At 65.2% G+C, this 55,863-nt stretch carries 59 protein-coding genes and 1 pseudogene (1 of these 60 only partly in view); 18 read left to right on the forward strand and 42 right to left on the reverse strand.

The window, feature by feature from the left end; genetic code table 11:
- Positions 1-404: 404 nt before the first annotated feature.
- The 11 genes from ABS88_RS01740 to trbB are packed head-to-tail and all read right to left on the reverse strand — an operon-like array spanning position 405 to position 9,630.
- Positions 405-626 carry a DUF2274 domain-containing protein gene (locus tag ABS88_RS01740; RefSeq protein WP_286748844.1) on the reverse strand — a complete coding sequence of 74 codons (222 nt, stop codon included), beginning with the start codon at positions 624-626 and terminating at the stop codon, positions 405-407.
- Entirely contained in the window at positions 623-1,849 is a 1,227-nt protein-coding gene (locus ABS88_RS01745; protein ID WP_286748845.1) for a TraB/TrbI/VirB10 family type IV secretion system protein, read from the reverse strand. The genes ABS88_RS01740 and ABS88_RS01745 overlap by 4 nt, the downstream gene beginning before the upstream one ends.
- On the reverse strand, positions 1,846-2,661 hold the full coding sequence (trbG, locus tag ABS88_RS01750; protein ID WP_502686132.1) for a P-type conjugative transfer protein TrbG: 816 nt from the start codon (positions 2,659-2,661) through the stop codon (positions 1,846-1,848). The genes ABS88_RS01745 and trbG overlap by 4 nt, the downstream gene beginning before the upstream one ends.
- A gap of 17 nt (positions 2,662-2,678) precedes the next feature.
- On the reverse strand, positions 2,679-3,362 hold the full coding sequence (gene trbF / locus ABS88_RS01755; protein WP_286748923.1) for a conjugal transfer protein TrbF: 684 nt from the start codon (positions 3,360-3,362) through the stop codon (positions 2,679-2,681).
- 4 nt (positions 3,363-3,366) lie between these two features.
- A complete protein-coding gene (gene trbL / locus ABS88_RS01760; protein ID WP_286748847.1) occupies positions 3,367-4,647 on the reverse strand; it encodes a P-type conjugative transfer protein TrbL in 1,281 nt (426 codons plus the stop codon).
- Positions 4,644-4,967, reverse strand: coding sequence for a putative entry exclusion protein TrbK-alt (trbK-alt, locus tag ABS88_RS24990; protein ID WP_353745035.1), 324 nt, complete (start codon positions 4,965-4,967; stop codon positions 4,644-4,646). Before trbK-alt ends, trbL begins: the two co-directional genes overlap by 4 nt.
- A complete protein-coding gene (trbJ, locus tag ABS88_RS01770; protein ID WP_286748849.1) occupies positions 4,897-5,613 on the reverse strand; it encodes a P-type conjugative transfer protein TrbJ in 717 nt (238 codons plus the stop codon). The genes trbK-alt and trbJ overlap by 71 nt, the downstream gene beginning before the upstream one ends.
- Positions 5,614-5,619: 6 nt before the next feature.
- The gene (gene trbE, locus ABS88_RS01775) at positions 5,620-8,055 is read right to left on the reverse strand and encodes a conjugal transfer protein TrbE (protein ID WP_286748850.1); all 2,436 of its coding nucleotides are present in this window, start codon (positions 8,053-8,055) and stop codon (positions 5,620-5,622) included.
- Positions 8,052-8,321, reverse strand: a complete 270-nt coding sequence (locus tag ABS88_RS01780; protein WP_053555699.1) for a VirB3 family type IV secretion system protein — start codon at positions 8,319-8,321, stop codon at positions 8,052-8,054. Before ABS88_RS01780 ends, trbE begins: the two co-directional genes overlap by 4 nt.
- A complete protein-coding gene (locus ABS88_RS01785; protein WP_137890089.1) occupies positions 8,321-8,653 on the reverse strand; it encodes a TrbC/VirB2 family type IV secretion system protein in 333 nt (110 codons plus the stop codon). The genes ABS88_RS01780 and ABS88_RS01785 overlap by 1 nt, the downstream gene beginning before the upstream one ends.
- The gene (gene trbB, locus ABS88_RS01790; protein WP_286748851.1) at positions 8,650-9,630 is read right to left on the reverse strand and encodes a P-type conjugative transfer ATPase TrbB; all 981 of its coding nucleotides are present in this window, start codon (positions 9,628-9,630) and stop codon (positions 8,650-8,652) included. The genes ABS88_RS01785 and trbB overlap by 4 nt, the downstream gene beginning before the upstream one ends.
- Positions 9,631-9,848: 218 nt before the next feature.
- Here trbB and ABS88_RS01795 point away from each other — a divergent pair, with 218 nt between their 5' ends.
- The 4 genes from ABS88_RS01795 (at position 9,849) to ABS88_RS01810 (ending at position 12,221) form a co-directional block, all read left to right on the forward strand.
- Complete coding sequence (locus ABS88_RS01795; protein WP_286748852.1) at positions 9,849-10,367, forward strand: LuxR C-terminal-related transcriptional regulator; 519 nt, start codon at positions 9,849-9,851, stop codon at positions 10,365-10,367.
- A 62-nt stretch (positions 10,368-10,429) separates the two neighbouring features.
- On the forward strand, positions 10,430-10,762 hold the full coding sequence (locus tag ABS88_RS01800; protein WP_077031274.1) for a hypothetical protein: 333 nt from the start codon (positions 10,430-10,432) through the stop codon (positions 10,760-10,762).
- A 122-nt stretch (positions 10,763-10,884) separates the two neighbouring features.
- Positions 10,885-11,277, forward strand: coding sequence for a hypothetical protein (locus ABS88_RS01805; protein ID WP_286748853.1), 393 nt, complete (start codon positions 10,885-10,887; stop codon positions 11,275-11,277).
- A 137-nt stretch (positions 11,278-11,414) separates the two neighbouring features.
- Complete coding sequence (locus ABS88_RS01810; RefSeq protein WP_286748924.1) at positions 11,415-12,221, forward strand: JAB domain-containing protein; 807 nt, start codon at positions 11,415-11,417, stop codon at positions 12,219-12,221.
- On the opposite strand, the gene ABS88_RS01815 is transcribed toward ABS88_RS01810, so the two are convergent.
- From ABS88_RS01815 to ABS88_RS01875, 13 genes are all read right to left on the reverse strand, one after another.
- The gene (locus tag ABS88_RS01815) at positions 12,197-12,637 is read right to left on the reverse strand and encodes a ribbon-helix-helix protein, CopG family (protein ID WP_286748854.1); all 441 of its coding nucleotides are present in this window, start codon (positions 12,635-12,637) and stop codon (positions 12,197-12,199) included. The two genes, ABS88_RS01810 and ABS88_RS01815, sit on opposite strands and share 25 nt — an antisense overlap.
- Complete coding sequence (locus ABS88_RS01820) at positions 12,634-14,679, reverse strand: conjugal transfer protein TraG (protein WP_286748855.1); 2,046 nt, start codon at positions 14,677-14,679, stop codon at positions 12,634-12,636. The genes ABS88_RS01815 and ABS88_RS01820 overlap by 4 nt, the downstream gene beginning before the upstream one ends.
- A 28-nt stretch (positions 14,680-14,707) precedes the next feature.
- On the reverse strand, positions 14,708-16,453 hold the full coding sequence (locus ABS88_RS01825; RefSeq protein WP_286748856.1) for a relaxase/mobilization nuclease domain-containing protein: 1,746 nt from the start codon (positions 16,451-16,453) through the stop codon (positions 14,708-14,710).
- 231 nt (positions 16,454-16,684) lie between these two features.
- Positions 16,685-17,434, reverse strand: coding sequence for a lytic transglycosylase domain-containing protein (locus ABS88_RS01830; protein WP_286748857.1), 750 nt, complete (start codon positions 17,432-17,434; stop codon positions 16,685-16,687).
- A gap of 3 nt (positions 17,435-17,437) precedes the next feature.
- Entirely contained in the window at positions 17,438-17,770 is a 333-nt protein-coding gene (locus ABS88_RS01835; protein WP_286748858.1) for a DUF736 domain-containing protein, read from the reverse strand.
- A 5-nt stretch (positions 17,771-17,775) separates the two neighbouring features.
- Positions 17,776-18,345, reverse strand: a complete 570-nt coding sequence (locus ABS88_RS01840) for a S26 family signal peptidase (RefSeq protein WP_286748859.1) — start codon at positions 18,343-18,345, stop codon at positions 17,776-17,778.
- Entirely contained in the window at positions 18,342-18,851 is a 510-nt protein-coding gene (locus ABS88_RS01845; protein WP_286748860.1) for a DUF2840 domain-containing protein, read from the reverse strand. The genes ABS88_RS01840 and ABS88_RS01845 overlap by 4 nt, the downstream gene beginning before the upstream one ends.
- On the reverse strand, positions 18,848-19,099 hold the full coding sequence (locus tag ABS88_RS01850) for a helix-turn-helix transcriptional regulator (RefSeq protein ID WP_053555711.1): 252 nt from the start codon (positions 19,097-19,099) through the stop codon (positions 18,848-18,850). Before ABS88_RS01850 ends, ABS88_RS01845 begins: the two co-directional genes overlap by 4 nt.
- 98 nt (positions 19,100-19,197) lie before the next feature.
- Positions 19,198-19,860 (reverse strand): DUF2285 domain-containing protein, encoded by a 663-nt coding sequence (locus ABS88_RS01855; protein WP_444805321.1) that lies wholly within the window; start codon positions 19,858-19,860, stop codon positions 19,198-19,200.
- Positions 19,784-19,996, reverse strand: coding sequence for a transcriptional regulator domain-containing protein (locus ABS88_RS01860; protein ID WP_286748862.1), 213 nt, complete (start codon positions 19,994-19,996; stop codon positions 19,784-19,786). The genes ABS88_RS01855 and ABS88_RS01860 overlap by 77 nt, the downstream gene beginning before the upstream one ends.
- Positions 19,997-20,121: 125 nt before the next feature.
- A complete protein-coding gene (locus tag ABS88_RS01865) occupies positions 20,122-20,439 on the reverse strand; it encodes a DUF736 domain-containing protein (protein WP_286748863.1) in 318 nt (105 codons plus the stop codon).
- 321 nt (positions 20,440-20,760) lie between these two features.
- Positions 20,761-21,192, reverse strand: coding sequence for a hypothetical protein (locus ABS88_RS01870; protein ID WP_286748864.1), 432 nt, complete (start codon positions 21,190-21,192; stop codon positions 20,761-20,763).
- A 132-nt stretch (positions 21,193-21,324) separates the two neighbouring features.
- A complete protein-coding gene (locus ABS88_RS01875; RefSeq protein ID WP_198040404.1) occupies positions 21,325-21,489 on the reverse strand; it encodes a hypothetical protein in 165 nt (54 codons plus the stop codon).
- A 344-nt stretch (positions 21,490-21,833) separates the two neighbouring features.
- On the opposite strand from ABS88_RS01875, the gene ABS88_RS01880 reads away from it, so the two are divergent.
- Together ABS88_RS01880 and ABS88_RS01885 are read left to right on the forward strand one after the other, a co-directional pair.
- Positions 21,834-22,184, forward strand: coding sequence for a helix-turn-helix domain-containing protein (locus ABS88_RS01880; RefSeq protein WP_286748865.1), 351 nt, complete (start codon positions 21,834-21,836; stop codon positions 22,182-22,184).
- Entirely contained in the window at positions 22,174-23,448 is a 1,275-nt protein-coding gene (locus tag ABS88_RS01885; protein WP_286748866.1) for a type II toxin-antitoxin system HipA family toxin, read from the forward strand. The genes ABS88_RS01880 and ABS88_RS01885 overlap by 11 nt, the downstream gene beginning before the upstream one ends.
- A gap of 74 nt (positions 23,449-23,522) precedes the next feature.
- Here the strand turns inward: ABS88_RS01885 and ABS88_RS01890 are convergent, their stop codons facing one another.
- A complete protein-coding gene (locus ABS88_RS01890; protein ID WP_053555716.1) occupies positions 23,523-23,843 on the reverse strand; it encodes a DUF736 domain-containing protein in 321 nt (106 codons plus the stop codon).
- A gap of 347 nt (positions 23,844-24,190) precedes the next feature.
- Between ABS88_RS01890 and ABS88_RS01895 the strand changes: the two genes are divergently transcribed.
- The 10 genes from ABS88_RS01895 (at position 24,191) to ABS88_RS01940 (ending at position 34,969) form a co-directional block, all read left to right on the forward strand.
- Positions 24,191-24,487 (forward strand): DUF7662 domain-containing protein, encoded by a 297-nt coding sequence (locus ABS88_RS01895; RefSeq protein WP_286748867.1) that lies wholly within the window; start codon positions 24,191-24,193, stop codon positions 24,485-24,487.
- 74 nt (positions 24,488-24,561) lie between these two features.
- Positions 24,562-24,834: a metal/formaldehyde-sensitive transcriptional repressor gene (locus ABS88_RS01900; protein WP_286748868.1), complete on the forward strand. Its 273-nt coding sequence runs from the start codon at positions 24,562-24,564 to the stop codon at positions 24,832-24,834.
- Between the two features lie 10 nt (positions 24,835-24,844).
- A complete protein-coding gene (gene dmeF / locus ABS88_RS01905) occupies positions 24,845-25,813 on the forward strand; it encodes a CDF family Co(II)/Ni(II) efflux transporter DmeF (RefSeq protein WP_137893527.1) in 969 nt (322 codons plus the stop codon).
- An 81-nt stretch (positions 25,814-25,894) separates the two neighbouring features.
- A complete protein-coding gene (locus ABS88_RS01910; RefSeq protein WP_137893468.1) occupies positions 25,895-26,326 on the forward strand; it encodes a hypothetical protein in 432 nt (143 codons plus the stop codon).
- Positions 26,327-26,388: 62 nt separating this feature from the next.
- Entirely contained in the window at positions 26,389-27,672 is a 1,284-nt protein-coding gene (locus ABS88_RS01915; RefSeq protein WP_286748871.1) for a TolC family protein, read from the forward strand.
- Complete coding sequence (locus ABS88_RS01920; RefSeq protein WP_286748873.1) at positions 27,669-28,916, forward strand: efflux RND transporter periplasmic adaptor subunit; 1,248 nt, start codon at positions 27,669-27,671, stop codon at positions 28,914-28,916. The genes ABS88_RS01915 and ABS88_RS01920 overlap by 4 nt, the downstream gene beginning before the upstream one ends.
- 28 nt (positions 28,917-28,944) lie before the next feature.
- The gene (locus tag ABS88_RS01925) at positions 28,945-32,151 is read left to right on the forward strand and encodes an efflux RND transporter permease subunit (protein ID WP_353745036.1); all 3,207 of its coding nucleotides are present in this window, start codon (positions 28,945-28,947) and stop codon (positions 32,149-32,151) included.
- Between the two features lie 60 nt (positions 32,152-32,211).
- Entirely contained in the window at positions 32,212-32,934 is a 723-nt protein-coding gene (locus ABS88_RS01930) for a HupE/UreJ family protein (protein ID WP_286748877.1), read from the forward strand.
- A gap of 17 nt (positions 32,935-32,951) precedes the next feature.
- Entirely contained in the window at positions 32,952-33,572 is a 621-nt protein-coding gene (locus ABS88_RS01935) for a transmembrane anchor protein (protein WP_286748879.1), read from the forward strand.
- 59 nt (positions 33,573-33,631) lie between these two features.
- Positions 33,632-34,969, forward strand: a complete 1,338-nt coding sequence (locus tag ABS88_RS01940; protein ID WP_286748882.1) for an MFS transporter — start codon at positions 33,632-33,634, stop codon at positions 34,967-34,969.
- A 97-nt stretch (positions 34,970-35,066) separates the two neighbouring features.
- On the opposite strand, the pseudogene ABS88_RS01945 reads toward ABS88_RS01940, so the two are convergent.
- The 7 genes and pseudogenes from ABS88_RS01945 to ABS88_RS01975 all read right to left on the reverse strand — a co-directional run.
- Positions 35,067-35,413: pseudogene (locus ABS88_RS01945) on the reverse strand (SLC13 family permease); the annotation flags it as partial.
- Positions 35,414-35,489: 76 nt separating this feature from the next.
- Positions 35,490-36,017, reverse strand: coding sequence for a cytochrome b/b6 domain-containing protein (locus ABS88_RS01950; protein ID WP_286748883.1), 528 nt, complete (start codon positions 36,015-36,017; stop codon positions 35,490-35,492).
- 94 nt (positions 36,018-36,111) lie between these two features.
- Positions 36,112-38,487, reverse strand: a complete 2,376-nt coding sequence (locus ABS88_RS01955; RefSeq protein ID WP_286748884.1) for a TonB-dependent receptor — start codon at positions 38,485-38,487, stop codon at positions 36,112-36,114.
- Between the two features lie 4 nt (positions 38,488-38,491).
- Entirely contained in the window at positions 38,492-39,490 is a 999-nt protein-coding gene (locus ABS88_RS01960; RefSeq protein ID WP_286748886.1) for a FecR family protein, read from the reverse strand.
- Positions 39,429-40,007, reverse strand: a complete 579-nt coding sequence (locus tag ABS88_RS01965; protein WP_286748888.1) for an RNA polymerase sigma factor — start codon at positions 40,005-40,007, stop codon at positions 39,429-39,431. Before ABS88_RS01965 ends, ABS88_RS01960 begins: the two co-directional genes overlap by 62 nt.
- 113 nt (positions 40,008-40,120) lie before the next feature.
- Positions 40,121-41,485, reverse strand: coding sequence for a lipopolysaccharide biosynthesis protein (locus tag ABS88_RS01970; protein WP_286748889.1), 1,365 nt, complete (start codon positions 41,483-41,485; stop codon positions 40,121-40,123).
- Positions 41,430-42,632: a CDP-glycerol glycerophosphotransferase family protein gene (locus ABS88_RS01975; protein ID WP_286748890.1), complete on the reverse strand. Its 1,203-nt coding sequence runs from the start codon at positions 42,630-42,632 to the stop codon at positions 41,430-41,432. Before ABS88_RS01975 ends, ABS88_RS01970 begins: the two co-directional genes overlap by 56 nt.
- On the opposite strand from ABS88_RS01975, the gene ABS88_RS01980 reads away from it, so the two are divergent.
- Entirely contained in the window at positions 42,631-43,452 is an 822-nt protein-coding gene (locus ABS88_RS01980) for an HAD-IB family hydrolase (RefSeq protein ID WP_286748891.1), read from the forward strand. The genes ABS88_RS01975 and ABS88_RS01980 overlap by 2 nt on opposite strands.
- A 152-nt stretch (positions 43,453-43,604) precedes the next feature.
- On the opposite strand, the gene ABS88_RS01985 is transcribed toward ABS88_RS01980, so the two are convergent.
- The 7 genes from ABS88_RS01985 to ABS88_RS02015 form a co-directional block, all read right to left on the reverse strand.
- The gene (locus ABS88_RS01985) at positions 43,605-44,804 is read right to left on the reverse strand and encodes an LptF/LptG family permease (RefSeq protein ID WP_286748893.1); all 1,200 of its coding nucleotides are present in this window, start codon (positions 44,802-44,804) and stop codon (positions 43,605-43,607) included.
- Positions 44,804-45,979 (reverse strand): glycosyltransferase, encoded by a 1,176-nt coding sequence (locus ABS88_RS01990; RefSeq protein ID WP_286748895.1) that lies wholly within the window; start codon positions 45,977-45,979, stop codon positions 44,804-44,806. Before ABS88_RS01990 ends, ABS88_RS01985 begins: the two co-directional genes overlap by 1 nt.
- Positions 45,976-46,497, reverse strand: a complete 522-nt coding sequence (locus ABS88_RS01995) for a DUF2141 domain-containing protein (RefSeq protein ID WP_286748896.1) — start codon at positions 46,495-46,497, stop codon at positions 45,976-45,978. Before ABS88_RS01995 ends, ABS88_RS01990 begins: the two co-directional genes overlap by 4 nt.
- Complete coding sequence (locus ABS88_RS02000; protein ID WP_286748897.1) at positions 46,494-47,414, reverse strand: hypothetical protein; 921 nt, start codon at positions 47,412-47,414, stop codon at positions 46,494-46,496. Before ABS88_RS02000 ends, ABS88_RS01995 begins: the two co-directional genes overlap by 4 nt.
- A gap of 84 nt (positions 47,415-47,498) precedes the next feature.
- Positions 47,499-48,236: a polysaccharide deacetylase family protein gene (locus ABS88_RS02005; protein ID WP_286748898.1), complete on the reverse strand. Its 738-nt coding sequence runs from the start codon at positions 48,234-48,236 to the stop codon at positions 47,499-47,501.
- Positions 48,233-49,339 (reverse strand): glycosyltransferase, encoded by a 1,107-nt coding sequence (locus ABS88_RS02010; RefSeq protein WP_286748899.1) that lies wholly within the window; start codon positions 49,337-49,339, stop codon positions 48,233-48,235. Before ABS88_RS02010 ends, ABS88_RS02005 begins: the two co-directional genes overlap by 4 nt.
- A 1-nt stretch (position 49,340) precedes the next feature.
- On the reverse strand, positions 49,341-50,000 hold the full coding sequence (locus ABS88_RS02015; protein WP_286748900.1) for a TonB-dependent receptor: 660 nt from the start codon (positions 49,998-50,000) through the stop codon (positions 49,341-49,343).
- A gap of 244 nt (positions 50,001-50,244) precedes the next feature.
- Here ABS88_RS02015 and ABS88_RS02020 point away from each other — a divergent pair, with 244 nt between their 5' ends.
- A complete protein-coding gene (locus ABS88_RS02020) occupies positions 50,245-51,336 on the forward strand; it encodes an endonuclease/exonuclease/phosphatase family protein (RefSeq protein ID WP_286748901.1) in 1,092 nt (363 codons plus the stop codon).
- Positions 51,337-51,354: 18 nt separating this feature from the next.
- Here ABS88_RS02020 and ABS88_RS02025 read toward each other — a convergent pair whose 3' ends face one another.
- The 3 genes in view from ABS88_RS02025 to ABS88_RS02035 are tightly spaced (each overlapping or abutting the next) and all read right to left on the reverse strand, a layout consistent with a single transcriptional unit that may run on beyond the window.
- Positions 51,355-54,396 (reverse strand): efflux RND transporter permease subunit, encoded by a 3,042-nt coding sequence (locus tag ABS88_RS02025; RefSeq protein ID WP_286748902.1) that lies wholly within the window; start codon positions 54,394-54,396, stop codon positions 51,355-51,357.
- Positions 54,393-55,433, reverse strand: a complete 1,041-nt coding sequence (locus ABS88_RS02030) for an efflux RND transporter periplasmic adaptor subunit (RefSeq protein WP_286748904.1) — start codon at positions 55,431-55,433, stop codon at positions 54,393-54,395. The genes ABS88_RS02025 and ABS88_RS02030 overlap by 4 nt, the downstream gene beginning before the upstream one ends.
- Positions 55,430-55,863, reverse strand: partial view of a TolC family protein gene (locus tag ABS88_RS02035; protein ID WP_286748906.1) — the final stretch only. Its footprint extends 928 nt past the window's final position; only the last 434 of its 1,362 coding nucleotides appear in the window; its start codon lies beyond the right edge, outside the window; the stop codon is at positions 55,430-55,432. The genes ABS88_RS02030 and ABS88_RS02035 overlap by 4 nt, the downstream gene beginning before the upstream one ends.

A 55,863-nucleotide genomic window follows, 5' to 3' on the forward strand; every position in this document is an offset into this window, starting at 1 on the left:
GCAGCACCGCAAGCTCGCCGCTTAATATCAACCCCAGGACGAGGCCCGCGCTCCGCTAATCTACGCCGCGATCTGCGCCAAATGTTCTGACGACAGACAAGGCGATAATGATCCTGCTCCCTCGCATAAACTGCGCGCAAAGGATCGGCGTCGCCGCCGTCGGCACCATGTCCGGCCTCGAGGGCGGAGCGAAGGTCAGACATAGATTCTTCTCGATAAAGTGCGAGTCGGCTCGGCATTTACACCCTGTAGCAGCTACAGGGTCAACAGCCTGGATCGACAAATTCCTTCAGCGCGAAGAAGACGGCTGAATGGGCAGTCACGCTCGGGTTCGGATCGGGTTCGGCAAGCCGGAGGCTCGATGCACACTGGCGGCAGGGAGCCGAGAAACCAGCGGCATGGGGTCAACGCTGCCGTCGCAGCTTGCCGAACTCGCGGTCACCGCTCATGAAGTGCTCAATCATCGGCGCTATCAGTCGCTCTGCCGGCAAAGGTTCGGAAAGCCCGTTGGCCCCGGCGTGAACCCGCGCGTAATCCGTGAGATCGCGCAGGACCGCGCCGGGCAGTTCCACGGTCACCTTGACTGGCCGGTCCTCGGCAATCGCTCCAAGCCTCAATTTGCTCATAGCGGGTCAGCAGTGGAAATCGGCTCCAGCACCAAGTCTCGCGTCACGATGACGCGGAACGCGAAACCGGGGCGGACGGAGATGGTCGGCGGTATCGCCAGCTGACGCTCGACGATTTGCCGCCCGGTCTGACCCATCGAATCCTGCGCGCCCGTGCGCATGGCACGGACCAGCCTGTCCTCGTCTCCTGCTCCGAGTTCCGCGCCGACGCCGAGCAGGGTCGATACAAGCGCCGCCTTGAACATATGGCCCCAATGATTGTCGGTGCGGTCGGCAAGGCCGGCCATGCCGGCAGCATCCGCCCCCGGAAGCCGGCCAAGAACGATCGATCGCCCCCGGGGAAGGATCAGCCGATCCCAGGCGAGCAAAACACGACTTTGCCCCGCCACGATCTCGCTGTCATATTCCCCGACCAGGCGCGACCCTTGGGGAATGAGAAGAATCCGCCCGGTAGGGCTGTCATAAACATTCTGGGTCACTTGCGCTATGATCTGGCCCGGAAGATCGGAACGGATACCGGTGATCAACGCCGCCGGAATGATATTCCCGGATTGCACAATATAAGGCGAAGCGAGCGGGACGATGCGCACGCCGCTGTCCGTCCGGCGCGGACCAGTCGCTCCGAAAAACGGGCGAGCCGGGACGTCTGCGGTCGGTGGATGGATCGCTAATACAGGCGGCGCGGACTGTCCTGGCGCAACAGCCGAAGCGCGGGCTCCCTCGCTCGCCAGAAAGAGATTGCTACCGCGCGCCGCGTCGCTTTCTTGAATCCGGCGCTCGCGCGCCTGATCCGCAGCCCGTTGTTGCGGATCGGCGTGAGGCGGAACAGTCGCCATAGGGGGCGGGGGGACCATCTTGCCCTCCTTCTGCGCCGACACGATCGGTCGGCCGAGGTCGCCGGGAAGTGGCGGCCCGAGCTTCGGCACCGCGCCATAGTCCGCAGCCGCGCCGGTGATGAGTTCCGAGCGGTTGGGGCGATCGGTTTCATAGACATTCTCGCGGGGGTCGGGTTCCGGCGTCCGCAGCGCCCAGAGCAGCGCGCCCGCGATCGCCAAGCCCGTCGTACCACCGATGATCGCGAGCGTGCGCCGTGAGAGGCGCATCACGGATGGCATTTCGCCCTCGAGCCGGAACCCGTCGGGGCTGGGCGGCGCGACGGTGCATTCCGCGGCACCGGCTTCGGAGACCAGCTCTGCCTTCTCCTCCCGTTCTGGCACGCTCATGACCGCCCCCGACGACGCTTGTCGTCGCGCTCGATCCGCACTTTTTTCGCGCCGCGTCCGCTTCCGAGCCGAAGTTCGGCGCGTTCAAACAGGCGATCGACTATCAGGAACCGGCCTTGCACGCGGTAATTGACGAGCTCCGCGCCGTCCTTGTCGCCGAGCACGAAGAGCGGGGGCATATCGCCCGCGGCAATGCCGTCGCCAAACTCGACGAACAATTGGCGGCCATCGTCGAAGACGCGCAGCGGGCGCCAGGGCACCTTGTCGCCGCTGATCCGGTAACCAAAATTGAGCGCCGAAAAGTCGATGCCGCCCGCAACGGGTGCAGCGCGGTCCCGCTCGGTTTCGGCCGCTCGCAATGCGATCAGCTCATCGGCTGGGTAGGACCAGCTGACTGCGGCCATATAGGTCGAAGGCGTCGCGCGCAGTTCGAGATGATAGGTGCGGCGGTTGGTGTTGATGACGAGGTTCGTCATGATGTCGGGGCGGGTCGGCTTGACGAGAATATGAACGCGCCGCGACACACCGGCGCCGCTCAGCGTGTCGCCGATGATCCAGCGGACCGTATCGCCGGCGGCGACCGGTCCGGGTCCGACGAGCTCCTCGCCTTCCTGGAGCGCGATGTCGGTGACCTGCCCCGGGGCTGTATAAATCTGGAACAGCGCGCCGTCGGCCCAGGCATATTTCTGGATCGCGTTGAGAAATGTCGCACGGTCCGGCTGGACGCGCGCCGCGTCATTGGCCCGGCCGACCTGCATCTTGACGTCGGAGGGCGTGGCAACCGCAGGAAATGCGAGCGCGGCTGCGGTCACAAGAAAGATAAAACGCGTCACTGGCTGAGCTCCTTCGACCAATTTACGGCGGTGACAAAAATTCCGAGCGGGTTGCGCCGCAGGGCATCGGGGGTGCGGGGCGGCTGGACCGTCACGGTGACGATCGCCGACCAGCGCGACGTCTCGAGAAGACTGCCGTCCTGATAGCGGCGCTCGGTCCAGGCGATACGAAAGCTGTCCTTGGAGGCCCGGATCACGCTCGACACATCGACCGCGACCTGTCGTTTGCCGATCTCCGCGAAGGGATCGTTCAGTCTCGCATATTCATTGAGCGCCTGCGCGCCGCTCGCCGTGGCGAAATCATAGGCGCTGAGCCAGTCTTTGCGCAGTACGACCGGATCGGCCGGAATCGACCGGACATGCTCGATGAAGCGCGCGAGATGGAAGGCGATCTGCGGATCGGTCGGCGACCAGTCGGCGTCTGCGGGCGCGACGGCCCTTGCCTCGCCGAGCTTGTCGACCTCGACCACCCAGGGCGTGATCGTGCCGCGCAGCGACTGCCAGACCAGAGCCGAGGCGAGGCCGCCTGACAGAAGCAGGGTGCCGAAAAAGGCGAGCCGCCAATTCTTCGCCTGGACGCGCGCCGAGCCGATGCGATCGTCCCAGACCTGCGTCGCGCGCTGATGCGGCGTGACCGGGACGGGCGAGATCCCATAATGATTGGAGGGCCTGCGGAAAATCATATCAATCCCTTTCGCTGATGTCAGGTGCGGAGCCGGCGCCGTGGCTATCGCCGCCCTTCAGGGTCTGCGCGCCGACCATCGCGCCCTGCGCGACCGACTGCCGATGCCGCATCGCGGTCGCCCAAGCCGGCGGCGTACCGGCAGCAGGTGCCGGTCCCGCCTTCGCCGCCTGACCCGCGCGGCCGGCCGCAAACTGCTCGCGGGTCCGCTCGGCGGCACGCCGAAGCGGGGACGCCGCAGCGCTCGCCGCCGAGCGCGCGACATTGGCGAGACCCGCACCGACCGCTTGCGCCCCGCTCTTCCCGGCCGCGCCTGCGGCGTAGGAGGCCGATGCGCTGCCCGCAGTGCGGGTAGCGCCAGCCGCAGCGCCGCGCGCAAAGCTGGCGGCGGCACCGGTAGCCAGCGTCGCACCCGCCGCGCCCGCGGCGAGCGTGGCGCCGGCGGCGACGGCCGTGCCGGCCGCAGCGCCTGCGCCGAGCTGGGGGCCGCCCGCGACGATGCCATTGGCGATCGAAGGACCGAAGATACCGAGACCCAGCAATGTGAGCGCGCCAAGCGCGATCGCCATAACCTGCTCGATGTCCGGCTCGGCGCCAATCTGGGCACCCATGAAGCGGTCGAAGAGGGTCGTGCCGATCCCGGTGATGACGGCGAGCACCAGCACCTTGATGCCGGAGGAGACGATATGGCCAAGGACGCGCTCCGCCATGAACGCGGTGCGGCCGAAAAAGGCGAAGGGGATCAGAACGAAGCCCGCGAGCGTGACAAGCTTGAACTCGAGGATCGTCACGAAGACCTGCACCGCGAGGATGAAGAAGGCGAGGACGACGATCACCCAGGCGATCAGCAGGATCAAGATCTGTACGAAGTTGGTGAAGAGCCCGATAGGCCCCAGGAGGTCCTTGCTCGCATCGAGAAGCGGCTCCGCGGCATCGAGGCCCGTCGCCGCGACGACGCCCGGGCGCATGAAGTCGCCGATCGCCATGGCGCCGCCGCTTGCCTTCAGCCCGAGACCGGCAAAGCTTTCGAGCATGATTGTCGCCAGGCTCTGGAAATTACCGATGATGAACGCGAAGACGCCAATATAAAGCGTCTTCTTGACGAGGCGCTGAAGGACATCCTCGTCGGCTCCCCACGCCCAGAACAGCGCGGCGATCGTCACGTCGATGACGATGAGCGTAGTCGACAGAAAACCGACTTCGCCGCCGAGCAGCCCGAAGCCGCTGTCGATATAGGTCGAAAAGACCGACAGAAATTGGTCGATCACGCCCGTGTCGTTCATCGCTCGTTCCTCCGCTCACCGAAAAACCGGCGACGCTTCGCTTCCCATGCCGCTTCGCAATCTGGGTCGACCGTCGTGACGGTCCGGCAGCGGCGAAGCCTATCGTCCGGCGCCGGGTGTGCGTCCGCCCCGGAGACCTGGGGGACGGACGCACGGGGCGCGGGCGGCCAGGTCGCGGCGACGAGCGCGAGCGTCATGGCGATTCCGCCCAGCACTGCCGCGCCTGCGATCCTGGCCGCCCGACCCATCTCAATTGCCTTTGAGGAAGCGGCGGAAGCGCTCGCGTCCTTCGGCTTCGGCAGCAGCCGCGCGGGCGGCATCGAGCATCTGTGCCCGCCCCTGCGCGGCGATCGCAGCGGCAAGATCACCAAGTTGCTGCGACTGGAGCGCAAGCAGCTGGTTGCCCGCCTGTGCCGCCTGAAGGGCGCCGGCCGCCGACTGGCTCGCGGTCACCAGCGTCGTGATCGAGCGGCGCGCATCGCCCATATTGCCGACGACGCCCGCCTGGACCTTCATCGCATCCTGGAAGGCGCCGACGCTGTCGGTCCAGCGCGCCTCGGCATTGGCGACCATTTCCGCCTGCGTGCCCGTCAGTGCGCCGCCCTTGTAGCGCGCGTCGAACGCCTTCTGGATGTCGCCGACATCAAAAGCGACCCGCTGCGCTTCGCCGAGCAGGGTGCGGGTCCGGTCGACCTGCCCTTGCAGCTCTTGGAGCGTCGAGACCGGCAGGCCCGACAGGTTGCGGGCCTCGTTCGCGAGCGATGTCGCCTGATTCTGCAGCTGCTTGATCTGGTTGTTGATCTGCTCGAGCGTGCGCGCGGCGGTCAGGATATTCTGCGCGTAATTGCGGGGATCGTGGACGATCCCGCCCACTTGGGCCGCGGCCGGGGCGGGCACGGCCGCAGCCGCGATGCCGCACCCGGCGACGAGCAGCGCGGCCGCGCAATGGAAAATCGGGGTCTTCATGGTCATTCACTCCTTCAGGGTGGAAAATTCGAGATTGGCGAGAAGATCGGCCGCCCAGTCGAGGCGGCGCTCACGCAGCCAGGCGGCGGCAAAGCCGTCGCTCCCATGTTCGGCGACGAGTTCGCCGATGCGGATCTGATCGGTCTTGGAAGACGCGGCGGTGAAGGCGAGCGCGATCTCGCCGAGGCCCAGCTCGAACAGCCGGTTCCCGCGGCGCGACTGGCAATAATAATCGCGCTTCGGGGTCGACCGGCTCAATATCTCGATCTGCCGGTCGTTGAGGCCGAAGCGCTCATAGACCCGCGCGATCTGCGGCTCGGCGGCGCGCTCATTGGGAAGGAAGATGCGCGTCGGGCAGCTTTCGATGATCGCGGGCGCAATGCTCGAACTCTCGATGTCGGCGAGGCTCTGCGTCGCGAAGATGACGCTCGCATTCTTCTTGCGTAGCGTTTTCAGCCATTCGCGCAGCTGCGCGGCGAAGGCCGGACTGTCGAGGATAAGCCAGCCCTCGTCGATGATGATCAGGGTCGGCGAGCCATCTAGGCGCTGCCCGATGCGGTGAAAGAGATAGGCGAGCACGGCGGGGGCCGAGGCGGCGCCAACGAGGCCCTCGGTCTCGAGCGCCTGCACCCGTGCGCTGCCGAGGCGTTCGACCTCGGCGTCGAGGAGGCGTCCCCAGGGTCCGCCGACCAGATAGGGCGCCAGCGCCTGCTTCAATTCCTGCGATTGCAGCAGGACCGCGAGCCCGGTCAGCGTCCGCTCCGCGACCGGCGCGGTGGCCAGCGACGTCAGCGCCGACCAGAGATGTTCCTTCGCGGCCGGATCGACCGCGACGCCTTCGCCCGCGAGGAGCGCGGCCAGCCATTCGGCCGCCCATGCCCGTTCGCCCGCCTCGTCGATGCGCGCGAGCGGCTGCAGCGCGACGCCGCCGCCGTCATCCTGCAAGGCGCGGCCCAGATCCTGCCAGTCGCCCCCCATGGCGAGCGTCGCGGCGCGGATCGAGCCGCCGAAATCGAAGGCGAAAATCTGGCTGCCCTCATAGCGCCGGAACTGCAGCGCCATCAGTGCGAGGAGCACCGACTTGCCGGCGCCCGTCGGGCCGACGACGAGGCTGTGGCCGACGTCGCCGACATGAAGAGTGAGGCGGAACGGGGTCGAGCCTTCGGTCTTGCCATAGAGCAAGGGGGCATCACCGAAATGCTCGTCCCGTTCCGCCCCCGCCCACACCGCTGATAAGGGTATGAGGTGGGCGAGATTGAGCGTCGAAATGGGGGGTTGGCGGACATTGGCATAGACATGACCGGGGAGACTCCCCAGCCAGGCGTCGACCCCGTTCATGCCCTCGACCGTGCAGGTGAAATCGCGGCCCTGGATGGCCTTCTCGGCGAGCCGCAGCTTTTCGGCCGCGATGGCGGGATCCAGATCCCACACGGTCAGCGTCGCGGTCACATAGGCGATGCCCGCATGGTCGGCGCCGAGTTCCTGCAATGCCATGTCCGCGTCGGCAGCCTTGTTCGAGGCGTCCGAGTCCATGAGCACCGACGTCTCGTTGGTCATCACCTCCTTGAGGATCGCGGCGACCGATTTGCGCTTGGCGAACCATTGCCGCCGGATTTTGGTCAGCAGCTTCGTCGCGTCGGTCTTGTCGAGCATGATCGCGCGCGTCGACCAGCGATAGGCGAAAGCAAGCCGGTTGAGTTCGTCGAGCAAGCCCGGCCAGGTCGCCGTCGGAAAGCCGGTGATCGTCAGCGTGCGGATATGATGCTCGCCGAGCCGCGGCGCGAGACCGCCGACGAGCGGCTGATCGGTGAGCAGCGCGTCGAGATAGACGGGTGTTTCGGGGACGCGGACGCGCTGCCGATTGGTCGAGACGCAGCTGTGGAGATAGGTGAGTGTCTCGCCGTCGCCCAGCCATTCGGCCTCGGGAACGAAGCCTTCAATCAGATGGAGCAGCCGCCCGCTACGATCGACGAAGCCTTTCAGCAGTTCTTTCGGATCGACACCCGCCTCCGAGCGCCCCTCATAAAGCCAGGCCTCGGCGCGCGCAGCCTCTTCGGCGGGCGGCATCCAGAGCAGGGTCAGATAATAGAAGCTTTCGAAATGCGCGCCTTCCTCGCGGAACTGCTCGCGGCGCTCGACATCGACCAGCGCCGAGACGGCGTCGGGAAAATCCGAGACCGGATAGGATATCGCGGGAACACGCTGCGCCTCGACGAAGACCGCCCAGCCCGAGCCGAGCCGCCGCAGCGCATTGTTCAGCCGCGCGGTCACCGAGACGAGTTCGGCCGGGGTCGCGCTGTCGAGGTCGGGACCGCGAAAGCGCGCAGTGCGCTGGAAGGAGCCGTCCTTGTTGAGGACCACGCCCTCGGCGACAAGCGCCACCCAGGGAAGATAGTCGGCGAGGGAAGCGGATTTGGTGCGATATTCGGCGAGGTTCATCATGGGCGCATCCAGACAGGAAATTTGAGGTGACGGCGGGCGACGTCGACGAACTGCGGGTCGTGCCGCGCCGCCCAGACCGAAAGGGCATGGCCGATCGCCCAGAGGGCAAGGCCGGCGATCCAGAGCCGAAGGCCAAGCCCGATCGCGCCGGCGAGGGTTCCGTTGACGATCGCCAAGCTGCGCGGCGCGCCGCCGAGCAGGATCGGCTCGGCAAGCGCGCGGTGGACCGGCGCGAAGAAACCCGGAATGTCGGCCTCCTGTGCCATCAGACGAGCGCCCCGCCGCCGAAGGAGAAGAAGGAGAGGAAGAAGCTCGATGCCGCGAAGGCGATCGACAGGCCGAAGACGATCTGGACCAGCCGGCGGAAACCGCCCGAGGTATCGCCGAAGGCAAGGCTCAGGCCGGTGACGATGATGATGATTACCGCGACGATCTTGGCGACCGGACCCTCGATGCTCTCGAGGATCGACTGGAGCGGGGCTTCCCAGGGCATCGACGAGCCGCCGGCATGGGCCGGGACGGCGACGATCATCGCGACGACGATCGCGGTCGAGGTGAGCATGGCGCGGCGGGCGCCATGCCGGGCGGCACGGATCATGAGCTTTCTCCTTCTTGTGTGTGCGGGACCAGGCGATATTCGCCGGTGGCGGGATCGAGTCCTTCGACCCGCGCAAGTTCGGACAGGCGCCGGCCGGTCCCATCGCGGACGAGGACGGCAACAAGGTCGATCGTTTCGGCAAGCAGCGCGCGCGGCACGGTTACGACCGCCTCCTGGATGAGCTGCTCCATGCGGCGGAGCGCCCCGAGCGCGCTTCCGGCGTGGATCGTACCGATCCCGCCCGGATGCCCTGTTCCCCAAGCCTTCAGCAGATCGAGCGCTTCGGGGCCGCGCACCTCGCCGATCGGAATGCGATCGGGCCGGAGGCGGAGCGACGAGCGCACGAGGTCGGTGAGCGATGCGACTCCGTCCTTGGTGCGCATGGCGACGACATTGCGAGCGGCGCACTGCAACTCGCGTATATCCTCGATGATGATGATCCGGTCATCGGTGCCGGCGATCTCTGCGAGCAGCGCGTTGGCGAGCGTCGTCTTGCCGGTTCCGGTGCCGCCGGCGACGAGAATGTTCATCCGCCCGGCGACCGCATGCCGCAGCGAGGCGGCGGCAGCCGGCGCCATGATGCGCGCCCCCACATAATCGTCGAGTGTGAAAACGGCTGCCGCAGGCTTGCGGATCGCGAAGGCCGGAGCGATCACCACGGGCGGCAGCAATCCCTCGAACCGCTCGCCGCCGCCAGGCAGTTCAGCCGATACGCGCGGACTCCCGCCATGAACTTCGGCGCCGACATGATGCGCGACGAGGCGGATGATGCGTTCGCCATCGGCCGCGCTCAGCCATGTACCGCTGTCCGCGATGCCCTCGCCGAGCCGGTCGACCCAGAGGCGGCCGTCCGGATTGAGCATGATCTCGACGACTTGCGGGTCGGCAAGCCAGCCGGCGATCGCCGCCCCGAATGCGGTCTGCAACATGCGCGCGCTGCGATTTCGCGCTTCGAGCCGGATCGGTTCTGCTGCCATGAGAGGACCCCGTTTCGCGGCGCCGGACCGGATGTCCGTGCGACGGGGCCGAGTAAGAGACGCAGGGATTGCTCCAATTCAACAAGCTTTTGAGCGCGTCGCACCGTGGCGTCGAAAGACAGGCTATGGCGTAGGCGCCGTCATCGCGGGAAGCGGCCGCGCTTCCGCGAATCACCCCCGGGGCTTGTGCCGGAGGCGATTTTGACAAGAGTGTGAACATGAGTGATTCGAGGTCGCACACATATGAGGACGCCGAACGCTGGGCGCGCCTCACCGACAAGCAGCGGGCCTGCCTCGATCTCCTGATCGAGCGACAGACCTCGAAGCAGATCGCGCGGCAGCTCGGAATCGCCAAGCCCACCGTCGATCTCCGGCTGACCAAGGCGCGCGATATATTGGGGACGGCGAACCGGGACGAGACCGCGATCGTCTATGCCCGTCTCAAACAGACCTATGACCGGATCACATGCGATCCGATCGACCTTCCGCGGCCGCCTAAGCTCGTGCCATCCCACTTCCCGGACGGAGGCCCGGCCGACGCGATGGCGCTGAATGACAGTGCCCTGGCGGCGGGCGGGCCGATGGAGACCAGCCCGCCGTCCAGGGATTTCTGGAGGCATGACCATGCCCGGACGAGGCGAGCGCTGATCATGGCGGCCATGCTGGTCGCACTGGTCCTGCTCATCCTCTCGGGGCTCGCCATCGCCCAGGCGCTGACGACGCTGATCTCCGGCTGATCCCTTTCCCTTGTGCCCAAACAATTGCCGGATCGCCCCCGCGTTCCGGAAAAGGAGAAGTCATGTCCAAAGAAATCAACTTCGCAGCGGCTCGTCTCGAGCGCGACGTCCCGGCTGCGGAAGGCAGAGTCGATGATGCCCTCATCGCGGTGTCCTCGCTGATGACAAGTGTCGTTACCGCGCGACGCGATACCATCGGCGTGCCGGCCACCAGCGGCCATGCGACGATCCGGCGGCTCGCGAAGGCGCAGATGGCGCTGGTCGATGTGAGCGGCGACATTCTTCGCGTCCATGGCGATCTCGTGCAAATCGGTCGCGAGACGGCGGGCTATGACCTCCATGAATGCCCGGCGATCGCCGGCGCGGTTTCCGAGCCTCTTCCAGCGGCCGCCTGACCCCGATTGACCGGGAGCAGCCAGCATGAAAGGTTCGGGCGATGCGCATGGCATTTTTCCTCGCTTTCTTGCTGGTTGCTCTTGGCTATGCGGCCTGGCGCGGGGGCGGACCCGAACGCGCGATGGCGGCGATCGCGCTGACCATGGTGGGAGCGGACAAGATGCTCCACGCTTTCGTACCGGTCGAATTCGCATCGCTGGACACGGGCCATCTCGCGATCGACCTGTTCGGCGCGAGCGCGACCACCCTGCTCGCGCTTTTTGCGCATCGCTTCTGGCCCATGTGCGTCGCGGTGCTCCATATTCTGCCGCTCCTCGCGCACACGAGCCGGTTCCTCGATGTGGAGATTCATCCCGCAGCCTATCTGACGATGCAGGTTGCGACCTCGTGGCTGATTCCGCCGATCCTCATCCTCGCAACCTGGCGGCACCAGCGACGCCTGGCGCGCGGCGACAGCGAGCCGTCCTGGTACATCTCGTCGCGTCGATCGATCCCGAGAACAGCCAATCGATAGCCGAAACACTACTTGCCGAGTTCCATAGTCTCGATCGCATCTGGTCGCGGTCACCCGAGGCGCTGGCGCGAATTCTGGGCAAGCAGAGTCCGGTCATAGGCCTTCTGCTTGCCGCGCGCGAGGCCGGCCTCGAAGCCATGCGCGCCGAATTGCTCGGTCGCGTTATCGAACCCTCCAGCCCGAAATTGATCGAATATCTCAAGACCTCGATGGGCGCGCTGCCCGAGGAAATTCTTCGCGTGTTGTTTCTGGACGCGTCGCGCCGGCTCGTCGCCGACGAGCAAATGCAGCATGGCTCGGTTCGGCAGCTGGCACTTTATCCGCGCACGATTTTCCGGCGCGCGCTCGAGCTGGACGCAGCGGCTATCCTGCTGGTCCATAATCATCCAAGCGGTGACCCGACCCCGAGCGACAGCGACATTCGCGTGACCGAACTCCTGCGCGACATCGGCCGGGCGCTCGACGTCGAACTCATCGGCCATATTATCGTCACCCAGCGCGAACACCATAGCCTGGCCGCCGGCAAAACTCCTCCGAGGGGAAGACCGGGACCGCCGTTGACCCTCGGGGACGGACATCGCGACCGCATCGAGACAGAGAAGGGAGTTGCCGACCTCGCGCTCTCCAATGCGCGCCGGACCTTGCGCCGGCGGTTGCTGCGCAAACAGCTTCTGGGCAACGATGAATTATTCGGCGAGCCGGCGTGGGACATGCTCATCGACCTCTTCATTCATGAAGGCGAGGCCAAGCCGGTGTCGACGAGCAGCCTCGGCATCGCCTCGGGGCTGGGGATGAGCAGCGCGCTGAGGCTGGTCCAGCGACTCTGCGATGCCGAGCTCCTGGTCCGCACATCGGATCCCGCCGACGGGCGGCGAAACTTCATCCAGCTTGCGCCCGAAGTCGCGCACCGGCTTACCGCCTATTTCGCGGCCGGCGAGGAATGAGTGCCGGGCGGCGTGCCCGGCGATACTTCCTCCTGGAACTTCGGCCCGAGTTCCATCCGGCGCGCGAGCGTATCGACGAACGCCTCCCACCGTTTCTTGCCGGTAGCCTGCGCCGCCTGCAGCGCCGCATCGGGGAGCGGCGGATTGTTCGTCAGCCAGGATCGGATGAACAGCGCGGCGGTCTCGTTCGACAGCTCGATATGCCATTCAAGCCGCTCGATCTGCCGCGACAGGCGGTCGAGGCGCCGGGCAAGCACGGCCTCGAGCCGCTCCTCCTGATCGGGTGTGAGCAAGGATGCGAGCGCCGCTTCGACGATATCGGTTCGCGTCATGCGCCGGCTGCGCGCCCGCTCGTCGAGTTCGCGGCAAAGCGCGGCGTCGAGGCGGAAGGTCCGTTTGACGGCGGGCTTTTTCACAGGTCGATTCCATCGCCCGGATCGAGCGATGCGTTGCGCGCATTGCGCTGCATCGCCCGGTCCATGGCGCGCCGGTCGCGCGCCGCGTCGCCCCCCTCGCCGCGATCGAAATCGAACTCGTTGACCTCGGGCACGGGTTCGGGGGCCACATTCTCATGATCGGCGAGGCCCGGCTCCCGCCGGATTCCCGAATTGCTCCCCTGTTCCCCCGTTTCGTCCGCTTCGGCTGGCGCCCCCGCCTTCGGGTCGCCGTCCTCTGCTGGCGACGCCCGATGTCCGGCAGGCCCCGGTCCGGGAAGCAGAAGGACGGGCGGCGGCGCCTGCGACCGCGGCGTCCAGTCGTCGTCCGCCCGTTTCGGCATCCGGGCAAGCGCCGGCGGCGGGAGAATGCGGCTCATGAACCGGGGGTCCGCAAAATAGCGTGCCTTCGAAGCACGGATCGGCGGCACCCCGGCGGCCATGACGATCTGCTCACCGGGCGGCAGTTGCATCACCTCGCCCGGGGTGAGCAAGGCGCGGGCGGTTTCGGTGCGCGACACCATGAGATGGCCGAGCCAGGGCGACAGGCGGTGACCGGCATAATTTTTCATTGCGCGCATTTCGGTCGCAGTCCCGAGCGCATCGGAAATGCGCTTGGCGGTGCGCTCGTCGTTGGTCGCGAAGCTCACCCGGACATGGCAATTGTCGAGGATCGCATTATTCTGCCCATAGGCCTTTTCGATCTGGTTGAGCGACTGGGCGATCAGGAAGGCCTTGATCCCGTATCCCGCCATGAAGGCGAGCGCGCTTTCGAAGAAATCGAGGCGACCCAGCGCCGGAAATTCGTCGAGCATCAGGAGCAGGCGTCGCGGCCGCGCACCGGGATTCAGCTCTTCGGTAAGCCGGCGCCCGATCTGATTGAGGATGAGGCGGATCAGCGGCTTGGTGCGGCTGATGTCGCCGGGCGGCACGACGAGATAGAGCGAGGTCGGACGATCCCCCGCCATCAGATCGGCAATCCGCCATTCGGAGCGGCCCGTCACCGCCGCGATGACGGGATCGCGATACAGGCCGAGAAAGGACATGGCGGTCGAGAGCACCCCCGAGCGTTCATTGTCCGACTTGTTCAGCAATTCCTGCGCGGCCGCGGCGACGACGGGATGCACGCCCTTGTCCCGCAGATGCCGGGTGGTCTGCATGCGGCGCAGCGTCGAGACGATCGGTCGTCGCGGATCGGACAGAAAGGCGGCGACGCCGGCGAGCGACTTGTCTTCCTCGGCGTATAACACGTGCAGGATCGCGCCGACGAGCAGCGCATGGCTCGTCTTCTCCCAATGGTTGCGCTTCTCGAGGCTGCCTTCGGGATCGACGAGGACATCGGCGACATTCTGCACATCGCGCACCTCCCATTCGCCGCGGCGCACTTCGAGCAGGGGATTATAGGCTGAAGATTTGGCGTTGGTCGGATCGAAGAGCAGCACGCGGCCGTGCAGCGCACGGAAGCCCGCTGTCAGCTGCCAATTCTCACCCTTGATGTCATGGACGATGCAGCTTCCCGGCCAGGTGAGCAAAGTGGGCACGACGAGCCCCACGCCCTTGCCCGACCGTGTCGGTGCAAAACAGAGAATATGCTCGGCGCCATCGTGACGCAGATAGGCTTTGCCGAACCGGCCGAGCACGACCCCTTCGCCCCCGAGCATCCCGGCAGCGCGTATCTCGCGCCGGCCCGCCCATCGCGCCGAACCATAGGTCTCGGCCTTTTGCCGTTCGCGGGCGCGCCATACCGACATGGCGATCGCGACGATGATCGCGGCGAACCCACCCGACGCCGCAATCAGCGCGCCCTTGTAGAAGATCGGCGGCGCATAGGCGTCGAAGGCGAACCACCACCAGAAGAAGGCCGGCGGCGGATAGACCGGATAATCGCCGAGGCGGAACCAAGGGTCGCCAAGCTCGGGCTGGAAAGCGAGCGCCGCCGCCGTCCATTGTGTCGCGCCCCAGACCGCCAACAGGACGATCAGAAACACAGCCGTTATCTGGCCCCAGAGAATCCTGTCGTTCACGCTCGCCTCCCATGATGGATGCCCGGCCTCACAGCCCGATGCCCCTGCCGCGCCCGAGCGCCCAGTCGACGGTGCCGCCGGGCGTCATCGTTCCGGTGACATGCTGGCCAAGATGCTTGTCGAGCGCCGGGCGCCAGGGAACGAGCTGGAAGCCGACCCCGTCGTCGATCATCGCGAAACGGCCCGAGGACAAAGTGACGCGCTCGCGGTAGATGCCGCTCACATAGTCATTCGACCCCGAAGGTCTGTGCGCGAGGCCGGTGCGCTCGGCGATCGAGCGGGACGCCGCGTCGAGATCGCGCGCGTTCAAGGTCTCGATGAGACCCTGCGCGAGAATGACGCGCTGCCCCTGGCGGCTCGCCAATCCCTGCCCGGCGAGGTGGCGCGACCGCGCATCCATCGCATCGCGAATTTCGCGTCCGAAGCCTTGATGGCTTGCCGCCGGCTCGCGGGCGACGAGTTGACGGTCGAGCCAGGTCGCACCGGGCGCGGTCACTTGCGCACCCAGCGGCAGGTCCGATCGCGTTGCGAGCGACAGCCGGATCTGCCCCTTTGCGTCGGCCCAGGATCGAAGCTCGACAATGGCGCCGGGCCGCGCGTCGCCGGTCATCTCCATGTCACCGAACCGCAGATGGTGCGTGCGCCCGTCGGCGCCGTCGATAATCGCATAGGCGCTGCCGGCGAGTTCGTCGTGAAGCCCGCGATCGACGAGGCGGCCGATGACCGGATCGGTCGGCACATCGCAGTGGAGAGCAAGCACCGACGGGTCGAAGCGGCCGCCATCGCGGGTCAAGGCGCGGTGCATGGTCTTGATGATGTCGCCGCGAACCGAGAGGTCACGCAGCACGGCTTCGGCATCGCCGCGCATGACCCAGATGCCGGACTCGATTTGCTCGGCAAGACCGAGCGCCTCGAGCTTCGCCGCCCGGCCAAGCAGCTGTCGATGAGGATGCCCGTCGGCCTGACCCCCCGGCCGAAGATCGATCTCGCCTGCCCCCTCGGTTGCCATCCGCTCGAGCGTCCGGTCGAGGTTCGTCCAGCGCTCGGCGTCGACCTCGCGCGCGAGCGCATCGGCGATGTCGCGCGCGCTGCGCGGCCCGAGTTCGAGCGTGGCGATATCCTCGGCGCGCCAGCGCAGCCCTTCGCTCATATAGCCGCGGTCGACGACGAGATCGTTGCCGTCGTCCGCGACGCCGCGCACGAGGATATGGATGTGCGGATTGTCGGTGTTCCAGTGATCGACGGCGATCCAGTCGAGCCGCGTCTCGAGATCCTTTGCCATGTCGGCCATGAGGTCGCGGGTGAAGCGCCTGAGGTCGCCGATCTCCCCGGCATCCTCCGGGCTGACGATGAAACGAAAATGATGACGATCGTCCTCGCAGCGCGATGCGAAGTCGGCGCGGTCGGCGCGGTCCCCTTCCGCGTCGAACATCGAAGCGTCGCGGCCGTCGCGGGTGACGCCGTCGCGTTCGAGATATTGGATATGACGCGCGAGCGGCGCCGAGCGGAAGCGCTGGCCCTTGTGGCGCACGATCCGCGCCTTGATGACGACGCGGCGGCCGTCGGCACGAAAGCGTGCCCGCGCGAGCGCGCGGCGGCCGCGGCCATGATGCCCGGTGCCGCCGCCGGACCCCGGCGGACGGCGCGCGAAACCCTTGCGCGCCATGGAGCGGCGCACCTGCCCGGCAAGGCTCCGCCCCCGGCGCGACACCCCGGCCCCGCGGTCCCGCCCCCTTCCCGGCCGGATCTTAAACTCACCGTCGTCACCGCTCACGACGGGCCTGCCATATCATAAGGCACTGAATTTTCTTCGGAATGTCCGACATCATATGGCCAGGCAATTGCGAGCCATATGAATTTTCCGCTGATTTGCGCCCCTCATCGACCAAGTGGCTGGCAGCCCTTTTATCTCGCCATACTTCCCTTCCATCCCGGCCAATCCCGCCCTTCCTTGCCGGCTTTACCCGACAAGGCGCGGACGAACGCGGCGGAGCGAGGAAGGTCTTCATCGACGGTCCTGACCGGAAAGCGGGACGAAGAGCTGGTGCCGCCCGGCACCGGTGGCTGGCGCAGCGGCCGTCGGACTCTCCGGCAGACTGCTCGAGTCCGGGACGGCCCGCGCGCGATCTTCGACGATGGAGGCGTTGTCGCCCCGCGCGGCAAAGAGTGTCGATCGCTGCCAGCCCGGCGCGACCGAAGGCGGCGCGGCGGCGCGCGAAGCAATGCCGGAAGCGCCAAGCTCGGGCGCGATCCGCGCGACATAGGCGCGCGTTTCGGCAGGCAGTCCGCGCCGTCCGGACGCGAAGGCGTCGGCGCGGCCCGGTCCCGCATTATAGGCGGCGAGCATCAGCGACACATCGCGGTAGCGATCCCACATGGCGCGCAAATAGGCGGCACCTGCAAGGATGTTCGAGCGCACATCGAACGGGTCGGCGCCAAGTCCGTGGCGCGCTGACAACATCGCCCAGGTCGCGGGCATGATCTGCATGAGCCCCATCGCGCCAGCGTGCGAGACGGCGCGCGCGTTGCCCCGGCTTTCGGCATGCATGACGCGCCAGATCCAGCGTTCGGGGATACCGAAACGCTGCGACGCCTCGGCGACCGATGCCGCATAGGGATGGACATCGGCATGCACCGCCGGCGCGGCGACGGCAGCGGATGCGCCGCCGAACGACGCGCCGAGTGCGCAGCCGATTGCCGCGCAGCGCAGCGCGAGCGCAATGGCGGTGCAGGACGATCGCGGCCCGTATGCCATGGTCTAGCTCCGCTCGCGCGCCGACTGGCGCGACCAGAGCAGATGATGTTCGCCATCCTTCTGCGACGCGCGGAGCAGGTTCGCGCGGAGCGGAACCGCGAAGGCGGGGTCGTCGATCTGTACCGCGATGAACGCACCGGCGCGCTCGCCGGTGCGGTTCCAACCGGCGCCGATTTCGATTCCACTTGCAGCGTCGCCGAGGAGCAGCCGCCATTCGGGGGCATTTTCAGCCGCCGACGGCTGCGCCCGAACGATGGTGATCGCGGCATCGCAGGTGAGGGTGCGCAGACGGCCAGCATAGCCGTCGCCGCACTTTTCGAAAGTTCCGATGAGCATCGATATCACTCCTTTTCGCTGCGGGGAAAAACAGGATCGCGTCCCGACGGGCGCCAGCGCAGCGGCGCGCACGGGGCGTCGCGGGTCAGGATCGGGTGCGCCGTTCCGAGCAGGCCGATGGTCGGAAGCGGCCCGAAGTACCGCCCGTCGAGGCTGTCCGGCGCCGCATTGATCAGGAAGATTTCGCGGGGCCGGACGATGCGGCAGCCGAGCCAGACCGGCAGCGGCCGGCCGGCCCGGTCGCGCGCCCGCGCGCGGGCAAAAGCCTGGCCGTCGACGGTCACGAAGACGCCCGAGCGACAGACGCGCGCGCCGGGGAGTGCGGCAACGCGCTTGAGAAGCGGCACGCCGCGAGGCAGGTAATTGCGCCGCGCCATGTAGGCGGCGAGATCAGCCGGCGGCGAGATCGCGACCCAATCGCCGACCACGGGCGCGGCGCCGGGATCGATGCGATACAGACCGACCGGCGCGCTTTGGCTCGCATTCCATAGCAGGCGCGGCGTTGGCGCGAACGAGGCCGAAAGACCGAGCAATGTCACGGCGGCAGCGGCAATATGGAGGTAGCGGCGGTTCATGATTCGATCGCCCGGCGGCGTAGCCATGCCGCATGGCGCGCGGCGCTATAGGGACGAAAGGGCATCCCGGCGGCGAGACGGTCGGCGACATGACGCCAGTGATCGGGCGATGCGTCGCACGGATCGACCCCGGCGGCCTCGACCGCATCGACCGCTTCGAGCACCCGCGACACCTTCGGCCAGCTCTCGATGTGGAGCAGAATTTCGCCGCCCGGCCGGACGAACGGCAGCGCCGTATGAGGCTCGCCGACAGCGACCGCGGTGACGATCTGGATGCTCGAGTGGATGGTGCCGAAGTCGTTCGAGGACCAGCGCATACAGGCGAAGGTCGCTCCCGGACGAAACATGACGACGCGCTTGCGGCGGCTGACGATCCGCTCGGCGGCGACGCGGCCAAAGCGGATCCATTGCTCGGTGCGGCCTTCGATCCAGGTCAGTTCGACCTCGGTCAGCGGCGGCTGCGCCGCTGCCGTGCTCGCCGCCGCGATGCGATCGGGCGGCATCATCGGCGCACCGGCCGCGCGGGATGGACGGTTCCCTTGCCCGGATCGGAGGTCGAAGAGCGCCGGCCGATCTCGGCCCAGGCGTCGAGATCCTCGATCCCATAGACGACGCGTCCGCCAAGCTTGCGATAGGCGGGCCCGGTCCCGTAGCAGCGATGCTTCTCGAGGGTGCGGGCCGAAAGTCCGAGATGCAGGGCGGCATCGGGCGTTCTGAGATAGCGCGGGCCAAGGGCGGGCAAGGGGGGATTCATTCGCGTGCTCCTTCCAGCCGCCGGGCCGAAAAAAGCCGGTGCGGCGGGTCGTGGAGCGTGGTGGCGCGAAGAGGAGCGAGAGCCGGAGCGGCTAAAATTCAGGGCAATTTTTGTCGCCCCGCAGGGCCGGCGAGCAGCGCCCGATACCCGCCCTGCATCAGACCGCGTGCTTCCTCGATCAACCGCTGCGTTCGCCTTCGTTCGGACGAGGACTTCCATTCGGCGCCGCGGCCGACCGACAGGCGGGGGTAGATGATGAGGCGCGCAACATCGTGAGAGGTGACGCCGGCGCCGCCCGGTCCGTGCAGGAGATCGAGAATGGCGAGCATCGTGCCGAGGCGGCGCGCCTGATAGGCGGTCGGCAAGAAGCCGGCAGACGGCGGGCCGGGCGCATCGCCGAGCCATCGATCGAACCGCGCAGCCGCCTCACGGCGCAGGCCGACCAGCGAATCGCGCAGGATCAGGTTCGCAAGCGGGACGCCGGGACCGTCGCTGCGAAGCCACAGGCGGTGCCATGCCCGGTCGTCGGCGAAGACGAAGTGCCGTCCATCTTCAAGGCGGCGATCGGCGGCGACAAGATGGGGCGGCGGAACCGAAAAGGCGTCAGCCGCCGGGCATCCCGGCGGCGCCACGTCGAGGATGTTCGTGTAACCGCAGATCGCCGCCGACCAGAACGCAGGACTTTCACGCGCCGAGCGGGTCGGCGGGCATGGGAAAGCAAAGACCCCAGCGCCGGGCCATCGCCTCCCCCGCGGCGACATCGCCGCGGCGCCCGCCGGTCATAACGCAGTCATAGTCGCGGACATAAACAGGGTTGCGGCGCAGAAACTCCTGCGCGAAACCCGGAAAATCGAGCGGCGCCCGCTGCGTCACCTTCAATCCGGCCGTGTCTGCCACCGTCACCTCCATTGGGATGACGGCAGCATCGCGATCGGATGGGATGGGCCTATTCCCACATCGCGGAAGGCCGATCCCCAGATATGGGTATCCCGCCCGGCTGCTGCCGGGCGGGATAAGGGAGCTCAATCGCCGCCGCGGCGGGCCTGGCGGCTCCAGACCAGATCATGTTCCTCGCCTTCGCCGGCGAAAAGCTGGGCGAAGATGGGGGCGGCAAACGTCGGATCGTCGAGCTTGACCGACAGATAGGGGCGCTTGTCCTGCGTCTTCTTTTCCCAGGCGGCGCCGACTTCGGCCTCGCCGATGAAGACGCGGTGGCTGGGGGCGTTGCCGCTCGGATTGTCTTCCGGAACGATGCGAACCGATTTCGCCTGCACCGAGAGAGTGACGATCTGTCCCCGATATTCGCCGGAAACCTTCTTGAATGTGCCGATCCTGGCCATGATGCTTATCCTTTCCTTGGGCTCGGGCCGCACCAGCGCGGCCTCGATGCGCATCGGTGGTCAGCAAGGGGCCGGTGCCGCAGCCGTCAGGCCCGCAGCGCAGCGGAGGACGGACACGGGCCGTCTTTCTTGTCTCGCGAGGAACGGCGGCACGCCGGGGGAAGAAAGTCGGTCAGGCCGTTGCGGCGTTCCGGACCAGCGCAGCGGCTTGCTGACAGATGGCGCATTCCGAGAGGCCGTGCTGGCGTGGCCAGTGACCGGGAAGCGCGGTATGGCCGTATCGCCCGCGACGAAAAGATGCTGGCGGGTCCGGGCGCCGCGCTATCGAACGGTCGGAGCGTCTCGCAGCCCGCTGATCGACGACCGGTCTGTCGTCAGCGACCGCCAACTCGCGCAGGCCGCCGCGACCCCGACAAGAATCGCGAGACAAGTTCGCCAACCGCCGTCGATACCGAGAAGATCCGCCAGCGCCATTCCCGCTCCCAGGCCCGCAGCGCCTGCCGGAGCCATGAAAAGCAATCCGATCAGGAGCCGGATACTTGCCGAGGTCGTTCGAGCAAACAGCCACCGCCCTGCCAGATGGACCCCGATTCCGGTAAGCAGTCCCATCGCCAGTGCAGCGGCCCATCCATTGCCTTGATCGCGAAGGACGAGGAAGGCGCAAAGGCCGAGGCAGACGGGCAAGGCCAAGGACGCCAGCCGGAACAGCAGCCCGATCAGATAGAGTGCGGCGATACCGCCGAGGATGATCATCAGCGTCATGGGCGTCGCCCCGTCGGGCGCGCCGACCACGACCTCGACGGCGTGATATGTCCGTCTGTCTCCACAGCGATCGGGCCAGGACAGAGCCGCGAGCGGCGCTGCCCCGGACCGAGGTGGATGCGATCAGCGGCCAAAGGGATCATATTCGCACACGATCATGTCGGGATCGCCGTCGAACTCGTCGAGCGGCATCACCGAATAGCCTTTGACGGTTTCGATGAGGACGATGACGGTCATCATCGTGCGGGCAAGGTTCCAGCCGAGCGATTGGGCAGTGGAAAGCGGCATGGGTCAAGCTCCTGTCGTTGGGAGCGGGCCATTCCCGCTCGACAGTCGCCCCGCCGGTCGGGGACAGGCCGCAATCACCGCGAGCGAAGCTGCGGCCGCACGCGGAGCGTAGCAGACCCTTTATGGGTTGATTGAAGGAGGCCTGGCCTCGCACCCAGGGATCAGGGGCATTCGAGCGGGAATGGCCCGCTCCCTCGGGCAGCGCCGTGCCGCATCTGAGAACCCATGCGGAATTTCCGGCAATATGACTTATACAAACGTCATAAATATAATTAAGGCTTATGTGTAAGCCATTATCTTGACTTTTGCGGTGATTGCAGCCAAGGAAGCCGAAAGGATGGTCGATGGCCGACGAGACGATCAAAAGGATCCCGCGCAGCTATTCGCGCTACACCCGCGAGGCTGTGCGCCTGCTGGGCGGGCTCATTCGCGCCCAGCGGATCGAACGGCGGCTGAGTGTCGAAGAACTCGCGACGCGCAGCGGCGTGTCGCGCGACATGATGCGCCGTATCGAGCAGGGTGACCCGCGCTGCGCCATCGGCCTCGTCTTCGAGGCGGCAGCGATCGTAGGGGTCGCGCTGTTCGACAGCGACCGGGACCGTCTCGCCGGGCATCTGGCCGAGCAGGAAACGAAGCTGCGCCTGCTTCCCAAGGCCGTTCACAAGCCGCGATCCGAGGTGAAGGATGACTTCTGACGTCGCGCCGGCCGGCGAAGCCTTCGTCTGGATATGGCTGCCCGGGGCAACCGAGCCGGTCGTCGCGGGCAGGCTCGCGCGCGCGCGCGATAGCCGGCTCACCTTCAACTATGGCCAAAGCTATCTGGCCCGCGCGGATGCCATCGCGATCTACGAGCCCGAATTGCCGCTGCGCGCCGGCCTCATCGAAGCGGCGAGCAAGATGCAGTTGCCAAGCGCGATCCGTGACGGATCCCCCGACGCGTGGGGCCGGCGCGTCATCATCAACCGGATCGGCGGGCGCGACGAAGGCGAGCTGGCTCCAGCCGAGCTCGACGAGTTGACCTATCTCCTCGAATCCGGCTCCGACCGCATCGGCATGCTCGATTTCCAGGCGTCGGCCACCGAATATGTACCGCGCCAGCGGCAGAATGCGACGCTCGCCGAACTGATGGAGTCGGCCGAGCGCGTCGAACAAGGCGTGCCGCTCACGCCCGAGCTCGACCAGGCGCTGCAACATGGCACATCGCTTGGCGGCGCGCGCCCCAAGGCGCTGATCGACGATGACGCGCGAAAATATATCGCCAAATTTTCGGCCGCCGCCGACATCTATAATGTCGTGAAAGCCGAATATGTGGCGATGCGCCTCGCCGCGCGCGCGGGCCTCGATGTCGCGCCGGTCAAGCTTGCGCGCGCGCTCGGCAAGGATGTGTTGCTCGTCGAGCGCTTCGACCGTGCGCCCAAGGAGGACGATTGGACCCGGCGCGGCGTGGTGTCGGCGCTCACCCTCCTTGCCCTCGACGAGACCGAGGCGCGTTATGCAAGCTATGAGGATCTCGCGACCGTGATACGTCACCGGTTCGTCGATCCCGCCGCGACGCTCGCCGAACTTTATGCGCGCATCATATTCAACATTCTGTGCGGAAACACCGACGATCATGCGCGCAACCATGCCGCCTTCTGGAACGGCGGGACGCTGGAGCTTACGCCGGCCTATGACATCTGCCCGCAAGGCCGCACCGGCGGCGAGGCGACGCAGGCGATGCTCATCCTCGGCAACCGGCGGTTCAGCCAATTGTCGCTGTGTCTCGAGGCCGCGCCCGTCTTTCACCTCGACGATGCGCGCGCGCGCGCCATCATCGCGGGTCAGCAGGCCGCGATCGAGGCCCATTGGGACGCCGTGTGCGACGAAGCGGCGCTCGGCGGCGCCGAGCGCGCGTTTCTTTGGCGGCGGCAGTTCCTCAACCCGTTCGCCTTCGAGGGTTTTGCAGCCGCCCCGAACTGACTGCGATCCCTGCGCACAAGAGCATTGGCGCAAAGCCGACCGGCCCCGCTCGAAAGCGGGACCGGCACGGGCTGTCACGACGGCGGGTTCCAGATGATGACCTTCTTCATCGGATCGTCGCCCGGCGCATTGGCGATATTGCCGTAGATGGTGCCGAACTCGGGTGCCGAAAGCGATACCGACACATATTCGGCGCCGGTGTTCTGCGAGAAGCGTTTCCAGCCGGCACCGAGCTCGAAGCCGTTCTTGCGGCTGACGATGCGGTAATCGGGCTCGCTGTCCTTGGCTTTGCGACCATTCGGGACGATCGCGATCGGCGCGGTGACGTTGAGGGTGGCGAGCGTGCCTTCGAAACTGCCGTCCGCCTTAACGGTGAGATTTGCGATGGTGGCCATGATAAAGTCTCCTGGATTGATCGGGACCATCCCGATGGCGCTTGCACGAGGGGCCGGGAGCCGCCGTCACCGGAACATCGTGACGGGGAACCCCGAACGGGGTTGACGGCCGGAGGCGATCCGAGGCCCATAGAAAAGCGCCCTAGGGGGGTGGACGATCGACCGGGGAGGCTTGCTGCCGCCGTCATTCATCGGCTATTGGACAAGGGCACTTGTGGCACCGCGCGCCACCTGTCTTTCCGCCACGACGATCCACTGCAAGGTCGGTAGCGCCTTGAAAGCGGCAGGCGCGTTTAAGGGGTCAGAGCTTGTCCTGACTCATTGTTGCCGGGATTGGGGATGCCGCCATGGGCAAATATGATGCGCTTGGGACCTTTTTGCGAAGGTGGAAAGTCCGCAACGACGCCCCGGGTGTCGAACTGAGCTTTGCCCAGATCGAGAGCATCGTCCGCGGCTTGTTGCCGCGCGCTGCGGCCGACCCGCAATGGTGGTGCATGAACGAGCAGGCCGAGCCTCCCCACCGACGGGCTTGGCGCGAAGCGGGCTTCGATGCGATCGCCGACATGGCGGCGGAGCGTGTATATTTCCAGCGGCGACAAGGCCCAATCCGGAGCCGGGCCTCGAACGATACCACATCCGGCTAGGCTCGGGTCTTTGTCTCAGCCCGTCGAAACTGACATCTTGCCCTCGGCGCAATTATACCCTACCCCTCTATGCTATGGGCCATCTGAAAGATAATAGCGAGCTTGTCGCGAGGGTCAGGCGCATTGCCGGACAAGTGACCTCTGTCGAGAAGGCGCTGGTATCCGACGCGCCATGCGCGACGGTTCTTCATCGCGTCGCCGCTGTTCGCGGCGCGGTGAATGGGCTGCTGGACGAAATCATCGCCCAGCACCTCACCGCGCACGTTGCTGCGGATGGGCTTTCCCATGAGGAGCGCGCGGCGGGCGCAGACGACCTGCTTGCCGTCATCCGTCGTTATTCCAAATAGGCGAGACCGCATGACTGCTTCGACAAACGCCGAATATCCGGCACATGATCACGTCTTTCTGGGCGCAGCCCATGATCGAAACGCCCAGCGAACGCTCTGGGTAGTCGGCCTTACGGCCGTGATGATGATCGCCGAAATCATTGCCGGTTACGTCACCGGCTCGATGGCCCTTCTCGCCGATGGCTTCCACATGGCGACCCATGCCGGTGCTCTCGGCCTTGCGGCGGCCGCCTATAGCTATGCCAAAAAACATCGCAATAATCCCAAATTCAGCTTCGGCACCGGAAAGGTCGGCGACCTGACCGGCTTCGCATCGGCGCTGATCCTCGGCATTTTCGCGCTCGGTATCGCGAGCGAATCCGTCACCCGATTGATCGACCCGGTGCGCGTCGATTTCGGCAATGCCGCGCTGGTTGCGGTGCTGGGCCTCCTGGTCAACATCGTGAGCGCGCTGCTGCTGATGGGAGGTTCCGATCACCATCACCACCACCATCATCACGAACATGCGCACCCTGAGGACGATCATCATCACCCCGGTCACGATCATGGCCACGGCCACGACAATAATCTGCGCTCGGCCTATATGCATGTCCTTGCCGACGCACTGACGTCGGTTCTCGCGATCGCGGCTCTTCTCGCAGGGCGGTATCTTGGCCTCCATTGGATGGACCCTGCGATGGGGATCGTCGGCGCGGTCGTGATCGCACGCTGGTCCTGGTCCTTGATGCGCGACACGGCCGCCGTTCTGCTCGATCGAACCAATGAGCGAATGGACAAGGCGATCCGCGACCGGGTCGGAAAATTCGGAGACGTTCGTCTCACGGACCTTCATGTGTGGCGTGTGGGGCCGGAGGCCAATGCGGCGATTGTCGAAGTCGAGGGGGCGATCGATTCAGCCGATCTTCGGCGCGAACTGATCCATATCAGCGGGATCGCCCATCTCACGATCGGGGTGCATCAACCCCGGCACAGCGCATGAGGTCGTCTGCAGGACAGTCGAAGGAAGCGATCCCTGGCGCTTCGCTTGTCAACGCTGAGGCGCGCAGTTACACGCGGGCGCATGCCGAAGCCGCGTTCCTCTCTGCCGGACCGTCTTATCCTGTCACTCTGCGCTTTGCTCATGGCGCTCTATGCGGCCACGATCCCTGCCAAGGCAGCGAATCAACTTCAGCATGCGCCGTCCTTCATGATGGCGCACGATCATAAGGACGCCGCCGACGTCTCCGTCGATGTCATTCATGACAGTGTCGATCACCATGCCGTTCATCATGACGGTGCGCCCGATGGCGACGAAGAACCGGGCGACCCGGCCTCGGGCGGCCATCATCATCATGGCGATAATGGTCCGAATCTGCTCGTTCCCGATGCGGCAACGGCCCCGACGATTCTATCGTCTTCCCGTTTGCAGGTGGCAGAAAAGGACCGGCATGTTGCCGGCCTGCGATCCATCGGACCCGAACGCCCGCCCAGAACCGCCTCGCTGAACGCCTGAGTTCCCGCGCCGTCTGACAAGGCGTGGGATGTTTCCACGCCTTTCAGCGAGGCTGCCATCACATGTTTTCAAAATCTCGAGCGCGCACCGGCGCGCGTGCCGTCCGCAGAGCCATGTTCTGCGGAGGTGTCCTGCTGGCTGCCGCCGCGCAGCCCGCATGGGCGCAAAATCTAAGTCTCGACGAGGCGCTGTCGCGGGTCGCGACACGCGATCCCGCCATCGCCGCCAGCGCCGCGCGTCTCGAAGCCGCGGATGCGGCCGTCTTGCAGGCCGACGTCCGGCCGCGCGATGTCGTTGGCGCAGACTTCGAGGATTTCGCGGGCACCGGTTCCTATTCGCCGCTGAACCGGTCACAGACCACCGGCTGGTACGAGCGAACCTGGGAGCGCGGCGGCAAGCGCGAGGCGCGCATCGGCGCCGCGCGCGCCGATGTCGCCGTGGTCGGCGCACAGAACCGCGTCCGCCTGCTCGATCGCCTCGCGCGGGTTCAGGCAGCGTGGGTCGATGCCCTTGCCGCCGAAGCGGCGATCCCCGTCGCCGAGACGCGGCTCGCCGACCTCCAGCGTGTCGAACTCGACGTCGTAAAGCGCGTCACCGGCGCGCTCGATCCCTGGTTCGCAGCCGAGCGCGCGCGGACCAACGTCGCGCAGGCCGAGATCGCACTCGAACAGGCGCGCGAAGCCGCGCGCATCGCGCGGACGAATCTTGCCACATGGTGGGGTGGGAGCAGCGACTTCAAGCTCGATCCGGCGATATTCCAGACGCTCGATGTCACCGTGCCGACGGCCGGAGAGTCCGCCGAGGTCGCGATGCTCACAGCGGAACGCGCGGCGGCTGAAGCGAAGGTCAGGCTCGCCGAGACCGGCAATATCGCCGATCCGAGCGGCCGCGTCGGGCTTCGCCACTTCGGCCAAGGCAACGACTTTGCCGTGATGGTCGGAGGCTCGATCCCGCTGGGGGCCAAGAGCGCCAACCGAGGCAATGTCGTTCGGGCGCAAGCCGAGCAGCGCGCGATCGAGGCGGATATCGCCGTGGCGCGCGTCGAGGTCGATCGCGAGATCGACAGGCTCGTCGCCGACCGCGGCCTCATCGCGGCCGAGATCAAACGGATCGATGCCGAGGTGCTGCCAAGTGCCAGCCGCGCGGTCCGGCTGATCCAGGACGGCCTCGCGCGCGGCGGCACCGCCTTCACCTTCCTCGAATTCTCGCAAGCTCAGGCCGCGGTCAATGACGCGCGCTCGCGCCGCGTCGACCTGCTGCGGCGCTTTCACCTTCTGGGGGTGCGGCTTGACCGGTTGACCGGCCGCCACGCCCCGCTGCTCGCCAATATGGAGAATGTTCGATGACCAAATATTTGTCCGGGGCGGCGGCGGTCATCGCCCTCACCCTGCTCACCGCATGCGGAAATGGCGCCACCGAAACGAAGGGCGGCGAAGAGGCGGCGGCGCCCGCCGGCGAATATGAACGCGGCCCGCATCGCGGCCGGATGCTGCGCGACGGCGATTTCGCGCTGGAAATCACCATTTTCGAAGATGGCGTCGATCCCGAGTTCCGCGTCTATGCTTACCGGGGTGACAAGCCGGTCAAGCCGTCCGAGGTCAAGCTGACGATCGAACTCGGCCGCCTCGGCGGCAAGATCGACCGCTTCAGCTTCGCTCCGCAAGAAGATTTCCTGCGCGGCAGCGGCATCGTCACCGAACCGCACAGCTTCGACGTCCGCGTTGCCGCGTCGGAAGGCGGCCGCAATCATAAATGGTCCTACCCATCCTATGAAGGCCGCACGGTCATCGACGCCGCGGTCGCGAAGGCTGGCGGAATCAAGACCGAGGCTGCCGGTCCCGCGACCGTCAGCGAGCTCATCGACATGGGCGGGCGGATCGAGATCACGCCCGAGGGCAAAGCCGACGTTCGCGCCCGGCTTCCGGGGCTGATCGTTTCGCTTAACGGCAAGCTCGGACAGCAGGTCCGGCGCGGCCAGGTGCTCGCTCGGGTGGAGTCGAGCCATTCGCTCCAGGTCTATACGGTGACCGCCCCGATCAGCGGCACGATCGTCGAGAAGAATGTCAATGTCGGCGATACGACCGGCGACCGGGCGCTGTTCGTCATCGCCGATCCGACCAAGCTTCATGCGGAATTCTTCGTCTATCCGCGCGATGCCGAGCGCGTGCGTGTCGGACAGCCGGTAAGCCTCAGGAGCCTGTCTGGCGAAGCGCGCTTCCAGGCCGAGGTCGAGGCGGTGCTGCCGACCGCAGACGTCGCGAGCCAGACGATGCTCGCGCATGTCCATCTGCCTCCGGCCGCCGCACGTGAGTTCCGGCCGGGTATGGGGGTCGAGGGCAGCTTCGCTGTCGCTGAGACCAATGCGCCGATCGCGGTGCGGACCAAGGCGATCCAGCGCTTCCGCGACTTCGAGGTCGTCTTTGCCAAGGTCGGCAACACCTATGAGGTGCGGATGCTCGAAATCGGACGCCGCACGCCCGAATGGACCGAAATACTCGGCGGGCTCGCGCCCGGCGAGGTCTATGTCACCGACGGCGCCTTCCTGATCCGCGCCGACATCGAGAAATCGGGGGCCAGCCATGACCACTGATACAACCCGTCCACCCGAACGAGCCCATTTGCTGGAACGGCTCATCGCCGGTGCGATCCGCTTCCGCTGGGCCGTCCTCTCGGCCGTCCTGCTCCTTTGCGCCATCGGCGTCTGGAGCTTCCAGCGGCTGCCAATCGACGCCACTCCCGACATCACCAACGTCCAGGTCCAGATCAACAGCGAGGCCCCCGGATTCTCGCCGCTCGAAGCCGAGCAGCGCGTTACCTTCCCCGTCGAGACGGCGATCGCCGGCCTGCCTGGGCTGCAATACACAAGATCGGTGTCTCGTTACGGCCTCAGTCAGGTCACGGCGGTCTTCGAAGATGGCACGAGCATCTATTTCGCGCGCCAGCTGATTAACGAGCGGCTGCAATCGGCGCGCGAACAGCTTCCGCCGGGCGTCGCGCCCGAGATGGGGCCGATCGCGACCGGGCTCGGCGAGATCTTCATGTATACGCTCGAGGCCGATCCGGGGGCGAAGAAACCCGACGGCAGCGCCTATACGCCCGAAGATCTGCGCACGCTGCAAGACTGGGTCATCCGGCCGCAGCTTCGCAGCACGCCGGGCGTGACCGAGGTCAACAGTATCGGCGGCTATGAACGCCAATATCATGTGACCCCGATCCCGGCGCGGCTCTCGGCCTATGGTCTTACCCTCGACGACGTCGTTCGCGCCCTGGAGCGCAACAACGACAATCGCGGGGCGGGCTATGTCGAGCGTTATGGCGAGCAATATCTCGTCCGCACCCCAGGTCAGGCGGCAGGCACCGACGAGCTCGGCACGGTCATCGTCAGCAACCGGAGCGGGATCCCGATCCGCGTCGCCGACGTCGCCGACATCAGCCTCGGCGAGGAGCTCCGCACGGGCGCCGCGACCGAGAATGGCAAGGAGGTCGTGCTCGGCACCGTCTTCATGCTCGCGGGAGAGAACAGCCGTATCGTCGCACGGGCAGCAGCCGAACGGCTCGAACAAGCCGCCAAGGCCCTACCTGCCGGCGTCAAGGCCGTGGCGATCTACGACCGCACCGATCTCGTCGAACGGGCGATCTGGACCGTCGAGAAGAATCTTCTTGAAGGCGCGTTGCTTGTCATTGTCATCCTCTTCCTGCTCCTCGGCAACGTAAGAGCAGCGTTGATCACCGCGGCGGTCATCCCGATCACCATGTTGATGACGATCACCGGCATGGTGCGCGGCGGCATATCGGGCAATCTGATGAGCCTCGGCGCGCTCGACTTCGGCCTGATCGTCGATGGCGCCGTCATCATCGTCGAGAATTGCCTCAGGCGCTTCGGCGAAGCGAAGCACCAGCTCGGACGCCTGCTCGACCGGAACGAACGCTTCAAGCTCGCAGCCTCGGCGACGTCGGAAGTCATCCGTCCGTCGCTGTTCGGTATGCTGATCATCGCGCTTGTCTATGTGCCGATCTTTGCGCTCACCGGCGTTGAGGGCAAGATGTTCCACCCGATGGCGATCACCGTCGTGATGGCGTTGACCGCGGCGCTGATCCTTTCGCTCACCTTCGTACCCGCAGCGGTCGCACTGTTCGTCACCGGCAAGGTCGAGGAGAAGGAAAGCCGGCTGATGGGCTGGGCGCGGCGCATTTATGCCCCCGCGCTCGATAAGGCGATGAAACTTCGTGCAACCTTCGTCGCGACAGCCGTAGGGCTCGTGCTCATCTCGGGCATTGCGGCGAGCCGCATGGGATCGGAATTCGTACCCAATCTCGACGAGGGTGATATCGCGCTCCACGCGCTTCGCATCCCGGGAACCAGCCTCAGCCAGGCAGTCAGCATGCAGACCGCCCTCGAAGCGCGAATCAAGCAGTTCCCCGAAGTCGACCGGGTGGTGGCCAAGATCGGGACGGCGGAAGTCGCGACCGATCCGATGCCGCCGTCGGTCGCCGATACCTTCATCATCATGAAGGACCGAAAGGACTGGCCCGATCCTCGAAAGCCCAAGGCCGAGCTCGTTCGCGAGATGCAGGCCGCGGTCGCGAAGATTCCCGGCAATAATTACGAGTTCACCCAGCCGATCCAGATGCGCTTCAACGAGCTTCTGTCGGGGGTTCGCGCCGATGTCGCGGTCAAGATATTCGGCGACGATCTCGATACGCTCCTTGAGGTGGGGCAGCAGATCGAAGGCGTCGCCGCAAGTATCGAGGGCGCGCAGGATGTCAGCGTCGAGCAGGTCACCGGCCTGCCGGTGCTGCAAATCACGCCCGACCGCGCGGCGCTGGCGCGCTTCGGGCTCAACGTCGGCGACATCCAGGACACGGTCGCGGTGTCGATCGGCGGCGTTCAGGCCGGGCAGATCTTCGAGGGCGACCGCCGCTTCCCGATCATCGTTCGTCTGCCCGAGAATGTGCGCGAGCGCGTCGACGAGATCGGCCGCCTGCGCATCCCGCTTCCCGCCATCGGCTCGTCGGCGGATGTGACGATGGGCGCGGCCCCCGATGCAGGGCTGCGCGGGTTCGTGCCGCTGGCGGACGTCGCCAAGGTCGAGGTCGTGATCGGCCCCAACCAGATCAGCCGCGAGGATGGCAAGCGCCGCGTCGTGGTGACCGCCAATGTCCGCGGCCGCGATCTTGGCTCCTTCATCGAGGAGTTGCAGACCAAGGTCGGGGCCGAGGTCGAAGTGCCTTCGGGCTACTGGATCAGCTATGGCGGCACGTTCGAGCAGCTCATCTCGGCGGCAAAGCGGCTCCAGATTGTAGTGCCCGCGGCGCTCCTGATGATCTTCGGCCTGCTCTATGCGCTGTTCCGCTCGGGCAAGGACGCGGCGATCGTCTTCTCGGGAGTGCCGCTGGCGCTCACCGGGGGCGTCGCGGCGCTCCTCATCCGCGGCATGCCGCTGTCGATCTCGGCCGGCGTGGGCTTCATCGCACTTTCGGGCGTCGCAGTGCTGAACGGAGTGGTGATGCTGAGCTTCATCCGCCAGCTTCGCGAAAGCGGCGCAAATCTCGAAGACGCAATCCGCGAAGGCGCGCTTACCCGCCTGCGTCCGGTGCTGATGACCGCGCTCGTTGCGAGCCTCGGCTTCGTGCCGATGGCGTTCAACGTCGGGGCTGGCGCAGAAGTGCAGCGGCCTCTGGCGACGGTGGTGATCGGCGGGATCGTCTCCTCGACTATCCTGACCCTGCTCGTGCTTCCGGCGCTCTACCGCATGGTCCACGGTCGCATGGCGAAGAAGGATGCGCCGCCGCCGGCGGAGCACCCCGAAGCCTTACCTGCCTGACCCTCAAGCCCCGCGCGCGATCGCGCGCGGGGCCTCTTCCTATTCATGGAGACCATCCGCATGTTCACGCGCATCATCGCTCCACCAGGCGCGACCACCCGAAGGCTCCTGCTCGCCCTGAGCCTGATTCTTCTTGTCCTCGCCGCCGGCGCCGACGCCTGGGCCCACAATGTCGCCGAGGGCGACAAGGGCTATATCCAGGAAAGCAGCGGCGTCCTCTTCTGGCCCTTCGTCTATCTCGGCGCCAAGCATATGGTCACCGGCTACGACCATCTGCTCTTCCTTTTCGGCGTCATCTTCTTCCTCTACCGGATGAAGGACATCGGCCTTTATGTGACGCTGTTCGCGATCGGACACTCGACGACGATGCTGTTCGGCGTGCTCACCGGTATCAGCGCCAACGCCTATGTCATCGACGCGATCATCGGCCTGTCGGTCGTCTACAAGGCGCTCGACAATCTCGGCGCCTTCCAGCGCTGGCTCGGCTTCCAGCCGGACACCAAGGCCGCCACCTTGATCTTCGGCTTCTTCCACGGCTTCGGCCTCGCGACGAAAATCATCGAGTTCGAGATCGCGAACGAGGGCCTCATCCCCAACCTGCTTGCGTTCAACATCGGGGTCGAGATCGGGCAGTTGCTCGCGCTCGGCACGATCCTCATCCTCATGGGCTTCTGGCGCCGCACCCCCAGCTTCATGCGCCACGCCTTCGCCGTCAATGTGATGCTGATGACCGCGGGCTTCGTGCTCACCGGCTACCAGCTCGTCGGCCTCGCCTTCAGCTGATTCAAAGGAAATCTCTCATGTTCAACAGTCAGAAGCCCCGCCTCGAAGACCTGCCGACCACGGGCCAGCTTCTCCGCGCCACCGGCCTTGCGATCGCCGCGGCCGGCGCGATCCTCGTCGCCATCGTCCTGCCCAGCGAATATGCGATCGACCCGACCGGCATCGGCCGCCAGCTCGGCCTCACCGAGATGGGCGAAGTCAAGGCGCAGCTCGCCGAGGAGGCCGCGCGCGACGCCGCGAACGGAGCCGCCGTCCCCGCCGCTATCGCCATCGCCGAGGGGGCCAGAAAAGAAGCATCGCCGCCAACGACGAGCGCCGACCAGCGATCCGACGTCACGAAGCTCACGCTCGCGCCCGGCGAAGGCGCCGAGGTCAAGGCCGTGATGGCGAAGGATGCGAAGATCGCCTTCGACTGGACGGTCGCGGGCGGCCACGTCAATTTCGACACCCACGCCGACGCGCCGGGCGTCGACTATCATGGCTATGGCAAGGGCAAGCAATCGACCGGAGAAAAAGGCGAACTTGTCGCGGCCTTCGACGGCAAGCATGGCTGGTTCTGGCGCAACCGCTCGGGCGCGCCCGTGACGATTACGCTGCGCACCAAAGGCGCCTATACAGACATCCGCCGCGTCGCCTGACGCGGCACCGAACCTCCGGCCGACGCGACTGGCCGGAGGCTTCAGCGAGGACTATCCCCATGCTCGACGTGCTTGCGAACCGCACCTATCGTCACCTCTTCCTCGCGCAGATCATCGCGCTCGTCGGGACCGGGCTCGCGACCGTTGCGCTTGGCCTCCTCGCCTACGAGATCGCGGGCGCCGATGCCGGCGCGGTGCTCGGCACGGCGATGGCGATCAAGATGATCGCCTATATCGGCGTTGCGCCGGTCGTCGGCGCCTATGCGAACCGGCTGCCGCGCAAGGTCTTCCTGGTCTCGATGGACGTGATCCGCGGCCTCGTCGCCCTCACCCTCCCTTTCGTCGACCAGGTATGGCAGATCTACCTGCTCATCTTCATTCTCCAGTCGGCATCGGCCGGGTTCACGCCGACCTTCCAGGCGACGATCCCCGACGTCCTCCCCGAGGAGAAGGACTACACCAAGGCGCTGTCGCTCTCGCGCCTCGCCTATGACATGGAGAGCCTCGCGAGCCCGGTACTCGCCGCGGCGCTGCTCGGCATCATGAACTTTCACTGGCTCTTCTCGGGCACTGCGGCCGGTTTTGCGGCTTCGGCGCTGCTCGTGCTGTCGGTGACCTTGCCGCGCACCGGAGCCACGGCGGAGACCGGCGGCATCTACGACAAGACGACGCGCGGCACCCGCCGATATCTGAAGACGCCGCGCCTGCGCGGCCTTCTTGCCGTCACCCTCGCCGCCGCCGCCGCAAGCGCGATGGTCATCGTCAACACGCCAGTGCTCGTTCGCGGAGCGCTCGGCCTCGGGCAAAGCGAGGTCGCGATCACCCTCGCCGCTTTCGGCGGCGGCTCGATGATCGCGGCGCTCCTCCTTCCCCGCCTGCTCGACCGCATCGCCGACCGCAGCATCATGATTACGGCGGCGCTCTTCATGACGATGGTGCTCGCGATCCTCGCCATCGCCTGGTCGCTCACCGACGAGACCAGCCATTGGCCCATCATCCTCGCCGGCTGGTTCGCGCTCGGCCTCAGCTACGCGGCGAGCATCACACCGGGCGGACGGCTGCTGCGGCGTTCCTCGGGGGCCGACGATCGCCCCGCGCTGTTCGCGGCGCAATTCGCGCTCAGCCATGTCTGCTGGCTCATCGCCTATCCACTCGCGGGCCAAGTCGGTGCGCGTGCCGGCATGGACGCAGCGCTCGGCGCCAGCGCGTCGCTCGCGCTTATCGGCACGCTGCTTGCGATCGGCATCTGGCCCCGCGAAGACCCCGAGGTGATCGCGCACAGCCATGACGACCTTCCGGACGCTCACCCGCATCTCGAGGAAGGCCATCCGGAGGGCGCCGCGACGCATGCCTTTGTCGTGGACGAACTGCACCCAAACTGGCCAAGCCGACAATAAGGCCCGGAATTCCTGCGGGGATTGCCTGCCTAGAGCCAGGCACGAAAGCAATTGGCGCCGGTGAGGTTGGTAGTCGCGACCGTGCGAGAATAGCAAGTCAAGCGCGGCCCCGCGCATCTGCTCGCAGCGCAATTTCCTGGCATGGCGGCGTCAGAATAGAAACACGACGAGGATGGCGGGCGATCGCCACAACGAAAGTGATCATATTGAGCCGCAGACCGATGCGGACAACGTCGAGATAGCGGTAACCGCCCATCTAATAGGCGATCACCTTCGTCGGATAGCCGAACGGCGTCGCGAACACGGCGCTTGCCGCCATCACAACCATGACAAGGAATGACCGCGGACTACCCCCAGGCTGTCGGCGAGCGCGACCGCAAGCGGTGTAACCAGTACCGCGACGGTGGCGTTCGATAAGAGCTCGCTCAGGATCACCGTCAGCAAAAGTCGCGACCATAGACTTGAGGCAGCTTTCGCGATGGCGGCATTCAGTCGCCAATCCCGCACACTGAAACTCGTCCTATTTTCGTGCTGACAGGGACAGCATGGCCCCGATGATCCGTTCGCCGCGCAACTCGTGCAGAAGTGAGACGGCGACATGCCCGACGAGATAAGCCCACATCAACGGGGCTACTGTTTCGTGAACTTCCAGAAGCGGCTTGGCCGGTGCGACGAAATAGCCAACAACGCCACTCAGCGCCATTACCGTCGCGATGACAAGGCCCAGACCATGAATGGCGCTGGCAAACGGCCGTTCGGTACTTCCAGGCTCAAGCGGCGCGAAAAGCCTTTTGGCATCTGTTGCAACCAGGCGGAGGTGCTTCGAGGAAAACCAAGGGAAAAAGGCGACCAAGCGCGTTTCGCCGGAGCGAATAATGCTCCAAATCCAGAAAGCGACGAGGATCGCGGTTGCGGCGATGCCGACCTTTTCATGGATTTCGAAGAAGCTGTCTCCCGGCCGGTTACGCGACGGGCTTTGCATCACGAGGCTCAATCCCAATTGCGCGATGATAGCCAGCGCCGCCAACCAGTGCAGAATCTTCGTCACAGCCGACCGCGGGTGTTTCGTTGTAACTTCAGACATAGTCCACCCTCTCATATGGAAACGATCGCCGATTGGAGCCGCCCAATATTCCTGCTTATCAAAAGCCTATACGAACCCCTATCCGGAACGTCCGTGGCCGCAACGGTGTTATCTGCTTGCCTTCAGCGACGGTGAACGGATTGCCGTAGGAAAAGCTGTTTCCGCTTATGTTCAGGAGGTTGGTGGCATCGATCGTCAGCATCCAATCTTTTGACCCGAGCGACGCCGAGAGATCGACCTGGGTCGTTTCGCCATGCTCGAGGATTAGCGGCGCAGTCGTCCCGAGGCTCGATCCGCCGATCAGCCTCGCGGTTCCGTTGAGCTTGAAGCTTAGACCGTCGGACAGCGGTCTTTCCCATGCCGCGGTAAGTCGGGCGCCGGTTCTGGCGATATTGGGGAGCGGCCGTTCGTCGGCTTCGTCGAATCCCTCGGCGGGGTTACTCAGTGCGCTGCGGATCACGAACAAGGCGCCATCGACAAATAGCTCGTCGGATATATGCCAGCGTGTGTTGATTTCGGCTCCATAGACGGTGCCGCGGCCGATATTGTCGGTGAAAGGCAAACCGTCCGCACCGATCAGGTCGGCCTGGATGTCGTTCCAGATCGAGTAGAACGTCGTGATACCGCCCGAAAAACGGGAGCTCGACCTATCGTCTTCGCGACCAAGCCTGACGCCTAGTTCGGCTGTGTGAATGGTATCGGACTCGAACCGCTGAGCCGCGTTCGCCTGACCGTCGGTAATGGCGATGCCACCGCTGCGAAATCCACTCTGATAGCGCAGGAAGGTAAGCAGTTGGGGAGCGAGTCTCCAAGACAAAGCGGCGGTCGGAAGCAAGCGGACCTGCCGACGTTTCGGCTCGAACTCCTCGCCCGAACCGCCCATCAATTCACCGACCGTCTCGGCGAACACCAACCTTACGCCCACTGTTCCTGACAGTCGGGGGGCGATACGCTGGGTCGCCTCGCCAAAGACGGCGACCTCGGTCTTCTCATTTCGCAGCCGTGCCAGTGTGACGGGTGCGTCCAGCGCACCGAGACGGCGATCGATACGATCGATGTTGTGCACGAAACCTATGCCCGCGACCCAGCTGTCACCCGCCGAACCGCTGCGCGAAAGGCGTGTCTCATGGGTCAGAAGGCGGATGGCCTCATGCCCTTCGAAGACCTGGACTTGCGCATTGCCGCCATAACCCGTCGCGTCGAAAGTCTCCGACAGGTCGTGATCGACGATCCCCGTAGATGAGATGAGTTTGACATCACCCCAGTCCTTGGCGATTTCCAGGCTGGCTGCCTTGAAATCATTGTCATGTGGCTGGGCGATATTGGCCGCATGGGTTCGGATCGGTTGATCGGTCTCGGCATATTGGCCATCGCGCGTGTCGATATTCTGAAGCAGCGCGTTAAAGTCGATCGTCCAGGCATCGCCAGGTTCGATACGCAGGTTTGCGCGCGCACCATCGATGCGCGTCCGATTGGTATTGCTCGCACCCAGCGTCGCATTGTTGATATAGCCGCCTTCGACCTGCTTGTAGCCTACCACCCGCAGAGCGACCCGATCGCGCATAATCGGTATGTTGACCATTCCGCCCAGATCATAGCCCGGGCCGGCATCGCGCGTGATCGAACGCCCGGCGGTCGCCGAGGCATGAAGCCCGCCATTGTCCGCCATTTTGGGAATGATCCGGACGATGCCGCCGAGTGCGCCAGCGCCATAAAGAGTGCCTTGTGGCCCTTCGATCACTTCGATGCGGTCGATGTCATAAAGGCGGAGGTCCGGCTCGGGAGCATTATAGGTGAGACGCAGATCGCCGAGATAGAGACCCACGGTCGATTGGGTCGGCCCCGAAAAACTGCTGTCGGCGATGCCGCGCACGAATAATTTGTTGCGGCCGGGTCCAAGATTTGTCGAGGTAAGCGTAGGGATCCGGGCAACGAAAGCCGCAGTGCCCTGGCTTTCGCCAAGGCCGGCGCTGCCGACGGATTCAATGTGCGCGGTGCCGGGATAGCTGTCGAGCGCCTGACCTTGCTTGGTGGCGGTAACAACGATTTCCGCAGGCGGAGGTGCAGCCGCTTCGGGCCGCGGAGATTCGGGCAATGCGGGCCGCCGCGCTGCCGGCTTGGGCTTCGCGCGCGGCGGGATTGCGATGATGCGCACCGTCTGCGAATCGACGATCTGATAGGTGAAGCCGGTGCCGCGCAGCATCATAGTCAGCGCCTGCGCAATCGTCATCCGCCCGCGAACGGCCTTGCTGCGCGCGCCGGCAAGGCGCTGGTCAATCCCTCCGATCGAGATTTGCGCCGCGTTGCCGAGCGTGATCAAAGCATTGTCGAGGCGCTGGGCCGGAATATCGAATTGCCGGCTTTCCGCGGCTGAAGCCGGACTCGCAGACCAAATGGCCACCGCCGCAGCAGGAAGAAAATAGCCCCAGGTCACCGGATCAGCGCGTCAATTGCCATCCTTTGGCACTATGCCGCGCACGGACGCCAAGCAAGGATTCGAGTTGCCGGAAGAGTCGCGCTTCATCTCGGTCGATGCGGATAACACCAGAAAAGCGGCGGCTCGCAAGGTCAGGCGATACGGTCACCGGCGTACCGAGCGACCGCGACAAATCGAGAGCGATGGTGGCGAGCGGCGCATCGCGATAGCTGAGCCTGCCCCGTTGCCATCCTCCCACCGTGGCCGGATCGATTGCCGAGACGACGGCTTTCGAGGTTCCACGCTTGACGCGGAGCTGCTTGCCCGCCGTGAGCGTCACCGCCTCGGCATTCGGCTGGTATTGCACGCTACCTTCAGACACCGCGACTTCGAGGCCGTCGACGGATTGCCGCACGTTGAAGATCGTCCCGACATCGCGAAGCGTCCCGTCCTCCGTCTCGACGATAAACGGACGCGCGCTGTCATGCTTGATCATGAAGATCACCTCGCCGCTTTCTACGCGGGCGAAGCGTTCCGCCTCGCGGTCGAGTGCGATCGTCGTGCCGCCATTGAGAGCGATTTTCGATCCGTCGGCTAGCGCAATTTCGCGGGTTTGACCCGGCTGGGTCGCAATCATTTCCGTTCCCGGGGACCGGAACAGCATCGGCGAGAGGGACAGCGCGAGAACGAGGCTGGCCGCGATCGAAAGAAAGGCGGTGCGGCGATACCAGGGACGGGCACCCGGTTCATTATCATTGGTTGCGAGTGGTGCGTCGGCAACCAGCGGCCCGGTTTCGGCCAGTTCGTCTGAAAGACTGTCGTCGGCGAGAGCGACGATGTCATAGGCTTCGGCATGGGCGGGATCAGCTTCCATCCATGCCGTGAACTCGGCCCACGATTCCCCATCCGCGGCAGGATCCTGCAACCGCACATGCCATGCAATGGCCTCGTCAACGATGCTACCGGACGCCATCATCAATTCCTTCGGCCCATTGACGTCGCGGCGCGTCGATATCCACATCCAATTGCTGCTTGAGTTCCAGGACCGCCCGATACCCCCTTTGCAGATGCTTTTCGACTGCACTGAGGCTGATCCCCATTTCAGCGGCAATCTGCTTTTGCGGGACCCCATCGATCCGCACCGCGCGAAAAGCGAAGGCCGTGCGTTCGGGCAATGTGTCGAGGACCGCGTCGACGCGCCGAAGCTGGTCTCGAGCGACCAGCAGGCGATCGGCCGATGGCTGGGCGTCGCGGGGGGATGCGATGCTCCCCTCGATGTGGCCCTTCGTCCACTCCTGCTCGCGCGCGGTGCGGCGCTGTGCCGAACGACGGCGGTCCAGCACCAGATTTTCGGCGGTCCGATAAAGATAAGCGAGGGGTTCGGCAATTAAGCTCGCGTCGATATCCGCAAGCTTTAGCCACAGGTCCTGCAATATATCCTCACCATCGCCGTCACCGCGAAGGCGAACGCGCAGATAGCGCGACAAAGCGGGCCGATTGGCCAGGAATATCGCTTCTAGCCCAGAGGCTTTGGTCATCGGGTGGGGCGCTCTTCCGTTCTCGCTCTCACGGCAGGGTTTAGCGTCTGTCCGATCTCGGCGAAATAGGAAAGGAGTGTGCCTCCGCCTCGAACTTGCGGCGAGCAACGGCATCATGCGGAGTGGGAGGCGGTGACCCGCCATAACGCAAGACCCAGCAGGCCCGCTGCGACGACGGCCTGCAGTATTGCGAGATAGCCGGCGCCCGCCAGTCCGGCAGAATTGGTGAATAAGGGCAACAGGGGCAAGAGGCCTAACCCGGCAACCAGATTTCCTGCCACCGACAAGCCTGGGTGCCCCAATGCGATCAGCGCGGCGCTCGTCGGAGGGCCAGCCATCGCCAAGACCTTGGCCAGCGTCAGCCAGATCATGACCGCCGCAGCCCCGGCAAAGGCCGGTCCGCCGATCAGCACCGCAATCTCGTGCGAGAAAAACGCCAGGATGACGACCAAAGGCAGCGCCGTCGCGAGCGCAATGCCGACGCAGCGCGCGAGCGCATGACGAATGGCCGTTTTCGCGCCGTCGGCGGCAGCCAGACGAGCGAGCTCGGCATAGGCCGCCTGGCCCAATATCTGCGCGGGCTGGGAAATGACGATCGTTGCCCGGTGCGCGATCGAATAAAGACCCGCCGCAGCCGGGCCGAGCATCGCACCGACGATCAGCGGGGTAAGCCGACCCGTCAGGTCGCCGAGCATGATGTCGGCGTTGGCGGTCAGCATGAAGCGGCCGAGCCCCTCATGCTCGCGCCGTGCGTCCGCGACCGCTCCGAGCAGCGGCTGGTCGAGCATGTGGCGGCGCGCGAGGTAGATCGCCGCGATCCACAGGGACACGCCCTCAACGAGCGCCGCAACAAGCCATGCGACCAGAAATGCCGTAAGCCCCAGATCGAAGACGATAACCACGAATGTACCAAGCAATCGCATGATCGGAGTCACGACATTGTGGAGCGCAAGCAGGTCGAAACGCCGCAAAATCTGGAGATACCCGCCAGGGGTCGCGCGCACGGTCGCGAGAACCGCGAAGCAATAGGGTATGGCCAATGCCTGCGCGTCCGCCGACCACCCGAGGAGCGGTCCGACGATCGGGACGGCGAGTGCCGCGACGATCACCGCAACCAGTCCCGCCAAAAGCTCGATCGCGCCGACAAAGCGCAGCAACCGTATAAGCTTCGCATGGTCATTTTGAGCCGGCTGGACGCCATAACGGACGATCGCGTGCCAGCCGGGAAATGCGACCAACCCGCCCACCAGCATCGCAAAATAGTTCACAAGGACAAGAACGCCATATTGTTCGGGACCGAGGATCCGGGCTGCGGCGACCACGTAGACGAGACTGATCAGCCCCGCTGCTGCTTTGCCGCCAAGCAGCAGACCAAGATTCTGGTAGATGCGGCGGACCGGTCCCGGCGACTTTTCCGCCGCGTCAGTGCGCAAGGCCGGCATCGATAGATCGGCTTTCAATTTCCCGAACGCGCGCAAATGAAGCGATTGCGCGAGCGGCGCGCACCGACGATGGCTCGGCGGTGAGGTCGAAGGTATGGTCGAAAAGCCGCCGTTGCACCGCGCTATAGCGTGCCGGGTGATCGCTCACGGCTTCTTCCAGGCCGCGATCGAGATCGCGAGCGTCCGAGATCACCGGCCCGGCCTGCCAGTGTGCGAAATTTGGATCATGGTCAGCGTCAAAGCCGTGACAGTTGATAAAGAGGCAGGGCCGCGGCGTTTTGAGAAACTCATAAATCTGACTGCTCACGTCGCCGAGATAGATGTCCGCCCCGTTCGTGTAGCTCATGTCGGTCAACGCTGTACTGCCAAGATCGATATGAATATTCGCCGCCGCCGCATAGCGAGCGTGCAGCCTTCCCGGCAAACCGAACCGCAGCTTGTCGATCGTAACCGCCATCCGCCGTTCGAACATCATGATATGCGGCGCGAAAATGAGATTGTAGCGATCGCTGGCGAGGAAATAGTCCAGCACCGCCCGGCCTTGTTTGTACCAGGACGAAAGATGTGGCGAGACGTGCGGATTATAGAGGACGATAGGCCGATTGCTGCCGCGAAACTTGATCGGCCGCTCCTTCCCTTCGGCGATATCGAATTTGGGATAGCCGGTGATCGTCAGCCGTTCCGGGAGGACGCCCGCCTCGCCGGTGAGGCGATCACAGATTTTCGGGCCTGCTGCCAATATATGGTCGAACAACGCTGCGGACTTGCCAAAGCCGATTGCCCGATCTCCGGCGCCATGGTCGGTCAGAACCATGCGCAGCGATGACAAACCGTAGCGCGTCTTGAGAATCAGCGACGTGCGCTCGGTCACGACAAGGAAGTCGAGCGAGCGAAAGAAGGCGATATTGTCGCGGTAGATAAGCAATTTGGCGGATGGGATTAGAGACCCGAGCAGCGCATCTACGCTCCGCGATGCTGCCGAATTCAGACGCAGCGCAACGAAACGAATGCCCGGCGGCACCGCTCCGCCCATCAATCGCACGGCCTCACGCGCGAGAAGATCGTTGGTGGTAGCGACGATGATCTCGGCGCCCGTGCCCGCGCGCGCCAAGGCAAGCGCGACTGGCAGGCTGTGGGCCATCTGGTGGATCTGGTCGTGGTTGAAGAGAAAGCCGATCCGCATGGGTGGAACGACGCCGCGGTGCCGGGAAACCCGCAGCAAGTGCGGAAAAAAAATCGGGTGGCGTCCTACATTGCGGAGGACACCGCCCATGACATCATCCTGCCCGCTTTCGGTCTTCGATCTCGACCGGACGCTCACCATCCACGGCACATGGTCGCCGTTCCTGCTATTCGCCGCGCGGCGCCGCGCGCCGTGGCGGCTCGCCTTCGCCCCGCTGGTCGTCTGTCTCATGGGCGCTTACAAGGCACGGCTCCTGACCCGCAAACGACTCAAGCAGGCCATGCAGCGGCTAATGCTCGGACGTGCGGTCGATCTGGACGTCGTGACGGACCTTGCAGCCGCCTATGCGGAGCGCAGCATGGCGAACAATATTTACGTCGGCGCCATCGCCAGCATTGCGGCGGAGCGCGCCGCCGGGCGGCGGGTCGTCATCGCCTCGGCCGCGCATCTCTACTATCTTGAGGCACTCGCCGATCGGCTCGGTGTTGCCGATGTCGTGGGCACCGCGTCGATGTGGCACGGTCGCCAGCTGACGCCGCGGATCGCGGGTGAGAATTGCTACGGCGCAAACAAGCGGCGCATGCTCGAGCATTGGCTTGCCGGGCAAGAGATCGACCGTGCCCACGCCCATATTCGGTTCTTTTCGGACGATTTGTCGGATCTTCCAACCTTCGAATGGGCGGACGAAGCGGTAGCGGTTAATCCGTCCAAGAAATTGCTCGACCTAGCCCTCCGGCGCGGATGGACGGTGTATGACTGGCGCCAGGCGGCCGCGCGCGATCGCGCCTTTCGGGCAAGGACTGCGACACAGCGGAACTAAACCCTTGCATCAGTCTCGGACATTTCGCGTGGCGAAGCGCAGCAAATTCCACCAGAATGGTGCACACGCCAACCAAATGAAGCGGTGGCCGTCGGGCTTGCCTGTCGATCGCTTGACCGGATTCGAAGAGCGAAGCCGAGGACCGTCGGACGTCATCGGCCGGTTGCAGACATCTGCGCGCGCTCGGACGGAAAACGCATCATCAAGCGGTCAAGCCACGTCCAGCGCGAAATATAGCGTGCGGAACGACTCGCCGACACGAGCGCGGCTTCGATCGCTCCCGGACCTTGGGTGCGTTGAAAGCGAAACAATATAAACGCCGCCATGGCAAATCCGAGCAGGATCAGGAGTTGGATCAGCGGCGCCAGCGCCAGCGCGCTATCTTCGATCGCAACGATCCCTTGGACAAATCCGACGATGAGCAGAACCCCGCATCCCAGCCCGAGCGCCGACGTCGATCGCTTCGGCGGAATGCCGAGCGCAAAGCCGTAAAAAGGGATCAGGACAATGAAGGCCGCCGTGACGAAGCGACCGCCGATTGCGGCGCGGGCTGCCCTGCGTTCGCCCAAAGTCCTGCCATCGGCCGCGACGTTTATCAGATCGCCCAGCATGAGCCGGTCATTGCGGTGGCGCGCAGTCCCGCGGACGGGCTTCGGCGCAAGCAGCTGGACCGGCATCGCCATCGTCTTGAAGGAGGCGACCTCAAGACGCCCGCCTGGTTTGCTGGCAATGACATGGCCATCGGCAAGACGGAGCAGAACGCCGCCGCGTCCGCCGTTGATGACCCGGCCGTCGCGCGCGGCGACGGTCAAATTGTGATTGCGCAGGAAAAGACCGCGAAATTTGCCCGTCCGCCGATCGACGGCGTCGACGTGGAAAACCGTCTCGGCGCGTGGACTCAGAAACTCGCCAGGTGCAACCGACAGCCCGAGGTCGCCGATCGCGATCGAGGCGCCTAGCGCATCGAGCCGCTGCTCCCCAGCCGGTTCGACATAGGCGCGCAGCCCGGCGTGCAACAAGGCAATCGCTAGCCCGAAGAGCAACGGCACCCGGAGCAACCGAGCTGGCGAGAGACCAATGGACGCGAATATATCCAGTTCGCCGTTGATCGCGAAGCCGCGGAAGGCAAGAGCAACGGCCACGAACACCGAGATCAGGAGGCCGATGCCAAGATACTCAGGAACGAGATAGACCATGAGCTTGATCAGAACCGGGACGGGCCGTTCGACATTGTCGAGCAAGTCCATCAACCGCCGACTATTTTCGAGGCTCAGCAGCAATATGACGATCGCACCGGTGGCAAGGAAGGGTCGCGCCATACGCCGCGCAATATAGAGATCGATCGTAGGCATCAGGCGGCCGAGCGCAGCGGCGTCGCCAGATCGCCATAAAGGTCGAAGAGCGCGCCGAAATGATCGTCGATCAGTGGGGCATCGGCAGCGCGCCGGGCGGCGGCGGCGATCAGCCTTGTCCGGTCGCGAGACAGGAGCCGCCCGATTGCCCGGGCAGCGGCGCCCGCATCGCCTGCCGCATATAATTCGCCATTATCAAGGGCTACGAAGTCGGAAGCGCCGCCCGCATCGGGCACGATCAGCGGCAATCCCGACGCAGCCGCCTCAGCCGCCACCAGACCGAAAGTCTCGGCCTCGCACCCATGAATCAGGGCGTCCGCACTGGCCATGAGCTTCGCGAGCAGGAGGCGATCGGCGATGGGCGCAAGCAGATGAACATGCGGATTATTCCCAATATGGCGCACGATCCGCCCTCGATCGCGGCCGTCGCCGACGAGGGCGAGACCGATCGGGCGATGCTGCGATGCCGCAAGGCAGGCATCGATGACCAGCGGCCAGCGCTTTTCGGCGCTGTGGCGGCCGACGCCAATTAGCAGGCTCGCACGCTCGGGAAGAGCGCAGCGTGCGAGCAGGTCGCAGCGAAGACCGGCGTCGCGATGCGCCGGCGAGAAGAGGCCGGGATCGACTCCCATCGGAATCGTCGTCACACCGGCAACTCCGCCCGCTTGCAGCCGCGACGAGAGGTGGCGATTGGCGCTGACGACGCAGTCGAAACGATCGCCGAGCCGGCGCAAATGGCGCCAGAAGAGGTCGAAGCTCTTGTCGATCGCTTCACGGCTGCCAAAGCGGCCAAACCAGCGATAGGCATAGGCCGCCATAGGATCGGCGTGCATGATCAGCGAGCGCGGCGCGCTTCCTTGCCAGTTGGCAACGATATTGGCGGTGCGCCAGGGAGAGGAGGCTTCGACGAGATCGGGGCGCTCGGTGTCGAGCCGGGCGTGAACGGCCGACGGGTCGTCGAAATAGCGGTAACGCCGATCGACGATCAACTGCGGGCTCGCGACATAGACAATCCGGCCACCACCGCTCCGCAGCTCGACATGATCGTGCGAGCCAGGCGCGATGACAATGATTTCGTGGCCCAGGGCTGCACCGATCGCGAGTTTGCGGTCGATATAGGTTTTCACACCGCCACCGTGCGGCGTGTAAAAGGCACAGACATCGACGATCTTCATTTGCGCTCCAGCGGCCGGTATTTGAGTCCGCTTAGATAGTTCATGACGACTTCGGTGCGCGTCGGCCCCGCTCCCACGAGCACCAAAGCCGAAGCGGCCTTAGGCTTTGACCAGCCCAGCCTTGGATTGCCGCCGAAGCCAAGACCGTCGGACAATTTGTCCCATTTGAGATTGCGGTTGCGATCATGCAGGACCGACAGGCTGTAGCGACCGGGGCCGGGCACGCGCAGGCATAGGGTCACCTGACCCGATGTGGGGATGTCCTGGTCCACCCTGCGGAATATTTTGTGCGCGTTGATCAAGACGGCATCGTCGGCGAGAAAATCGCTGTCGTTGTCGGGATAAAGTTCGGCGCGCAGCAGGCCCTTGCGATCCTTGAGGCCGGTTATGCCGACGAGCAACGACGGGCCGGCTTCATTCGGCCGGCACGCGGCTTCGGCCTTGCCCAGCGACGGGTTGGGTGCAACGGGCGCAGCCCCAATGAACAACAGCGCGACGGGGGCTATCGCGGCCTTCATGAGCGATGCGCCGTCGCAAGCTCGGCGAGCGTCAAAATTGTGCCGAGAAGCAGGTGCACGAGCAAGATCAGACCGGCAATCATGGCGATCAGCGACCCGATTGCCCCATCATGACCAATCAGGAACAATGCGACGCTGGCGAAGACAATATCCTTGTTCGGCACGAATGGCAGGCGGGTCACGAGCAATTGCAGCGTCGCGAGGATGAGCAGCCAGCCCATCGACACCGCGGGCAATGCGCTGTGCCACATGAGGCCCGACAGGAACGTCGTCAGCAGCAGGCGGCTGATATGCACACCAAAAATCATGCGCAGCTCGGCGCGGGGAAGCGAAAAGATACGGTGCCGGAACGCGAGAAGGGCAAGCGACAGCCCAATGATCACGGCGGCGGACAACGCGACGGTTCGACCATGGAATTCGGGCGCGATCCCGCCAATGACCGGCCACGCGAGCGCCAACATCGCGAGGGTCATGAGATTGCCGGCGACCGCCGACAGGATGCTGACATCCTTGATGGCGCCGAAGGGCGCCGCCGCCATCTGCGCATGGCGCCGCGCCCAGCCATAGAAATAAGCTTCTCCGCTGTAGCCGAAGAGAATTTCGTTGCTGACAAGCTTGCGCAGCAGGGCGGCAAAACCGGCGGGCGGAATGTTCCACAATCGTCGAAAGATCAGCCATTCGGAGGCCGGCAGGGCCAGGTAATAACTAGCAAAAGCAATCCAGAAGATTGGCGAGACCGGGACGCCGCGGAGAAGTTCGGTGAAACCGATACTCGCCAGTTTAGAACCGAGTGCCCCCAGCAACGCGAGCGACAGACCCAGTGAAAAGAATTTCTGCCACGGACGTTGCTCCCGAAGCAGCGGGCGGAGGCGCTCGGCCCATATGCCCGGAGTTGCACGCAATGCTCGAGAGGCCATCAATCACCTTTTGGCAGCGGTTCCTGGGGGAGTGACGCCGAGCGCTGACCGAATCCGCATCCGAGATCCGGAAAATCAGCGCGGCTACAGATCGCGGTAGGCTGACGGCCGATGCGAACGCGCGAAGGCGCCAAGCGCCCGGGCAATTTCGCGAACCAGGCGCGGTGAATCGATATCGTGCGGATGGACGGCAAAACGGACGATCCGCGCCCGCGCCAGCAATATTGTCGCAAAACGAGACCAGAGGATCGAGCTCGCTATGCGCGTGGCCGAACGGCTGGCATAAGTTACCACCGGCCCCCGTGCGAGAACGGCCGAGTTCTGCGGGTTCCAGACGCGGAAATGATCCTCGATCATCCTGATGTTCTGTGCCGCGAGTGCAGCAATACTGTCCTCGCCGTAAAGCCATGCGGGCGCGACAAATCCCGCGATCGGCCGTCCGGTGAGTTGCTCGATCATGTCGCGCCCCTCGGCGATCCTCGTTTCGGCATCACGGGTCGATAGCCCCAGAAACTCGCCTTCGCCTGCCGTCATGCGCTTCGCCTTCCACCGCGCCGTGACGCCAACATGCCGACTTTCGTCGAGATGGGTGAAGCCGTGCAGGAATATCTCGCACCCAGCGTCCGACCAGGCGCGCACGCGGCGCCCGAAATACGGATCGGCTGTCAGCAAGCCCCGCCGGTGGAAGTCGGGAACGACAAGAAGCGCATAACGCCCCGGCCCCACTGCTTCCTCGACGAGCGGCACCAGCCGGTCGAGGCGTGTTGCATGGACTGGTGCGACATCATGAATTGACGCAAGTAGACGGCGCGGCCCGGTCATACGGCTAGCCGGTCGAAAAGCGCCAGATAGTCCGCGGCCGACGCCCCCAACCTATGCCGATCGGTCACCTCACGCGCCGCCTGGGGGGACGGAGGCGATCGGCGCAGCCGCGAGGCGATCGCTGCGGCAATGGCTTCCGGTCGACGCTGGCGGACAACCGCCCCCAGCTCGGGCGAGCGAAATATTTCGGGCAATGCAAGCGAGCAATCGGTCGTAACGATTGGCACGCCCGCTGCGATGGCCTCGACGAGAACCGCCGGATAGCCTTCATAGTGCGAGCTCATCAAATAGAGATCGGCCTTCGCCAGATAGGGTGCGATGTCGGGGACATGGCCGGGCATCTGGACACGCGAGGCCACACCCAACAGCCGCGCTTCGCGCTCCAACCGGCCGCGCAAAGGACCCTCGCCGAGAATGAGCAGCCGCGCTTTCAGGGCCGGAGGCAGCTCGGCAAAGGCGCGGATGGCCGTCAGCAGATCCTTTTGCGGTGCCAGGCGCGCGGCACAAAGAATGAGCGGGGCGGGCTCATGGCCTGCCCGACTGTGCGGCGTCACCATCTGATCTTCAAGAATTGGCTCGGCAATTTCGGCAAGCGCGTGGCGAGGAAACACAGATCGCGCTTCCGCGAGCAGCGAGGGCGACATTGCCACCAGCACGTCCGTCGGCGCTGCCGCGAGCCGGATCGCAGCGTCGGCGAGCCCGCGCACAAGGCGCCGGAATCCAGCCCGGCGAATCGGATTGCTGAGTTTGCTCACGAAGACCGGCCGCTTCGTGAAGCGTTGGCGGGCGAGAAAGGCGAGAATGATGAGGTGGAAATTGCCGGGTGAGAAGATGATGTCCGGGGCTTCGGCGCGAACGAGCCGTGCCATGCGCCAGCCAAGTTGTGCCCGCGACCAGGGGCTACGCATCGTCTCGGGCGAACAGGGCCTGACCGCGACCCCGGCCCCGACCATCGCGCGGGCCGCGCCCTTCTCGGTGCCGCAGATGATCGTGACCCGGCGTCCCATCTCCGCCCAGCGGTTCGCCAAGCGAATGGCAATGCGTTCGCTTCCGCCGGTCGAGAAGTCGTGAAGAATGATTGCGATATGACGAGCTTTGGTCATGTCAGAATTTCTGCCTCAGGAAAATCTGGAGCCGCGCATCCGGGCGCTGAAGATCGCGGTCCTGCTGCTGTCGAAAATCGATCCCGATCGACAGCCGGTGAGAATCGCCGGCCGGATGCACGCTTGCAGTCAGCCCCCAACCTCGCACCGAGCGGGGCGCGCCGCCGGCGAGTTCGGCGATACGCTCGACCGGGCTGCGACGCTTTGCCGGGCCGGTGTCGAACAGGGTCGCGCCGAGGTCGAAACGGTCGTCACGGATCCAGTGAAGCGCGACAGCGCGTTCGTCGGTGCGATAATTTCGGCGCCGCGCGACGATGAAGCCCGGGCGCCGACGCTCGACCGCATAAGCCGCCCCCAGCGTAAGCGTGTCGCGCTCCGATATCTGCTGCGCCGCGCTCAGACCCAGCGCCATCAAGCCGAACCGCCGATATTCGAAACTTTGTGCGGCAGCGGTCGCGGGCCCCGAACGAGCGCGCATCGCAGTCAGCTTCAAGCCGCCGCCCGTCCACTCGGTGGCGGCTGAGCGGCTCTTCACGCGCCCGAGTGTTGCCGTATCGACAGTCGGCAAGCTCAAATCCACGGGTAGGGGCGCCGGTGGAGACGCCGGCAGAATGGGTGCCGGCGGCCGACCGACCTGCCGTTCGGAAGCGCCGAGAGCCATATGGGTCACCGCAATGCTGGGCGACGCCTCTTGCGCCAGCGAGGCAAAGGGAAAAAGCACCGCGACGATCGCCGCAGCTCGGGTCGCAATCGCTGTCATCGCACGTCCCCTCGGCAAGATGGACGCCTGCCAGCCAGGCGTCCGGAAGCACTGACGTCGTCACACAGAGATTTCCGCACCGGCGGTGCAAAGTGCGGATCGCCGCGCACCGCGGCGTCAATCGGCAATTCTCGACGCGGAAGGAATGACCCGGATGGACATGAATTTAGTGCGGCTGCACGGATGGGTGGCAATGACCCCGCTATTGCTCGGAGCGATCACCCCGGATACCGCCGCCGCGCACACGAGGCATCCTGCGACGCATCCCGCAGCGACCGCGCTTTCGGTCATGGCCTATAATGTGAAGGGCCTGCCCTGGCCGATCACTTCCGATCGCACGGCCGACTTCAGGCGGATCGAGGCGCGGCTGCGCGCGATGCGCGCGCAGCACGCACAGCCGCATGTGATCATTCTGCAGGAAGCCTTCACCTCTCCTGCCAAAGCGATCGCTCGGCGCAGCGGCTACCGCTATATCGTCGAGGGTCCGTCTCGCGATCTGCAAAGCCCGATCCTGGCGCGCGCCAGCGACCGAGCTTTCATTGAGGGCGCGAGCTTCTTCAAAGGCGAGCGATCGGGCAAGCAAGTCGGCTCGGGATTGATCCTGGCGTCAGACTATCCCATCCTGTCCGTGCATCGGGAAGCTTTTCCTGCTTTCGCTTGTGCGGGCTATGACTGTCTCGCCAACAAAGGCATATTGATGGTGACGGTCAAGGTGCCAGGCAGCGCGACGCCGGTCACGGTCGTGACTACCCATATGAACAGCAAAAGATCCTCGGGCGTCAGCCAGTCGCGTTCGCTCTTGGCCTATCGACGGCAAGTCGAGGTGATCGACGATTTCATCGCGCGCTACCGCAATCCCGACCTGCCCGTCATCTTGGCTGGCGATTTCAACGCCAGTTCTGCCGAGCGACGCTCGTTCCTGACCGCGCATAGTGCGGCGAAATGGACAACGAAGCGGCGCCTCCCCATCGACAACGCCTTGCAGCACTGCCTCAAGTCGGACGCGCCATGTGGACGTGCCGTCCCCGCCATCGCCGCAACGGTTTTCCAGAAGGGACGCGACTGGCAGTTTTTTTCAGCCGGTTATCGCGCCTCGATTCAAGCGATCGCGATGGCCGTACCGTTCGGGCGCGAGCATGACGGAACGATGCTGTCGGACCATGTCGGCTATCGCGTGACCTATCGCCTGACGCAAGCCCTCGTACCGCGCACGCCCCGACGCCGCGCGATCACCTGAACCGAGCGAACATGTCCATCAGCTTGCCGGAACCGGCTCGCGCGGCGCCAGCGCGAGCAAAACCGCCGGGAGGAAAAAGAGCACCAGCGGCACCGCGGCGATCAGGCCGAAGATGATCGCCGTTGCTAGGGGCTGCTGGAGGCCGGCGCCGCGACTGATCCCGAGCGCAAGCGGCGCCAGGGTCAGCACCGCGATCAGCGCCGACATCAGGATCGGCCGCAGTCTCTTCTTCCCAGCCTCGAGCAGCGCCGCAGCAGTGACCGGCTTGTCGCGCTCGATCTCGGCAAGAAAGAAGATCACCAGTTCGGCGACCATGCCGACGACCATGGTCAGGCCCATGAGCGCCGAGATATTGAGTTCGATGCCCATGATCCATAGTCCGATCATGACAGCGGCCGCGGTGAGCAGCACCGTTGCGATCGCGGCGACGGTCCAGCCAGCGCGCTCGAACAAGAGGGTAATCAGCAGCGCGCTGAGCAGCAGCGCGGCGCCGAACACTAGCGACAGGTCGGCAAAGCTCTTCTGCTGCTCAGCGTATAGGCCGCCATAATCGACGCGGACCGAGGCCGGGAGCTTGAGCCCGGCGACGGCGCTCTTGATCTCGGTCATTGCCGAGCCGAGATCGCGCCCCTCCAGCCGCGCCGTGACCGCGATATAGGGCGCGAGATTTTCTCGCGTGAGCTGCTTCTGACCGCTCTGGACCGATACCGTCGCGACTGCCGCGAGACGCACGCTGCTTCCGCCCGGTGAGATGAGCGGGAGGTTCTCGATGCGCGCAACGTCGCTTCGCAGGTCCTCTGGCGCGCGCACGCGCACGTCGATCAGCTGGGCGCCGATCCGGACTTGTGTCGCGGCGGTGCCGCCGATCGCGGTTTCGAGCTGTGCGGCGATGCTGTCGGGATCAAGACCATATTGTGCCGCCGCTCCGGGATCGACGGCGATGCTGATCGCGTCACCGGCAACGCGCAGTCCGTCGATCACCTCGATGACGCCCGATATCTTGCCGATCCGCGCGCCGATCGTCTTCGCCGCCGCTTCGAGCGCCGCCTTGTCGTCGCCAAACAGCTTCACCTCGATCGGCTGGGGAACAGCAGTAAGATCGCCGATCAGATCCTCCATCAACTGAATCAGCTCGACCTGGAGTCCCGGCACTTCGGCCGCGATTTTTTCGCGCATGCTGGTCATCACCGCCTCGATGCTCCGCCGCGAGCCGCCTTTGAGCCGGATGAAATAGTCGCCTTCGTCGGCCTCGGTGAGGCCGCCGCCGAGCTGGACCCCGGTTCGCCGTGAGTAGCTTGCCACTTCCGGTGTCGCGCTGATGATCGTCTCGACGCGCCGCAGCAGCGCATCGGTGTCTTCGAGCGATGCGCCGGGCTGCGCCTTGTAATCGAGGACAAAACCGCCTTCGTCCATCTTCGGCATGAAGCCCGAGGGTACGTTGCGCCATGCGACATATCCGCTGACCGCGAGCAGCGCCGCAACGACGACCGAGAAGAGCACAGGTCGGCCAAGGGCGCGGCCGCTCGCGCGGCCGTAACGGGTGAGCAGGGGATCGAGAATGCTATTGGCACGGTCGGCGGACTGAGCATCCTTCTCGCGGAGCCAATGCGCGGCGACGAGCGGAATGACGAAGCGCGCGAAGAGCAAGGAGATGAGCAGGGCGGCGACCATCGTGACTGCAAGCGCCTTGAAGAAGCCGCCGGTCACCCCGCTGATGAAAGCGAGCGGCAGGAAAACGACGATTGTCGCGGTCGTCGAGCCGAGCAGAGGCATCCCCATCTCGGCGGCCGCACCGAGGAGCGATTGAGGTTCGCTCAGACGCTGCTCCTGCATTCGCCGCATCATATGCTCGAGCATGACGACCGCATCGTCGACGACCAGTCCGACGGCGGCGGCCATGCCGCCTAGCGTCATCATGTTGAAGCTCATGCCGAGCGCAAACAGGAGCAGACAGGTGGCCGCGAGCACCGCAGGCAGCATCAGCCCGGTGATGACCATCAGCCGCCCCGAACGCAGGAAGACGAAGAGGACGATCCCGGCAAGCACCGCGCCCATGAGGATCGCATCGCGCACGGCATTGGCAGCACCGACGACCAGTTCGGACTGGTCATAGAAGGTAGTGACCTTGACCGACGGAGGCAGATGGAGTTCGGCGAGGCGAGCGTCGACCGCCTTCACGATCGCGACGGTGTCACCCCTGAGCGCTTGGCGCACGTTGACCAGTACCGCTTGCTTGCCGTCCGAGGTCACGCGACTGAACGCAGGCGCCGTCGAGGGCGTGATCGTCGCGATCTGCCCGAGCGTGACAACTCCCGAGCCGCCCGCCGCCGCCTTGACGGGGACCGCCGCCAGATCGCTCGCGCCCGCAACGCGGTTCTCGAGCAGGACAAGATAGAGGCGGTGACGATCCTCGATCTTGCCTAGGCCGCGCACCATATTGGCCTTGCCGAGCGTCGCGACGACATCGCTCAGGCTGATGCCGAGCGATTGCAGCCGCGAGGGATCGACATCTACCGCGAACTCGCGCGGGCTGCTCCCCAATATATCGACGCCGGCCACGCCTTCGACCGAGGTCAGCGCCGGCAGGATCTTGAGCTCGGCAAGGCTACGGAGCGCTTCCGGGGCCAAACTGTCCGATGTTAGCGCGAAGCCCGTCACCGGAAAGATCGTGGGATCCGAGCGCCGGACATTGAAATTCGTGCCGGGTGGCAGCGTCGGCAGCAAGGTGGCGAGCGCGCCCTGCGTCGACTGGGCGGCGGCGACCATATCGTCGCCCCATTGGAAATTGAGCGCGACCTCGGCGCTTCCTCGGCTCGTGACCGAGCGCACCCCGGTCACGCCCGGCACGGCGCGCAGCCCGATTTCGACCGGGCGCGTGATTTCGGCTTCCATCTGCGCTGCGTCGCGGTCGCCGGCATCGACCGACACCACGACGCGCGGATAATCGATGTTGGGAAAGAGGCCGACCGGGACACGGGTCGCCGACACCACGCCCGCGAGCGTGAGCAGGATCACCGCAAGCCAGATCGACCGCGCGTGTTTGCTGATGATGTCGGTCACTTCTTGGCGCTCTGAATGCGGACCTTCATGCCGTCTTCGAGCGCGGTGACGCCGGCTGTCGCCACACGCTCGCCCGGTTTCAACCCCGACGTAATGCTGATCCGGTCACCGGTGCGCGGGCCGGCAACGATATCGCGCCGCATGGCGATATTCTGAACGATGACGAAGACGAAGGGCTGACCGCCATCGTCGAGCAGTGCCGCATAAGGTATGGTCATGCCGCCGGCGATATTGCCGAGCAACACGCGACCGGTCAGGCTTTCGCCCGCACCGACCCCGCTTTCATCGGGAATCTGGACATAGACCGATGCCGTCTTGGTGATGGGATCGACGACGCTGTCGACCGACAAGATAGGAACGCTGAATGCCGTCTTGCTGCCAGCGGCGGTGATCTCGACAGAACTGCCTTGGGGAATGCGCCGGGCGATTGCCGGATCGACACCGAAGCGGGCGCGCAGATCGCCCGCCTTGACGAGCGAGACGATCGTGGTGCCCGGAGCAACGAGTTCGCCCGCGCTCGCGCCGACGATTTCGACCGTGCCGCTCGCCGGTGCGCGCAGCACCAGCGCACCGTTGCGGGTAGCAAGGCTCGCGCGGGCCGCGTCGGCCGTCTGCTTTGCGGCGCGCGCGGTCTCGACATCGGCGTCGCTGACCAGCCCGTCGGCGCGCAGCCGCCGCGCCCGCGCGTGCGCCAGGTCGGCGGCGTTGGCGTTCGCCGAGGCCGTGACGAGATCGAGACGCGCGGTCGGGCTCGGGCTCAGGCGCACCAATATCTGGCCGCGCCGCACCTGGGTTCCAACGGGCGCATCGACGGCCTGAACCAGCGCCTCCATCGGGGCCGACAGCGTATATTTGCCCGCGCCATTCGCCTCGGCGGCACCGTACAGCGTGACCTTCTCGTCGATGTTGCCGGTGGTCACGGGGGCAACCTCGATCGCCGCGACCGGGTCGGCCGCCGCGGTATCGGCCGGGGACTGGCAGCCGCTCAGCATAAAGCCATAAGCGAGCGGCAGGACGAGGAGGTTACGGCTGATCATAGGGTCCAGGCTTCCTGCGGGGCGCCGACAAGCAGTTCGAGCGCGATGGTCTGTTCGGCGATCGCCTGTTCGGATTGGAGAAGCAGCAACTGGCGGTCGCGCAGACTTTGCTCGGCGACATCGGCGGTCGCAAGCGCCAGATCGCCGCGCTGCGCTGCCCGGCGGCTTGCCAGCGCGAAAGCCCCGAGCGCCGGCATGCCGGCGTTCAGCAGTTCATATTGCTGCCGCGCGATCGCGAGTCCCGATGCGGCAGCGGCAATCTCGGCGCGGGTCTGGAACAGCCGCGCATCATATTCCTGCCGCAATGCCTCGCGGGTCGCTTCGGCGACCGCGATGCCGCCGCGGTTGCGGTTCCATAGCGGCAGGGTGAAACCGATCGTGGGACCGATCAGCTTGTTCCCCCCGGTATCGCGCGCGCCATTGATCGTGA

The organism is Sphingopyxis sp. SCN 67-31, assembly GCF_001725095.1.

Bases quoted from the DNA above. Each gene is read 5' to 3' on its own strand.
- ABS88_RS01745 (WP_286748845.1), bottom strand. From the start codon at position 1,849: ATGAGCGTGCCAGAACGGGAGGAGAAGGCAGAGCTGGTCTCCGAAGCC.
- ABS88_RS01795 (WP_286748852.1), top strand. From the start codon at position 9,849: ATGAGTGATTCGAGGTCGCACACATATGAGGACGCCGAACGCTGGGCG.
- ABS88_RS02020 (WP_286748901.1), top strand. From the start codon at position 50,245: ATGACCCGGATGGACATGAATTTAGTGCGGCTGCACGGATGGGTGGCA.
- ABS88_RS01960 (WP_286748886.1), bottom strand. From the start codon at position 39,490: ATGTGGATATCGACGCGCCGCGACGTCAATGGGCCGAAGGAATTGATG.
- ABS88_RS01915 (WP_286748871.1), top strand. From the start codon at position 26,389: ATGTTTTCAAAATCTCGAGCGCGCACCGGCGCGCGTGCCGTCCGCAGA.
- ABS88_RS01850 (WP_053555711.1), bottom strand. From the start codon at position 19,099: ATGAATCCCCCCTTGCCCGCCCTTGGCCCGCGCTATCTCAGAACGCCC.
- ABS88_RS01840 (WP_286748859.1), bottom strand. From the start codon at position 18,345: ATGAACCGCCGCTACCTCCATATTGCCGCTGCCGCCGTGACATTGCTC.
- ABS88_RS01890 (WP_053555716.1), bottom strand. From the start codon at position 23,843: ATGGCCACCATCGCAAATCTCACCGTTAAGGCGGACGGCAGTTTCGAA.
- ABS88_RS01940 (WP_286748882.1), top strand. From the start codon at position 33,632: ATGCTCGACGTGCTTGCGAACCGCACCTATCGTCACCTCTTCCTCGCG.
- ABS88_RS01870 (WP_286748864.1), bottom strand. From the start codon at position 21,192: ATGATCATCCTCGGCGGTATCGCCGCACTCTATCTGATCGGGCTGCTG.
- trbB (WP_286748851.1), bottom strand. From the start codon at position 9,630: ATGGCAGCAGAACCGATCCGGCTCGAAGCGCGAAATCGCAGCGCGCGC.
- ABS88_RS02015 (WP_286748900.1), bottom strand. From the start codon at position 50,000: ATGGCTCTCGGCGCTTCCGAACGGCAGGTCGGTCGGCCGCCGGCACCC.
- ABS88_RS01935 (WP_286748879.1), top strand. From the start codon at position 32,952: ATGTTCAACAGTCAGAAGCCCCGCCTCGAAGACCTGCCGACCACGGGC.
- ABS88_RS01855 (WP_444805321.1), bottom strand. From the start codon at position 19,860: ATGTCGCCGCGGGGGAGGCGATGGCCCGGCGCTGGGGTCTTTGCTTTC.
- ABS88_RS02030 (WP_286748904.1), bottom strand. From the start codon at position 55,433: ATGATCAGCCGTAACCTCCTCGTCCTGCCGCTCGCTTATGGCTTTATG.
- ABS88_RS01865 (WP_286748863.1), bottom strand. From the start codon at position 20,439: ATGGCCAGGATCGGCACATTCAAGAAGGTTTCCGGCGAATATCGGGGA.
- trbJ (WP_286748849.1), bottom strand. From the start codon at position 5,613: ATGAAGACCCCGATTTTCCATTGCGCGGCCGCGCTGCTCGTCGCCGGG.
- ABS88_RS01980 (WP_286748891.1), top strand. From the start codon at position 42,631: ATGGGTGGAACGACGCCGCGGTGCCGGGAAACCCGCAGCAAGTGCGGA.
- ABS88_RS01990 (WP_286748895.1), bottom strand. From the start codon at position 45,979: ATGAAGATCGTCGATGTCTGTGCCTTTTACACGCCGCACGGTGGCGGT.
- ABS88_RS01920 (WP_286748873.1), top strand. From the start codon at position 27,669: ATGACCAAATATTTGTCCGGGGCGGCGGCGGTCATCGCCCTCACCCTG.
- trbL (WP_286748847.1), bottom strand. From the start codon at position 4,647: ATGAACGACACGGGCGTGATCGACCAATTTCTGTCGGTCTTTTCGACC.
- ABS88_RS01995 (WP_286748896.1), bottom strand. From the start codon at position 46,497: ATGAAGGCCGCGATAGCCCCCGTCGCGCTGTTGTTCATTGGGGCTGCG.
- ABS88_RS01880 (WP_286748865.1), top strand. From the start codon at position 21,834: ATGGCCGACGAGACGATCAAAAGGATCCCGCGCAGCTATTCGCGCTAC.
- ABS88_RS01875 (WP_198040404.1), bottom strand. From the start codon at position 21,489: ATGCCGCTTTCCACTGCCCAATCGCTCGGCTGGAACCTTGCCCGCACG.
- ABS88_RS01835 (WP_286748858.1), bottom strand. From the start codon at position 17,770: ATGCTCATCGGAACTTTCGAAAAGTGCGGCGACGGCTATGCTGGCCGT.
- ABS88_RS01895 (WP_286748867.1), top strand. From the start codon at position 24,191: ATGGGCAAATATGATGCGCTTGGGACCTTTTTGCGAAGGTGGAAAGTC.
- ABS88_RS01740 (WP_286748844.1), bottom strand. From the start codon at position 626: ATGAGCAAATTGAGGCTTGGAGCGATTGCCGAGGACCGGCCAGTCAAG.
- ABS88_RS01845 (WP_286748860.1), bottom strand. From the start codon at position 18,851: ATGATGCCGCCCGATCGCATCGCGGCGGCGAGCACGGCAGCGGCGCAG.
- ABS88_RS01785 (WP_137890089.1), bottom strand. From the start codon at position 8,653: ATGATCCGTGCCGCCCGGCATGGCGCCCGCCGCGCCATGCTCACCTCG.
- ABS88_RS01900 (WP_286748868.1), top strand. From the start codon at position 24,562: ATGGGCCATCTGAAAGATAATAGCGAGCTTGTCGCGAGGGTCAGGCGC.
- ABS88_RS01930 (WP_286748877.1), top strand. From the start codon at position 32,212: ATGTTCACGCGCATCATCGCTCCACCAGGCGCGACCACCCGAAGGCTC.
- ABS88_RS01800 (WP_077031274.1), top strand. From the start codon at position 10,430: ATGTCCAAAGAAATCAACTTCGCAGCGGCTCGTCTCGAGCGCGACGTC.
- ABS88_RS01965 (WP_286748888.1), bottom strand. From the start codon at position 40,007: ATGACCAAAGCCTCTGGGCTAGAAGCGATATTCCTGGCCAATCGGCCC.
- ABS88_RS01910 (WP_137893468.1), top strand. From the start codon at position 25,895: ATGCCGAAGCCGCGTTCCTCTCTGCCGGACCGTCTTATCCTGTCACTC.
- ABS88_RS02000 (WP_286748897.1), bottom strand. From the start codon at position 47,414: ATGGCCTCTCGAGCATTGCGTGCAACTCCGGGCATATGGGCCGAGCGC.
- ABS88_RS01810 (WP_286748924.1), top strand. From the start codon at position 11,415: ATGCGCGCCGAATTGCTCGGTCGCGTTATCGAACCCTCCAGCCCGAAA.
- ABS88_RS01975 (WP_286748890.1), bottom strand. From the start codon at position 42,632: ATGCGGATCGGCTTTCTCTTCAACCACGACCAGATCCACCAGATGGCC.
- trbK-alt (WP_353745035.1), bottom strand. From the start codon at position 4,967: ATGCCGCCCGCGCGGCTGCTGCCGAAGCCGAAGGACGCGAGCGCTTCC.
- ABS88_RS01885 (WP_286748866.1), top strand. From the start codon at position 22,174: ATGACTTCTGACGTCGCGCCGGCCGGCGAAGCCTTCGTCTGGATATGG.
- dmeF (WP_137893527.1), top strand. From the start codon at position 24,845: ATGACTGCTTCGACAAACGCCGAATATCCGGCACATGATCACGTCTTT.
- ABS88_RS02010 (WP_286748899.1), bottom strand. From the start codon at position 49,339: ATGACCAAAGCTCGTCATATCGCAATCATTCTTCACGACTTCTCGACC.
- ABS88_RS01985 (WP_286748893.1), bottom strand. From the start codon at position 44,804: ATGCCTACGATCGATCTCTATATTGCGCGGCGTATGGCGCGACCCTTC.
- ABS88_RS01805 (WP_286748853.1), top strand. From the start codon at position 10,885: ATGGCGGCGATCGCGCTGACCATGGTGGGAGCGGACAAGATGCTCCAC.
- ABS88_RS01830 (WP_286748857.1), bottom strand. From the start codon at position 17,434: ATGGCATACGGGCCGCGATCGTCCTGCACCGCCATTGCGCTCGCGCTG.
- ABS88_RS01780 (WP_053555699.1), bottom strand. From the start codon at position 8,321: ATGGCACAGGAGGCCGACATTCCGGGTTTCTTCGCGCCGGTCCACCGC.
- trbE (WP_286748850.1), bottom strand. From the start codon at position 8,055: ATGATGAACCTCGCCGAATATCGCACCAAATCCGCTTCCCTCGCCGAC.
- ABS88_RS02005 (WP_286748898.1), bottom strand. From the start codon at position 48,236: ATGACCGGGCCGCGCCGTCTACTTGCGTCAATTCATGATGTCGCACCA.